Annotated in this window: 62 protein-coding genes and 1 tRNA gene (1 of these 63 cut by a window edge); 31 read left to right on the top strand and 32 right to left on the bottom strand. The window is 31.4% G+C overall.

Annotated features, from left to right (window positions below):
• Positions 1-190: 190 nt before the first annotated feature.
• Complete coding sequence (locus tag ACQYZ7_RS04815; RefSeq protein ID WP_430728635.1) at positions 191-1222, bottom strand: asparaginase; 1032 nt, start codon at positions 1220-1222, stop codon at positions 191-193.
• A gap of 94 nt (positions 1223-1316) precedes the next feature.
• On the opposite strand from ACQYZ7_RS04815, the gene ACQYZ7_RS04810 reads away from it, so the two are divergent.
• Entirely contained in the window at positions 1317-2015 is a 699-nt protein-coding gene (locus ACQYZ7_RS04810; protein ID WP_430728634.1) for a zinc metallopeptidase, read from the top strand.
• 77 nt (positions 2016-2092) lie between these two features.
• Here the strand turns inward: ACQYZ7_RS04810 and lepA are convergent, their stop codons facing one another.
• The 4 genes from lepA to ACQYZ7_RS04790 form a co-directional block, all read right to left on the bottom strand.
• Positions 2093-3889, bottom strand: coding sequence for a translation elongation factor 4 (gene lepA / locus ACQYZ7_RS04805; RefSeq protein WP_430728633.1), 1797 nt, complete (start codon positions 3887-3889; stop codon positions 2093-2095).
• A gap of 189 nt (positions 3890-4078) precedes the next feature.
• A complete protein-coding gene (locus tag ACQYZ7_RS04800) occupies positions 4079-4279 on the bottom strand; it encodes a hypothetical protein (protein WP_430728632.1) in 201 nt (66 codons plus the stop codon).
• A gap of 6 nt (positions 4280-4285) precedes the next feature.
• Positions 4286-5680, bottom strand: coding sequence for a radical SAM protein (locus ACQYZ7_RS04795; RefSeq protein WP_430728631.1), 1395 nt, complete (start codon positions 5678-5680; stop codon positions 4286-4288).
• Complete coding sequence (locus ACQYZ7_RS04790; RefSeq protein ID WP_430728630.1) at positions 5661-6413, bottom strand: prolipoprotein diacylglyceryl transferase; 753 nt, start codon at positions 6411-6413, stop codon at positions 5661-5663. The genes ACQYZ7_RS04795 and ACQYZ7_RS04790 overlap by 20 nt, the downstream gene beginning before the upstream one ends.
• A gap of 191 nt (positions 6414-6604) precedes the next feature.
• Here ACQYZ7_RS04790 and ACQYZ7_RS04785 point away from each other — a divergent pair, with 191 nt between their 5' ends.
• Genes ACQYZ7_RS04785 through dusB form a run of 4 tightly spaced genes read left to right on the top strand, consistent with a single transcriptional unit; the run spans position 6605 to position 9433 of the window.
• On the top strand, positions 6605-7144 hold the full coding sequence (locus ACQYZ7_RS04785; RefSeq protein ID WP_430728629.1) for a YceI family protein: 540 nt from the start codon (positions 6605-6607) through the stop codon (positions 7142-7144).
• Positions 7122-7526 (top strand): hypothetical protein, encoded by a 405-nt coding sequence (locus ACQYZ7_RS04780; protein WP_430728628.1) that lies wholly within the window; start codon positions 7122-7124, stop codon positions 7524-7526. Before ACQYZ7_RS04785 ends, ACQYZ7_RS04780 begins: the two co-directional genes overlap by 23 nt.
• Complete coding sequence (locus tag ACQYZ7_RS04775; RefSeq protein WP_430728627.1) at positions 7519-8388, top strand: DUF5777 family beta-barrel protein; 870 nt, start codon at positions 7519-7521, stop codon at positions 8386-8388. The genes ACQYZ7_RS04780 and ACQYZ7_RS04775 overlap by 8 nt, the downstream gene beginning before the upstream one ends.
• 43 nt (positions 8389-8431) lie before the next feature.
• Positions 8432-9433, top strand: coding sequence for a tRNA dihydrouridine synthase DusB (dusB, locus tag ACQYZ7_RS04770; protein WP_430728626.1), 1002 nt, complete (start codon positions 8432-8434; stop codon positions 9431-9433).
• Positions 9434-9438: 5 nt separating this feature from the next.
• On the opposite strand, the gene ACQYZ7_RS04765 is transcribed toward dusB, so the two are convergent.
• From ACQYZ7_RS04765 to ACQYZ7_RS04745, 5 genes are all read right to left on the bottom strand, one after another.
• A complete protein-coding gene (locus ACQYZ7_RS04765) occupies positions 9439-10641 on the bottom strand; it encodes an ABC transporter permease (RefSeq protein WP_430728625.1) in 1203 nt (400 codons plus the stop codon).
• A 38-nt stretch (positions 10642-10679) separates the two neighbouring features.
• Positions 10680-11075 carry a 30S ribosome-binding factor RbfA gene (gene rbfA / locus ACQYZ7_RS04760; protein WP_115899957.1) on the bottom strand — a complete coding sequence of 132 codons (396 nt, stop codon included), beginning with the start codon at positions 11073-11075 and terminating at the stop codon, positions 10680-10682.
• A gap of 21 nt (positions 11076-11096) precedes the next feature.
• Positions 11097-11741 carry a response regulator transcription factor gene (locus tag ACQYZ7_RS04755; protein WP_317124704.1) on the bottom strand — a complete coding sequence of 215 codons (645 nt, stop codon included), beginning with the start codon at positions 11739-11741 and terminating at the stop codon, positions 11097-11099.
• Positions 11742-11794: 53 nt separating this feature from the next.
• Positions 11795-12544, bottom strand: a complete 750-nt coding sequence (locus tag ACQYZ7_RS04750; RefSeq protein ID WP_430728624.1) for a sensor histidine kinase — start codon at positions 12542-12544, stop codon at positions 11795-11797.
• A 594-nt stretch (positions 12545-13138) separates the two neighbouring features.
• Complete coding sequence (locus tag ACQYZ7_RS04745) at positions 13139-13831, bottom strand: hypothetical protein (RefSeq protein WP_430728623.1); 693 nt, start codon at positions 13829-13831, stop codon at positions 13139-13141.
• Between the two features lie 233 nt (positions 13832-14064).
• Between ACQYZ7_RS04745 and mce the strand changes: the two genes are divergently transcribed.
• From mce to truB, 5 genes are read left to right on the top strand one after another with little or no spacing between them, the layout of a single operon-like run.
• Positions 14065-14469 carry a methylmalonyl-CoA epimerase gene (gene mce, locus ACQYZ7_RS04740; RefSeq protein WP_430728622.1) on the top strand — a complete coding sequence of 135 codons (405 nt, stop codon included), beginning with the start codon at positions 14065-14067 and terminating at the stop codon, positions 14467-14469.
• Positions 14470-14528: 59 nt separating this feature from the next.
• Complete coding sequence (locus tag ACQYZ7_RS04735; protein ID WP_430728621.1) at positions 14529-15407, top strand: cell division protein FtsX; 879 nt, start codon at positions 14529-14531, stop codon at positions 15405-15407.
• A 7-nt stretch (positions 15408-15414) separates the two neighbouring features.
• The gene (locus ACQYZ7_RS04730; RefSeq protein WP_430728620.1) at positions 15415-15657 is read left to right on the top strand and encodes a DUF3098 domain-containing protein; all 243 of its coding nucleotides are present in this window, start codon (positions 15415-15417) and stop codon (positions 15655-15657) included.
• Between the two features lie 2 nt (positions 15658-15659).
• Complete coding sequence (locus ACQYZ7_RS04725) at positions 15660-16454, top strand: undecaprenyl-diphosphate phosphatase (protein ID WP_430728619.1); 795 nt, start codon at positions 15660-15662, stop codon at positions 16452-16454.
• On the top strand, positions 16455-17138 hold the full coding sequence (gene truB, locus ACQYZ7_RS04720) for a tRNA pseudouridine(55) synthase TruB (protein WP_430728618.1): 684 nt from the start codon (positions 16455-16457) through the stop codon (positions 17136-17138).
• Here the strand turns inward: truB and ACQYZ7_RS04715 are convergent.
• The 3 genes from ACQYZ7_RS04715 to ACQYZ7_RS04705 form a co-directional block, all read right to left on the bottom strand.
• Positions 17133-17612 (bottom strand): ABC transporter ATPase, encoded by a 480-nt coding sequence (locus ACQYZ7_RS04715; protein ID WP_430728617.1) that lies wholly within the window; start codon positions 17610-17612, stop codon positions 17133-17135. The two genes, truB and ACQYZ7_RS04715, sit on opposite strands and share 6 nt — an antisense overlap.
• Positions 17613-17706: 94 nt before the next feature.
• Positions 17707-18294 carry a thioredoxin family protein gene (locus ACQYZ7_RS04710; protein WP_430728616.1) on the bottom strand — a complete coding sequence of 196 codons (588 nt, stop codon included), beginning with the start codon at positions 18292-18294 and terminating at the stop codon, positions 17707-17709.
• Positions 18295-18405: 111 nt separating this feature from the next.
• Positions 18406-19371, bottom strand: coding sequence for an NAD-dependent epimerase/dehydratase family protein (locus ACQYZ7_RS04705; protein WP_430728615.1), 966 nt, complete (start codon positions 19369-19371; stop codon positions 18406-18408).
• A 183-nt stretch (positions 19372-19554) separates the two neighbouring features.
• Between ACQYZ7_RS04705 and ACQYZ7_RS04700 the strand changes: the two genes are divergently transcribed.
• Positions 19555-20079 carry a hypothetical protein gene (locus tag ACQYZ7_RS04700; protein WP_430728614.1) on the top strand — a complete coding sequence of 175 codons (525 nt, stop codon included), beginning with the start codon at positions 19555-19557 and terminating at the stop codon, positions 20077-20079.
• Here ACQYZ7_RS04700 and ACQYZ7_RS04695 read toward each other — a convergent pair.
• The 3 genes from ACQYZ7_RS04695 to ACQYZ7_RS04685 are packed head-to-tail and all read right to left on the bottom strand — an operon-like array spanning position 20066 to position 22334.
• The gene (locus tag ACQYZ7_RS04695; RefSeq protein WP_430728613.1) at positions 20066-20536 is read right to left on the bottom strand and encodes a regulatory protein RecX; all 471 of its coding nucleotides are present in this window, start codon (positions 20534-20536) and stop codon (positions 20066-20068) included. The two genes, ACQYZ7_RS04700 and ACQYZ7_RS04695, sit on opposite strands and share 14 nt — an antisense overlap.
• A gap of 18 nt (positions 20537-20554) precedes the next feature.
• Positions 20555-21262: a LytR/AlgR family response regulator transcription factor gene (locus tag ACQYZ7_RS04690; RefSeq protein WP_430728612.1), complete on the bottom strand. Its 708-nt coding sequence runs from the start codon at positions 21260-21262 to the stop codon at positions 20555-20557.
• 7 nt (positions 21263-21269) lie between these two features.
• A complete protein-coding gene (locus ACQYZ7_RS04685) occupies positions 21270-22334 on the bottom strand; it encodes a sensor histidine kinase (RefSeq protein ID WP_430728611.1) in 1065 nt (354 codons plus the stop codon).
• Between the two features lie 211 nt (positions 22335-22545).
• Here ACQYZ7_RS04685 and ACQYZ7_RS04680 point away from each other — a divergent pair, with 211 nt between their 5' ends.
• Positions 22546-24873, top strand: a complete 2328-nt coding sequence (locus tag ACQYZ7_RS04680) for a TonB-dependent receptor domain-containing protein (RefSeq protein ID WP_430728610.1) — start codon at positions 22546-22548, stop codon at positions 24871-24873.
• Positions 24874-24951: 78 nt separating this feature from the next.
• On the opposite strand, the gene ACQYZ7_RS04675 is transcribed toward ACQYZ7_RS04680, so the two are convergent.
• From ACQYZ7_RS04675 to ACQYZ7_RS04655, 5 genes are read right to left on the bottom strand one after another with little or no spacing between them, the layout of a single operon-like run.
• Positions 24952-28419 carry an efflux RND transporter permease subunit gene (locus ACQYZ7_RS04675; RefSeq protein ID WP_430728609.1) on the bottom strand — a complete coding sequence of 1156 codons (3468 nt, stop codon included), beginning with the start codon at positions 28417-28419 and terminating at the stop codon, positions 24952-24954.
• Between the two features lie 13 nt (positions 28420-28432).
• Positions 28433-28804 (bottom strand): four helix bundle protein, encoded by a 372-nt coding sequence (locus tag ACQYZ7_RS04670; protein WP_430728608.1) that lies wholly within the window; start codon positions 28802-28804, stop codon positions 28433-28435.
• Between the two features lie 16 nt (positions 28805-28820).
• Positions 28821-29996: an efflux RND transporter periplasmic adaptor subunit gene (locus ACQYZ7_RS04665; protein WP_430728607.1), complete on the bottom strand. Its 1176-nt coding sequence runs from the start codon at positions 29994-29996 to the stop codon at positions 28821-28823.
• An 11-nt stretch (positions 29997-30007) separates the two neighbouring features.
• Positions 30008-31339, bottom strand: a complete 1332-nt coding sequence (locus ACQYZ7_RS04660; protein ID WP_430728606.1) for a TolC family protein — start codon at positions 31337-31339, stop codon at positions 30008-30010.
• Positions 31340-31344: 5 nt separating this feature from the next.
• The gene (locus tag ACQYZ7_RS04655; RefSeq protein ID WP_430728605.1) at positions 31345-31953 is read right to left on the bottom strand and encodes a TetR/AcrR family transcriptional regulator; all 609 of its coding nucleotides are present in this window, start codon (positions 31951-31953) and stop codon (positions 31345-31347) included.
• Between the two features lie 126 nt (positions 31954-32079).
• On the opposite strand from ACQYZ7_RS04655, the gene ACQYZ7_RS04650 reads away from it, so the two are divergent.
• From ACQYZ7_RS04650 to ACQYZ7_RS04625, 6 genes are all read left to right on the top strand, one after another.
• On the top strand, positions 32080-33051 hold the full coding sequence (locus ACQYZ7_RS04650) for a polyprenyl synthetase family protein (RefSeq protein ID WP_430728604.1): 972 nt from the start codon (positions 32080-32082) through the stop codon (positions 33049-33051).
• Between the two features lie 53 nt (positions 33052-33104).
• A tRNA-Ile gene (locus ACQYZ7_RS04645) sits at positions 33105-33178 on the top strand.
• Between the two features lie 350 nt (positions 33179-33528).
• Entirely contained in the window at positions 33529-34116 is a 588-nt protein-coding gene (locus ACQYZ7_RS04640) for a hypothetical protein (protein ID WP_430728603.1), read from the top strand.
• Between the two features lie 240 nt (positions 34117-34356).
• The gene (locus ACQYZ7_RS04635) at positions 34357-35139 is read left to right on the top strand and encodes an MlaE family ABC transporter permease (RefSeq protein WP_430728602.1); all 783 of its coding nucleotides are present in this window, start codon (positions 34357-34359) and stop codon (positions 35137-35139) included.
• Positions 35136-35885, top strand: coding sequence for an ABC transporter ATP-binding protein (locus ACQYZ7_RS04630; protein ID WP_430728601.1), 750 nt, complete (start codon positions 35136-35138; stop codon positions 35883-35885). The genes ACQYZ7_RS04635 and ACQYZ7_RS04630 overlap by 4 nt, the downstream gene beginning before the upstream one ends.
• 5 nt (positions 35886-35890) lie before the next feature.
• Positions 35891-36877, top strand: a complete 987-nt coding sequence (locus ACQYZ7_RS04625) for an MlaD family protein (RefSeq protein WP_430728600.1) — start codon at positions 35891-35893, stop codon at positions 36875-36877.
• Positions 36878-36902: 25 nt separating this feature from the next.
• On the opposite strand, the gene ACQYZ7_RS04620 is transcribed toward ACQYZ7_RS04625, so the two are convergent.
• On the bottom strand, positions 36903-38330 hold the full coding sequence (locus ACQYZ7_RS04620) for a PAS domain-containing protein (RefSeq protein WP_430728599.1): 1428 nt from the start codon (positions 38328-38330) through the stop codon (positions 36903-36905).
• Between the two features lie 522 nt (positions 38331-38852).
• Between ACQYZ7_RS04620 and ACQYZ7_RS04615 the strand changes: the two genes are divergently transcribed.
• From ACQYZ7_RS04615 to ACQYZ7_RS04605, 3 genes are read left to right on the top strand one after another with little or no spacing between them, the layout of a single operon-like run.
• Complete coding sequence (locus ACQYZ7_RS04615) at positions 38853-40010, top strand: hypothetical protein (RefSeq protein WP_430728598.1); 1158 nt, start codon at positions 38853-38855, stop codon at positions 40008-40010.
• Between the two features lie 19 nt (positions 40011-40029).
• Positions 40030-41646: a BCCT family transporter gene (locus tag ACQYZ7_RS04610; protein ID WP_430728597.1), complete on the top strand. Its 1617-nt coding sequence runs from the start codon at positions 40030-40032 to the stop codon at positions 41644-41646.
• A 3-nt stretch (positions 41647-41649) separates the two neighbouring features.
• Complete coding sequence (locus ACQYZ7_RS04605) at positions 41650-42516, top strand: universal stress protein (RefSeq protein ID WP_430728596.1); 867 nt, start codon at positions 41650-41652, stop codon at positions 42514-42516.
• A 47-nt stretch (positions 42517-42563) separates the two neighbouring features.
• On the opposite strand, the gene ACQYZ7_RS04600 is transcribed toward ACQYZ7_RS04605, so the two are convergent.
• The 5 genes from ACQYZ7_RS04600 to ACQYZ7_RS04580 all read right to left on the bottom strand — a co-directional run bounded on the left by ACQYZ7_RS04600 (position 42564) and on the right by ACQYZ7_RS04580 (position 46173).
• Positions 42564-43004, bottom strand: coding sequence for a hypothetical protein (locus ACQYZ7_RS04600; RefSeq protein ID WP_430728595.1), 441 nt, complete (start codon positions 43002-43004; stop codon positions 42564-42566).
• Between the two features lie 24 nt (positions 43005-43028).
• A complete protein-coding gene (locus ACQYZ7_RS04595) occupies positions 43029-44402 on the bottom strand; it encodes an MBL fold metallo-hydrolase RNA specificity domain-containing protein (protein WP_430728594.1) in 1374 nt (457 codons plus the stop codon).
• Between the two features lie 12 nt (positions 44403-44414).
• Positions 44415-45263: a restriction endonuclease gene (locus tag ACQYZ7_RS04590; protein ID WP_430728593.1), complete on the bottom strand. Its 849-nt coding sequence runs from the start codon at positions 45261-45263 to the stop codon at positions 44415-44417.
• On the bottom strand, positions 45253-45663 hold the full coding sequence (locus ACQYZ7_RS04585) for a hypothetical protein (protein ID WP_430728592.1): 411 nt from the start codon (positions 45661-45663) through the stop codon (positions 45253-45255). The genes ACQYZ7_RS04590 and ACQYZ7_RS04585 overlap by 11 nt, the downstream gene beginning before the upstream one ends.
• A 123-nt stretch (positions 45664-45786) precedes the next feature.
• Entirely contained in the window at positions 45787-46173 is a 387-nt protein-coding gene (locus tag ACQYZ7_RS04580) for a hypothetical protein (protein ID WP_430728591.1), read from the bottom strand.
• Positions 46174-46373: 200 nt separating this feature from the next.
• Between ACQYZ7_RS04580 and ACQYZ7_RS04575 the strand changes: the two genes are divergently transcribed.
• Entirely contained in the window at positions 46374-46835 is a 462-nt protein-coding gene (locus ACQYZ7_RS04575; RefSeq protein ID WP_430728590.1) for a hypothetical protein, read from the top strand.
• 6 nt (positions 46836-46841) lie between these two features.
• A complete protein-coding gene (locus ACQYZ7_RS04570; RefSeq protein WP_430728589.1) occupies positions 46842-47165 on the top strand; it encodes a hypothetical protein in 324 nt (107 codons plus the stop codon).
• A gap of 28 nt (positions 47166-47193) precedes the next feature.
• On the opposite strand, the gene ACQYZ7_RS04565 is transcribed toward ACQYZ7_RS04570, so the two are convergent.
• Positions 47194-48729, bottom strand: coding sequence for a patatin-like phospholipase family protein (locus ACQYZ7_RS04565; RefSeq protein WP_430728588.1), 1536 nt, complete (start codon positions 48727-48729; stop codon positions 47194-47196).
• A gap of 33 nt (positions 48730-48762) precedes the next feature.
• Positions 48763-49353, bottom strand: coding sequence for a riboflavin synthase (locus tag ACQYZ7_RS04560; protein ID WP_430728587.1), 591 nt, complete (start codon positions 49351-49353; stop codon positions 48763-48765).
• A 63-nt stretch (positions 49354-49416) separates the two neighbouring features.
• Between ACQYZ7_RS04560 and pdxA the strand changes: the two genes are divergently transcribed.
• From pdxA to accC, 6 genes are all read left to right on the top strand, one after another.
• Complete coding sequence (pdxA, locus tag ACQYZ7_RS04555; protein ID WP_430728586.1) at positions 49417-50451, top strand: 4-hydroxythreonine-4-phosphate dehydrogenase PdxA; 1035 nt, start codon at positions 49417-49419, stop codon at positions 50449-50451.
• 74 nt (positions 50452-50525) lie between these two features.
• Complete coding sequence (locus ACQYZ7_RS04550; protein WP_430728585.1) at positions 50526-51062, top strand: YceD family protein; 537 nt, start codon at positions 50526-50528, stop codon at positions 51060-51062.
• An 8-nt stretch (positions 51063-51070) separates the two neighbouring features.
• On the top strand, positions 51071-51265 hold the full coding sequence (rpmF, locus tag ACQYZ7_RS04545; protein ID WP_047789948.1) for a 50S ribosomal protein L32: 195 nt from the start codon (positions 51071-51073) through the stop codon (positions 51263-51265).
• A 150-nt stretch (positions 51266-51415) separates the two neighbouring features.
• Positions 51416-52411, top strand: a complete 996-nt coding sequence (locus tag ACQYZ7_RS04540) for a beta-ketoacyl-ACP synthase III (protein ID WP_430728584.1) — start codon at positions 51416-51418, stop codon at positions 52409-52411.
• A 23-nt stretch (positions 52412-52434) separates the two neighbouring features.
• Positions 52435-52917, top strand: coding sequence for an acetyl-CoA carboxylase biotin carboxyl carrier protein (gene accB, locus ACQYZ7_RS04535; RefSeq protein WP_430728583.1), 483 nt, complete (start codon positions 52435-52437; stop codon positions 52915-52917).
• 89 nt (positions 52918-53006) lie between these two features.
• On the top strand, positions 53007-54344 hold the full coding sequence (accC, locus tag ACQYZ7_RS04530; protein WP_430728582.1) for an acetyl-CoA carboxylase biotin carboxylase subunit: 1338 nt from the start codon (positions 53007-53009) through the stop codon (positions 54342-54344).
• Positions 54345-54419: 75 nt separating this feature from the next.
• Here accC and ACQYZ7_RS04525 read toward each other — a convergent pair whose 3' ends face one another.
• Positions 54420-55412 carry a Stealth CR1 domain-containing protein gene (locus ACQYZ7_RS04525; protein ID WP_430728581.1) on the bottom strand — a complete coding sequence of 331 codons (993 nt, stop codon included), beginning with the start codon at positions 55410-55412 and terminating at the stop codon, positions 54420-54422.
• A gap of 212 nt (positions 55413-55624) precedes the next feature.
• On the opposite strand from ACQYZ7_RS04525, the gene ACQYZ7_RS04520 reads away from it, so the two are divergent.
• Together ACQYZ7_RS04520 and ACQYZ7_RS04515 are read left to right on the top strand one after the other, a co-directional pair.
• On the top strand, positions 55625-56185 hold the full coding sequence (locus ACQYZ7_RS04520; protein WP_430728580.1) for a YeeE/YedE family protein: 561 nt from the start codon (positions 55625-55627) through the stop codon (positions 56183-56185).
• Position 56186: 1 nt separating this feature from the next.
• Complete coding sequence (locus ACQYZ7_RS04515; RefSeq protein WP_430728579.1) at positions 56187-56600, top strand: DUF6691 family protein; 414 nt, start codon at positions 56187-56189, stop codon at positions 56598-56600.
• Here the strand turns inward: ACQYZ7_RS04515 and ACQYZ7_RS04510 are convergent.
• Together ACQYZ7_RS04510 and ACQYZ7_RS04505 are read right to left on the bottom strand one after the other, a co-directional pair.
• Positions 56597-57199: a DUF4230 domain-containing protein gene (locus ACQYZ7_RS04510; RefSeq protein ID WP_430728578.1), complete on the bottom strand. Its 603-nt coding sequence runs from the start codon at positions 57197-57199 to the stop codon at positions 56597-56599. The two genes, ACQYZ7_RS04515 and ACQYZ7_RS04510, sit on opposite strands and share 4 nt — an antisense overlap.
• A gap of 43 nt (positions 57200-57242) precedes the next feature.
• Positions 57243-57671, bottom strand: the 3' portion of a protein-coding gene (locus ACQYZ7_RS04505; protein ID WP_430728577.1) for a lipoprotein signal peptidase. Its footprint extends 165 nt past the window's final position; only the last 429 of its 594 coding nucleotides appear in the window; its start codon lies beyond the right edge, outside the window — the gene reads right to left on this strand; the stop codon is at positions 57243-57245.

Genomic DNA, 57671 nt, shown 5'->3' with positions numbered 1-57671 from the left:
AATTTTTTACAAAATAAGTAATTCTTTACTTGTACTTATTACGCTTTTAATTTTACAGAGTGGCAAGTAACAAAAAAATGTTGGTACATTAAAAAAAATCTATATGATTTCTATTAAACATCCCTTTTTTAACTCTTTTCTATACTATTTCAAGCAGTTACAAGCACAAAATTAACGATTTATTTACAAACTAAACCATTTCTCCTCTAAGTGGTGTTTGAAAATAATGTGTAAATTCTTCTTTTGAAAGCTTTTCTCCCAATAAATACATCATTTTTGCAATGGCTGTTTCTGTTGTAATATCCTTACCATCAACAATACCAATGCGTTTTAATTCTGAACTTGTTTCGTAATGCCCTAAGATTACGCTTCCTCCTTTACATTGAGTTACATTAACAATATAAATTCCTTTATTTACTGATTCTTCTAACAAATCAACAAACCATTTTTCGGTTGGCGCATTACCTGATCCGTAAGTTTCTAAAATAATTCCTTTTAAATTTGGAATATTCATAAAACTTCTAACTACTAATTCTGTAATACCTGGAAATAACTTTAAAATAGCTACATGATTATCTAAATTCTTCCTTACTACCAAATTCTTTTTACCTTCTTTAGGTTTTAGTAATAGTGGGTAATTAAAATTTAAATGCACTCCACTTTCTGCCAATGGAGGATAATTCATAGAAGCAAACGCTTCAAATTGTTCTGCATTTATCTTTGTAGTTCTATTGGCTCTGTATAACTTATATTCAAAATACAAACCAACTTCTTGAATTATTGGTTTTCCATTTTCATAAGCTGATGCAACTTGTATCGATGTAATTAAGTTTTCTTTGGCATCTGTACGCAAATCTCCAATAGGTAATTGTGAACCTGTGAAAATTACAGGTTTTTGCAAGTTTTCAAACATAAAACTAATTGCTGATGATGTATACGACATCGTATCTGACCCTGTTAACACAACAAACCCATCAAACTTGTCATAATTTTTTGCGATTATTTCAGCAATTTGAATATAGTAAGCTACACTCATGTTTGATGAATCAATTGGTTCAGCAAACGAAATAGTTTCTATTTCGCAATTAAGCTGCTGTAATTCTGGTATTTTACTTGATATTTGGCTAAAATCAAATGCTTTTAATGCACCAGTATTATAGTCTTTAACCATACCAATAGTTCCTCCAGTGTAGACTATTAAAATTTTAGGTTGATTTGTCATTTTGACATTTTTTTATACCGTTATTAATTTGGAATAATTTATGTTGTAAATTTATCCAGCAAAAATGATACAAAAATTTAAAACTATATAGATTATGATAGGATTTTATATTCTAATTGGTATTATATCGCTATTCAGTTGGTTAGTGAGCAATACGTTAAAACGTAAGTTTAAAAAATACTCTCAGGTTCACTTACGTAATGGGATGAGTGGTTCTGAAATTGCTCAAAAAATGCTAGCTGATCACGGCATTTCCGATGTTCAGGTAATTTCTACTCCAGGTATGTTAACCGACCACTACAATCCGCAAAACAAAACTGTAAACCTAAGTGAAGCTGTATATAACCAACGAAATGCTGCTGCTGCTGCGGTCGCTGCTCACGAGGTTGGACACGCTGTACAACACGCTAGAGCTTACCAATACTTACAAATGCGATCTAAATTGGTACCCATGGTAAGCATTACCTCACGTTTTTCTCAATGGATGGTAATTGGTGGTATTGCTTTTGGTGCTGCTTCTGGTAGTACGGGTATTGGTTTTTATATAGCAATAGCTGGTTTAGCTTTTATGGCTTTAGGTACTATTTTCAGCTTTATAACCTTACCTGTTGAATATGATGCTAGCAACAGAGCATTAGCTTGGTTAGAAAACAAAAATATCGTAACTCGTGAAGAACTAGCAGGCTCTAAAGATGCTTTAAAATGGGCTGCAAGAACCTATTTAGTTGCTGCTCTTGGTTCTTTAGCAATGTTATTATATTGGGCTTTACAAATTTTAGGAAATAGAGATTAAGTGTTTAAGTCTAACAATTAAAAAAGCCGTTTTGATTAATCAAAACGGCTTTTTTAATATTTTTTTTCTATAAAAAACTAGTCATTCAGTTTTAACACTGCCATAAACGCCTGCTGTGGAATTTCTACATTCCCAACCTGACGCATACGTTTTTTACCTTTCTTTTGTTTTTCTAATAATTTACGCTTACGAGAAATATCTCCTCCATAACATTTTGCAGTTACATCTTTACGTAAAGCTTTAACCGTTTCACGAGCGATGATTTTTGCTCCAATCGCTGCTTGAATAGGAATATCGAACTGTTGACGCGGAATTAACTCTTTTAACTTCTCACAAATACGTTTTCCTATCGAATAAGCATTATCAGCATGTAATAACGCAGAAAGCGCATCAACAGGTTGCCCATTTAATAACATATCTACACGAACTAACTTCGATTTTTGCATACCTATTGGGTGATAATCAAACGACGCATACCCTTTTGAAACTGTTTTTAATCGATCGTAAAAATCGAAAACAATCTCTGCTAATGGCATATCAAAAATCAACTCAACTCGTTCTGGAGTTAAATAGGTTTGATTTACAATTTGTCCACGTTTTTCAATACAAAGACTCATTACCTGTCCTACAAAATCAGCTTTTGTAATAATTGAAGCCTTAATAAATGGCTCTTCTACTCTATCTAATTTAGATGGATCTGGTAAATCTGTTGGGTTATTAACGATGATAATCTCATCTCGGTTTTTATGCGTAAATGCGTGGTAACTTACGTTAGGAACGGTAGTAATTACCGTCATATTAAACTCGCGTTCTAAACGTTCTTGAATAATCTCCATGTGTAGCATTCCTAAGAATCCACATCGGAAACCAAAACCAAGTGCTGCTGAACTTTCTGGTTGAAAAACTAACGAAGCATCATTTAACTGAAGCTTCTCCATAGAGGCTCGTAATTCTTCATAATCTTCTGTATCTACAGGATAAATCCCAGCAAACACCATTGGTTTAACATCTTCAAACCCTTCTATTCTTTCAGCTGTTGGGTTTGCAAAATCGGTAATAGTATCTCCTACTTTTACTTCTTTTGCTGCTTTTATCCCTGTGATTAAATAACCAACATCTCCTGTTTTTATTTCTTGCTTTACAACCTGACTTAACTTTAGCGTTCCTACTTCATCGGCACCATATTGCTTTCCTGTTGCCATGAATTTTATCTGCTGGTTCTTTTTAATAGATCCATCAATCACTCTAAAATAGGTTTCAATCCCTCGATACGAATTATACACCGAGTCAAAAATTAAAGCCTTCAATGGAGCATCAGGGTTACCTTTAGGAGCAGATATTTTTTTAATAATAGCTTCTAAAATATTACCAACACCAAAACCTGTTTTTCCACTTGCATGAATTACATCTTCTGGTTCACATCCTAATAAATCAACAATATCATCGGTTACTTCTTCTGGGTTTGCTGAAGGTAAATCTACTTTATTTAATACTGGAATAATTTCCAAGTCATTTTCTAAGGCTAAATAGAGATTCGAAATTGTTTGTGCTTGAATACTTTGTGCTGCATCAACAATTAATAAAGCTCCTTCACAAGCTGCGATTGAACGAGAAACTTCGTATGAAAAATCTACGTGACCTGGAGTGTCAATCAAGTTTAAAATATAATCCTCTCCTTCATAAACATAATCCATTTGGATTGCATGCGATTTAATGGTAATTCCACGTTCTCGCTCTAAATCCATGCTATCTAACAGTTGGTTTTGCTTTTCACGTTCTGTAACCGAACCTGTATAATCCAACAATCTATCGGCAAGGGTACTTTTACCGTGGTCAATATGTGCAATAATGCAAAAGTTTCTGATATTTTTCATTAATCTAAAGTTTCTCAAGCCATTTCTAGATATCTTCTCTTTACTTTCGTAAACTTTTTCGTTTACTTAAATACCTAGCATGGATTCATTCGTCGTAATTCTAACTACTTCTAATCTGCAAAGATACTTTATTTGCAGGCTACTGCAAACAAAATAGATAGCGAAAATTAAACATCTCTACTAACTTATTTAACTAAGAGCACCTCCACATATTCCTAGCCCAATTATTAAATATAAAACAGCTAGTATATAAAATATTTTTGAGGCTGTTTTGCTTTTTTTCCTAACTGCTGTTCCTATGATAGCAAATAGTATTGGAGGCCCAAACATAATTAAACCAATAATTATGAATAAACCTGACAGATCCATATTTCCTTCTAAAAAATTCATATCAATTTATTTTATCTCTTGTCTTAACTCTTCTAAATACTCTTTTTTGTCATCCCTATAAAACAGGTTCATTGTTTCAAAAGGAATAATTTTATTGTCTTTGTCAACAATATGTACACATGATTTTTTCACAGCCCTAACATCAAAGTTGTAAGCATCAATAAACTGCATAATAATAACTCTAAATAAATTATCGTAGCCTAACTCTGGTGCATTAATATTAGGTAAACAACACATAATTGATTTTAAATTTTCTTCTGCAACTTCTACAGAATTCCCTGTGCTAAATAACTCTACCATTTTTCCATGTAACGCTTCATCTTGCTCATAAATAATGGTGTTTTTACTATTATCTAATAAATCATTTGGATTAATATAACGTGTTAGCGGAAATACTTCTCCCCCTAATTTAAGCGCATATCCCATTACCAAAGCATCTGGATTACAAGGTACTGGAATTAAATCATCAGAATTAAAAACATCGGTTTGTTCCATGATTTTTCTTCTGACTTCTGTAAGCGTCATTCTATCAGTTTCAGGATTAAAACTTTCTAACCTTCCTGCTATTTGTGTTGGTTGAAAGGTAACTCCTCTAACACATTTTTGTTGTAAAGCATAATCAATTACTTTACCTATTTCATGGTCATTTAGTCCTTTTTGAAGCGTAACCACCAAGGTTGTTGATAGATTTAACTTATTCAAGTTTTCGAGGGCTTGCCTTCGAACACTATTCAAATCTGCTCCTCTCAACTCTCTTAATACACTATCTTCAAAAGAATCGAATTGTAAATAAACCTCAAAATCTGGTGTGTATGTTTTTAATCGTTCAGCAAAAGCAATATCTTTTGCTATTTTTATTCCATTAGTATTTAACATTAAGTGTCTAATGGGTAACGATTTTGCATAATCTAAGATTTTCCAAAATTGAGGATGTATTGTTGGTTCCCCTCCACTTATTTGTACTACATCTGGTTCTTTTTCATTTTTTACAACAGCATCTAACATTGCTTTCACCTCTTCTAATGTTCGATGACGACCATAAGTAGGTGATGATCCTGCATAACAAGTAGGACAAGTTAAATTACATCTATCAGTAACCTCTACAACTGTTAAACAAGAATGCTGTTCATGATCTGGACACAAACCGCAATCATAAGGGCATCCATAATCTGTTTTTGTGTTAAACGTGTAAGGCATTTCACTAGGCTTGTTGTAGTTTCTGATGTTTTTATAATATTCAATATCATCAGCAATTAACACTTTAGAATTACCATGTTCTCTACAACGTTTAAGCATGTAAACATTATCATTCTCAAAAACAATTTTAGCATCTACTCTTTTTAAACATTCAGGACACAAGCTCAATGTAAAATCATAGTAGTTATATTTTCTTTCTGGCATTTTTTATTTTTTGAATTATAAATTTCGTGTAATATACGTAACAAACTATACATAGTATTTGAATAGTACTTAACCCTAATACAAAAAAGGTATTAGGTTTTAAAAACTCTATAAAAAAGCGAAATCCAAAATATATCAACATAAAAAGTTTAAAAAGCTCTCCCGATTGTAAAGTATAGTGTTTTTGTAAATATTTTAACCCTACAAACAATACAATTAAAAACACGAGTTCATATAAAGCAACTGGATGTCTTAAAATACCATCACCTAAATCCATTCCCAAAAAGAGTTCAGTTTCTCTTCCATAAGTAAACTCATTAATTCCTGAAAGAAAACAGCCTATTCTTCCTATAAAAACCCCTACAATTATTGGAAGTGCAAACAAATCTCCAGAAGATTTTGTTTCTCCTATTATTTTTTTTACGATTTCTACACCTAATAAACCTCCAAACAAACCTCCCATAATGGTCTTTACATTCAATAATTGAATACTGTTTTCTATTGAGAAATTTATCGATGGGGCTTCTAACACTCCCACTAAACGAGAACCTATTAAAGCTCCTGCTGCAGCTCCTAAAATAATTGATAATCTATTGTTAGAGGAAATGTAATCTTTCTTTTTCTTACGTAAGAAAACATAATAACGAAAGGCTAAAAAGAATGCTAAGTACTCTAAAACAAGATGAATATTAAGTGTATAACCAAATAAAATGGGTTCAAAAGGTAGTTCCAATAAAAAAGTTTATGAGTTAAAAGACGAAATATACGTAATTACTAAAAAAGAGCAGCCTTACAACAGCTTAATTCAACTAGCAACGACACATCAAAATACAACTTAACCAACTACAATACAGTACTTAAGGAAAAATTACTTATATTTATCTTAAAGGAAACAAAATTGAAGTCTCAATAAAAAGTACAATTATGAAAAGTCTATTTATAATTTTGTTATTTCTTTCTCAAAGTATTTTTTGTCAAAAATACTTTACTCGTACTGGTAGCACTGAATTTAAAGCTTCTGTTGATACTTTTGAACCTGTTGAAGCTAAAAACAACAGTACCACAGTAATTCTAAACACTCAAAATGGTGAAATTGCTTCTCTTTTATTAATTAACGCTTTTAGGTTTAGACTAGCTTTAATGCAAGAGCATTTTAATGAAAATTACATGGATTCGGACGAATTTCCAAAGGCTACTTTTACTGGAAAGATTCATAATTTTAACATTAACGAAATAGTTTCTGAAAAGGATTATAAAATTACAGGAATTCTCAACGTTAGAGGAATTAACAAAGAAATTGTAACTTTAAGTAAAGTTATAAAAACTGGAAATAATATATTTTTAAAGTCTACTTTTTCAGTGAAACCACAAGATTTCAACATCAAAATACCTAGCATTGTTAGGAATAAAATTGCCGAATCAGTTATTATAACTATAAACTATGAGCTTTCTGAAAAAAAATAAAAAATGGATCATTCCTAGTATTATTTTTCTACTACTCGGAACTACTATTTTTTTTAATTACATCTATAAGCCCCATAAAACTACAGAAGAATTAAAAGCTGAATTTAGCGGCACAGCTTCAACTTTTTTATCTTCTTTAAAAAACGACATAGCACCTTGGCTTAACAAAACAGTAATTTTAACTGGAACCGTTTCTTCTTTAGATGCAGAAGGTATTACCATGAACAACTCCATCTATTGTCAATTTAGAAAAGATGTCAAGTTTAAATCATTGACTATTAACCAACCTGTTACTATTAAAGGGATAATTATAGGTTATGATGATTTATTAGAAGAATTAAAAATAAACCAATGTATCATTAAAAAAATCACAAATGACTAAGCAAAAACTACTCACCTTCCTATTATTTCTTTTATCAATAGGTTATTCGTTTTCACAAGATGATTTACTAAACGAATTAAAAAACGAAGCAAATACAGACTCTAATTATGAGTTACCTGCATTTAAAGCAGTACAAATAGGTAATCTACAATCCACTAAAATAGTTGGCAAAGGAGACTTTTATTTCATTGTGGCACATCGATTCTCGCCTTTCTCTAGTGGTATCGATGAATTTTTTGGCTTAGACGATGCTAATACCAAAATTCAATTTGTTTATAGTTTTTGGGATGGAATTCAATTAAGCTTAAGCAGAGACTCTTATGAAAAAACCTATTCTGGTGCTGCAAAATTTAGTGTAAAAAAACAAAGTGATTCATTCCCTTTAAATATAGTTGCTTACGCTTCTACCGATATTGAAACTCAATCTAAAACTTCTGATTTCCCTACATTAGAATTTAAAGATAGAGTAAGCATAACCGCGCAAATTTTGGCTTCAAGAAGAATAAGTAAAAACTTATCTTTGTTAATAGCTCCAACTTTTGTTCGTCAAAACAATCTTCAAAAATTTCTACTAACTGGAGACACTAATCTCAACCAGTTTATTATTGGCTTGGGAGGAAGATTAAAAATTAGCAAGAGAATGAGTATAAATGCTGATTATGCGCTAAATCTTAATCGTCATGAAAATTCAACATATAAAAACCCATTAACACTTGGTTTTGATATAGAAACAGGTGGTCATGTATTTCAGTTAATTTTCACAAATTCAAGAGCAAGTAACGACTCTGGTTTTTTAACAAGAACTAGAGGAGAATGGTTTGACGACGTAGCTTTTGGATTTAATATTGTTAGAGTTTTTTAATCTCACAAAAAATAAACCTAACTTTGCACCGACAATTTAAGGTATGGTAAAAATAGGTAATATAGAACTTCCTGATTTTCCGCTATTATTAGCGCCGATGGAAGATGTAAGTGATCCACCATTTAGAGCTTTGTGTAAAGAAAATGGTGCAGATGTAGTATATACCGAATTTATTTCTTCGGAAGGATTGATTCGTGACGCTGCAAAAAGTGTGATGAAGCTTGATATTTACGAAAAAGAGCGTCCAGTAGGTATACAAATATTTGGTGCGAATTTAGAGTCGATGTTACGATCTGTTGAGATTGTTGAAAAAACCAATCCAGATATTATTGACATCAACTTTGGATGTCCTGTAAAAAAAGTGGTTTCAAAAGGTGCTGGTGCAGGAATTTTAAAAGATATCGACTTAATGGTTTCTCTTACTGAAGCTATGGTAAAACACACCAACTTACCTATTACTGTAAAAACTCGTTTAGGCTGGGATCACGATTCTATTCGTATTGTTGAAGTTGCCGAACGTTTACAAGATGTTGGATGTAAAGCTATTTCAATTCATGGACGTACACGTGCTCAAATGTACAAAGGTAGTGCTGATTGGGCTCCGATTGCTGAAGTAAAAAACAATCCAAGAATGCATATTCCTGTGTTTGGAAATGGTGATGTTGATTCTCCTGAAAAAGCCGTGGAAATGCGTGACACATATGGGTTAGATGGTTGTATGATTGGACGTGCATCTATTGGGTATCCTTGGTTTTTTAACGAAGTAAAACATTATTTTAAAACAGGGGAATACTTACCTGGACCGACAATTTCTGAACGAGTTGATATGGCGCGTCGTCATTTAGAAATGGCCATTGATTGGAAAGGTGAACATTTAGGTGTTGTAGAAACCAGAAGACATTACACTAATTATTTCAAAGGAATTCCACATTTTAAAGAGCACCGAATGAAAATGGTTACTTCCGATGATCCAAACGATGTGTTTGCCGCTTTTGATGAAGTTCAAACTAAGTTTGGAAATGCAACTATTCCTGAAATAGGATAAGTATTCTATCGCTCAATAAAGTTTTTTGAAATTCTAGAGCTTGCAATTTTTGCTGCTAAATATCCTAGAACTGAAATTGTAATAACCACTACCAGTAAGTTTAACCATTTAAACTCTACTGGATATGCTAAATTTTGTGTAATCATTAATAATTCAAATCGTTGTTGAATTAGCACAAGGATTACTCCTAAAACAACTCCGATACTCATTCCTACCAACGTTAATAAAAAACCTTGCAATACGAATATCTTTTTTATATCGTCAATGCTACTTCCTAAATTAAAAAGTGTTTTTAGGTTCTGGCGTTTATCAATAATCATCATTATGATTGATCCGATGACATTAAATAAAGCAATAGCAACAATTAAAGTAAAAATTAAATATGAAATAAAGTTTTCGGTATTTATGACTTTATAATACAACGTATTTAACTGTGCACGGGTTTGTACTTTTAATTCATCTCCCAAAACATTTTGCAAATTCTTTTGGAATGTATCAAGGTTTACACCTTCTTTTAAACGAAGTTCAACACCTGTAATTTGATTATCACCATACCCTAGCAATTCTTGAGCGAGTGAAGCTTCTGTAAAAACATATTTATTCTGAAATTCTTCTGAACCCGTATATACACCTACTATTTGTGTTGAAACAGACCGGAAAGCATTGTTTGCATTAATAAACCCTTTTCCTGGCTTCGGAACTAATATTTGAAGTGCTTCACCAAAATTAAAAATCCCTAACGATAGTTTATACGATATTCCATACCCAACTACAGCTGTATTTTTATATTTTTCATCAATCCAACTACCCACAGTTAATAAAGAATCCGTTGGAATAATTTTTGAATAATTTGAATCTACACCTTTTATTTGGGCAATATGCTCCTTGTCTTTATACTTTAAGAAAACACGTTCTTCAACAACTTTAGAAGCTACTTCTAGTTCTTCATTTTGTTGCAAAACACTGTCTAATTTTTGTGAAAATTGAAAAGTTTTCCCTTTAGATGCTGTAATTTTTATATCTGGATCAGATGCATTTAGTAGCGAATCACTAAAAGTTTTCAACCCTGAAAAACCCGATAAAACAACAAACAAGGCCAAGGTACCAACTACAACACCAAAAACAGCTATTGCTGTAATAATATTAATTGCATTGGTACTTGTTTTTGAAAACAGGTATCGTTTAGCTATGTATAAAGAGAAGTTCAAGCGTTAATAAGTTTAGCTAGCCAATGTAACAAAAATTATTAACGTTTTTGACGACGAGGTAAAACATCTGGATTTTTTATCGGATCTACGTCTTTTCCTTTTAAAGACTTATCAATATCTTCAATATAATCCAAACTATCATCACCAAAGAACAACAATTCTGGCATTCTTCGTAATTGATTTTTTGTACGTTGTGCTAATTCATGACGAATTAAAGGTGTATTTGATACTACTCCTTTAATAATCTCATCTCTTTTATCAGAAGGAAATACGCTTAAGTATACTTTTGCTACCCCTAAATCTGCAGTAACAGAAACCTTAGAAACCGATATAATTACCCCCTTCATTCCATCTTGAGCAGCACGTTGTAAAACGTCTACCAAATCCTGTTGCAACACTCCTGCTATTTTTCGTTGTCTATTTGTTTCTTCCATGCTGCAAATTTAAGCATAAAATTACGGAGTGTAAATTTTATTTTTTATGGCGTACATAACTAAGCCTACTCTGTTTCTTACATTTAGTTTCGTAAACAAACTATCTCGATAGCCATCGATAGTTTTTGGACTTAAAAACATTTTTTCGGCGATTTCTTTATACGTCAATTCAGAACACGCTAACTTCATAAAAGTTACTTCATTATCCTTAAATGCGAAGTTATTTCTTGAGTTTTTTCCTGAAACAGAGTCTAATAACAACGTGGTAACATTCCTAGTATGGTAGAATCCGTTGTCCATCATCTCTAACAATGCTTTTTCTAAAATTTCTTTTTTGGTGTCTTTTAACAAATAGCCTACAGCCCCTGCTTTTAACATTTTTAAAATAGTTCCATCAGCATCCTCTACAGATAATGCCATAACATGTACTTGTGGATAGTTATTCACTATCCATTCTGTAGTTTCAATACCATTCATCACTGGCATGTTTACATCTACTAAAACTAAATCTGGTATGTTTTTAGGCGACGCTAAAAATTTTTCTTCTACTTCTTTACCATTTTTGCATGTGTAAAGTACCTTAAATTTATCAAAAGTGTTTACCATACCTTCGATAGCTTGTGACAATAACGTATGATCATCTACAACAACAACTGAGTATTTCATAATTTCTTGGGTTATATTGGTTATTAGTTGTTGGGGAAATACACTAAGGTTCTTTAAATATAGTAATTTATTATTAAACTTGTACCTTTTTGAGGCTCTGACATAAACTTTGCCTCTGCATTAATTAATTTAGCTCTTGCTTTTATATTTTGCAAACCAAGCCCTTTAAACCTTACACCAGCCATTTCAAATCCTACTCCATTATCTTTTGCCACAATTTGAATTGAATCATCTTTATAATGCAAAAAAACCTCCAATTTGGATCCCTTAGAGTGCTTTATTGTGTTTGAAAAAAACTCTTGAAGAATTCTAAAAATAATAATTCCGTGTTTTTGATTAACTTCCTGTTCTTCTCCTGTAACTGTTAACTTCGCATCAATATAATTTAATCTATTAAACCGCTCAATTTCTAAACTTATAGCTTCTTTTAATTTTATATTATTAATAAAATCAGGATTAATTATTTTTGACAAGGCTCTTACCTCCGTTAAACTTTTTGCTATAATTTCAGAGATTTCTCCCATATTTTCTGGAGAGGCATGTTGTAATTGTATCTTTGCTAATGTTAGGAGTTGCCCTATATTATCGTGCAACTCCCAACTAATATTCCTTAAAGTTTCTTCCCTGATTTCTATTTGAGTCTCAGCAATTTCACGTTCGTAACGTTTTTTACTCTCTGTTCTCTCTAACAATAATTTGTTTTTTCGTTGTTGAAAAACAGTAAATAAAATTACTAGAAAAACAACCACTATTAATAATAATAATGTTGACACTATTAATACAAGCTCTCCTCTTTGCTCCATAAGAAACTAAAAATAAATACTGAATTCATAACTATACCTAAGAGGAATAATATGTAGTTTAAAGATCTATCTTCTAAATACCTTAATATAAAGAAAAAAGGAATAGATGGTAAATAAAAAATAAAAAATGCTATTGTTATCCAAAAAGGTAAAATTGTTTTGTAATTAATAATATAATCAGACATTAGTAACTGTCTTAAATATAGAAAAGAATAAATTATGGTGTTTACCGAGCCTAAAATCAATATATAATGAAATAGTTCCCGTTTAAACAAAGCTATCATCCAAAAAATAGAAAATATAAGCGTTAATGTTAAAATTATTTTTTTTAGATTTTTACTCCTTATTAATTTACTATAAAAAAGATATATCAGGTTAAAAAGAAAAAAAGTATAATAAAAATGCACATTAAACCCTCTAACATCCATGTGAATAAATAACAACCCTATTCCTTCACTTAATACAGTTAAAAATAAAATTAACACTAAAAATATTGTATAACTATAATTAAACATCTTAAATCTATATATAGATGTCACAAAGGATAGAACCTGAAAAAAGAATAAAACATGCACTAATATTTCCATCCTCTAATTAATATGGTGGTCTAAGCGTTCCATAATTACCTGCTCCACTTAATAATTCTTCATCTAAAGGTGAAGCAAACATAAACCCAGCTTTATTTTCTCTTACTGTTTTTATTCTATAGTTATAATCATCTCTCTTCCCTTTTTCAAACTCTTCTCTTGTATTATATATCCATTTATATCCATGCTTTTCTAGCATTTCTTTAAACGTTACTAATTTTCCTTGTTTTGCAGATTGCACAGGATCAAAAGCTATTTGTTCACCGTTAATTGTAGTGGTAGGAATGTAAATTAAACTACTATAATTTTTCCCTGTATCTTTGTGATTTTCTTTAGCTGTAGAAATAAAGCTGATTCCTGTTATTTTAATTTTTGCTTTTTTACTTAGGTTTTCTACGTGTCCCAAATACTTTTTAAATTGCACAAAGTCAAATGTGTTAGCACGTGTATCTTCATACCCTAAAGCTTCTTCTAGTGGTGCAATTCTTGTTCTATCATAACTTGATAGCATTTGAATAACTTCCTTATAGTTTAGCATTTCTTTTGTTCTTCCTTCATCAGAGTAACAAAAAGTACCTTCTGGCACTTGAGACTGCCAATCGTCACAGTCGCATTTATTGCCATTTATCTTATCACATGAAATAGCAAAACTCATTACAAGAGTTAACAATAATAATTTAAGTTGGTTAGTTTTTTTCATAATAAAGTTGATTTTTTGATTTTCTAAATATAACGGCTTATTTCTTAATAAAAAAAACGGAATAGCACGGAAAGCCCTTAAAACCTAAGTTACCAACTAGTTATTAAACACCTCATAACTCACAAACAGGAAAAACCCCTTGTCTCTACAAATGTTTTAACTATTGCTTTTTCATGACATATACTCTTGTTTTTTATGAAGTTTTTAAGAAGACTTTTTCTTACTTTTACGCTATGAACAAAATTGAACACATTGGTATAGCCGTTAAAGATTTAGAAAAATCTAACTCGTTATTTGCTTCTCTTTTTGGAGAATCACATTATAAAACTGAAGAAGTTACTAACGAGGGTGTAAAAACTTCTTTCTTTAAATCAGGACCTAATAAAATTGAATTATTAGAAGCTACAAAGCCTGATAGCCCTATAGCTAAGTTTATAGAAAAAAAAGGAGAAGGAATTCATCATATTGCTTTTGCTGTAGATAACATAAAAGAAGAAATCAAACGTTTACAAAATGAAGGGTTCTTTGTTTTAAACGAAACTCCCAAAAAAGGAGCTGATAATAAACTAGTAGCTTTTTTACATCCTAAAACGACCAATGGTGTACTCATAGAGTTATGCCAAGAGATAGAAGAATAGGGTCATTTTTAAAAATTAAATATTTGTATCTTGCAACGCCTTAAAATCAGTATTAACTAATGACAACCTCTTTTGATTCTTTTCAAAAACGCCGATTACAATCTTCATACATATCAGTAGTAGTAAGTATTGCATTAGTACTTTTTATGATTGGTGTTTTGGGATTAGTACTTTTAAAATCAACAAAAGTTGCAAATCATTTTAAAGAAAAAGTAGTGATGACGCTTTTCTTAAAAGATGAAGTAGCTGATAAAAACATTAAAAGTCTTAAAGAATCAATTAAAAAAGAGACGTTTGTTAATAAAGTAGTTTACATCTCTAAAGAAGACGCAGCTAAAGAATATAAAAAAGATTTAGGCGAAGACTTTTTACAGTTTCTGGGAGACAATCCTTTAAAGAACGGAATTGACATTTATCTAAAGGCAGATTTTGTGACTCCTGAAAAAATGAATGAGCTTGAAAAATCTTTTGATAAAAATAAGTTTATTGCAGAAGTAAGTTACGACAAACCATTAGTACAACTACTTACCAAAAATATTCAACGTATTAGTTTTTGGTTATTAGTATTAAGTGGTTTTTTCGGGTTGGTTGCTATTATTTTAATTAATAGTTCAATTCGATTATCAATTTACTCAAAACGATTCAACATAAAAACCATGCAAATGGTTGGTGCCACTAAAAGTTTTATTCGTAGACCTTTTATTTGGCAAAGTATCAAACTAGGGTTACTAGGAGCTTTTATATCCATAAGTGGACTAGGGGTTTTAATTTATTATGTAGACAAATATATCCCTACATTAGAGTTACTTACAGATTATGCTTCTTTAGGGTATGTAGCTGGAGGAGTTATACTTGTTGCGTTTTTTATTACATGGATTAGCACCTTCTTTGCTACACAACGATTCTTAAACTTACAAACCAACGATTTGTATTACTAAATTATTTATGAAAAAAGATAATTCATCAAAACAAGAATTTCTATTCGGTAAGCGAAACTATATCATTATGCTTATTGGTATCGCTGTAATTGCCTTAGGATTTATTTTAATGGCAGGTGGTGGTAGCGACGATCCTAACGTATTCAACCCTGAAATATATGGTTGGCGTAGAATTCGTTTAGCTCCTACCTTAGTAATTATCGGGTTGGGTATTGAAATTTATGCTATTTTTGCCAACCCTAAAAAATAAGCATGGATTTATTAGAAGCAATTATCCTTGGAATCATCCAGGGACTTACTGAATTTTTACCAGTTTCATCTAGTGGTCATTTAGAGTTAGCAAAAGCTTTATTTGGAGACACTTCTGTACCTCAAGAAAGCCTAACATTTACTGTTGTTCTACACGCTGCTACAGCACTCAGTACTATTGTTGTATTTAGAAAAGAAATAGCTGAAATTTTTAGAGGGCTTTTTCAGTTTAAATGGAATGAGGAAATGCAGTTTTCTGTGAAAATTATTCTTTCTATGATTCCTGCTGTAATTATAGGTCTAGCTTTTGAAAAAGAATTAGAAAGCTTTTTTGGGGGAAAAATTTTATTAGTAGGATTAATGTTGCTAGTTACTGCTGTGTTACTTTTATTGGCTGACAAGGCTAAAAACACAAACAAAAGTGTTTCTTTTAAGAACTCTGTAATTATAGGAATCTCTCAAGCAATTGCCATGTTACCTGGGATTTCACGTTCAGGAGCTACTATTTCAACATCAGTTTTATTAGGTGTAGACAGAACCAAAGCTGCTCGTTTTTCTTTTTTAATGGTTGTACCGTTAATTTTAGGAAAAGTAGCTAAAGATATTTTAAGTGGAGACATTAATTTTCAGAGTTCAGAAATTATTCCATTATCAGCTGGTTTTATCGCTGCTTTCATCTCTGGATTGTTAGCATGTACTTGGATGATAGCCTTAGTTAAAAAGAGTAAGTTATCTTATTTCTCTTTATACTGTGCTATTGTAGGTTTAATTGCCATTGGCTATTCTTTATTTTTTTAGATGACTGCAGAAGATTACAAAAACGGACAAGTTTTATTAATTGATAAACCTTTAGAATGGACTTCTTTTCAAGTCGTAAACAAACTACGTTGGCATATTCGTAAACGTTTTGATATCAAAAAAATTAAAGTTGGGCATGCTGGAACTCTAGATCCTCTAGCTACTGGTTTGCTAATTATTTGCACTGGTAAACAGACCAAAAACATTAACGAATATCAAGGACAGGTAAAAGAATATACGGGTACATTTGTTATTGGTGCTACCACACCTAGTTACGATTTAGAAACAGAAATTAACGAAACGCTTCCTACGGAACATCTTACGGAAGAATTACTACACAAAACTACTGAGCAGTTTACAGGAAAAATTCAACAAAAGCCACCTATTTTTTCAGCGATTAAAAAAGACGGAAAACGTTTATACGAACTTGCTCGTAAAGGTGAAACTACCGAAATTAAAGCTCGTGAAGTAGAAATTAATGTCTTTGAAATCACCAATATTGATTTACCTAACGTAGAGTTTCGAATTGTATGTAGTAAAGGAACTTATATTCGCTCTATTGCCAACGATTACGGAGAAGCGTTAAATTCTGGAGCGCACTTATCGGTTCTAAGAAGAACTAAAATTGGAGATTTTTCAGTTGATAATGCTCAAAGTGTTGATGAGTTTATAGAAAGTTTATAAAAATCGACTATACCAACTTTCTGTAATTGGCACTTCCCAGTAATTTTCTAATTCTACTTTGCTTTGTACTAGATTATCAAAAACTATTGTTTTAACTGATACAGACTTCTTTTTAAGCAACTTTTTAAATTCTTTGACATCTTTGTACTGAATAAATTTTCCTTGCTTAAAACACACGTTCATCTTATCTAACAACTCTACTTCATATTCTTGTTGTAGTTGTAAAATAAATGCTACTTGTTTATCAATATCTGCATTCGTTAATGTTGAATCTTCTTCCACAGAAAAAATAATAAAACGATTATATTTCAGCTCAAAAGAAGCTTTGAAGTCACTATCTTCAGACTTCCACCCGTCTACAAAACCTTGTAATTTTTCTTTTAAACCATCAATTTCTTGCGGATAAAACTTTCGACTTGATGGATATACCCAAACTTTCGCCTCTTCTGATAAACTACTGAATTCTACAAACATATTTATTCCTTATGAGCGCAAAGATACAGAAAACAATTCCCCTTTTTGATAAAAACAAAAAGAGGAACTTTAGCTATTTTTATATACTTTACTACTAAAGTATTGATACAATATCTTCTTGTGTATTTTCTCCTTTGTTTTTGTTGTACCAAACTTGCAAGTCTGTTTTAAAATCAGCATCTAAGCTTCCATACTTATCTTTGTAATCAATCACCATTTTTGTAGCTATAGTAGGTCTTGGCCCCCAAGTATTGATTACTTCGTTCTCATCATTTAAAGCAATCAGTTTAGGGATTGATCTTCCCCCATTCGTCAAGAACTCATCCATCAACTCTAAGTTTTCATCTCGTAAAACTAGTTTTAAATTGATATTAGGATTTTCTTCTGCTATTTTATTAATTACTGGTAAGTTTTGTGCTGCGTCACCACACCATCCTTCAGTTAATACTAACCAAGTTTGTGGCTCTTTTATATCTTTAATTTTAGCAAGCGTTTCTTCAGTTAATTTTACCGTTTTATCTAAACGCTTCATCCGTTTATCATTTAACTTACTATAGTTTAATAAATCATCTGATTGATTAGGACCTGTAGATTTTCCTTGTGACAATAAATCACTTACTAAACCTCTATATTCGTTGTAAGACAGTGCTTTTTGTAAGCTATTTTGAATAATTTTTTTCATCGTTAACATGTTGTTATTACAAAGGTATTTTATCTATAATAAATGTTACGTAACCAAAGTTACAATTCATTATAAAACTTGAATAACGTAGACGAAAACATACATGTAACCTTACACTTCTGCTGACTCTTGGGTTTTAGCTTGTAAATTGGTAATAATATCTTTAGTCATAGAAGCTAAATCAAACTGATGTCTCCAGCCCCAATCTTTTCTTGCTGTAGAATCATCAATTACTTGAGGCCAACTATCAGCAATCGCTTGTCTAAAGTCTGGATTATATGTAATGGTAAACTCTGGAATGTATTTTTTAATTTCTGTAGCTATTTCAGCTGGTGTAAAACTAATTGCCGCTAAGTTGTATGAAGTTCTTGTTTTAATATTCTCTTCATCTGCTTGCATTAATTGAATAGTCGCATTGATAGCATCGTCCATATACATCATTGGTAAACGAGTATTTTCTGATAAAAAGCACTCAAATGTTCCTTTTTTCAATGCATCAAAGTAAATATCAACAGCATAATCGGTAGTTCCACCTCCTGGTAACGTTTTCCAGCTTATAATTCCTGGATAACGGATGCTTCGTACATCTACCCCATATTTATCATGGTAATAATTACACCAATGCTCTCCTGCTACTTTACTTATTCCGTAAACCGTAGAAGGTTCCATAATAGTTTGTTGTGGCGTATTCATTTTTGGTGATGTTGGGCCAAAAGCTGCCATTGAACTTGGCCAATACACTTTTTGAATATGCTTTTCTTTAGCCAACTCTAATACAGCTAATAACGAAGTCATGTTTAAATCCCAGCCTTTTAACGGATATTTTTCAGCGGTTGCTGATAACATAGCTGCCATTAAATACACTTGGGTTACTTTATATTTTTGAACAACACTTAAAATTTGTTCTTGGTTGGTAGCATCGATAATTTCAAAAGGTCCGGAACTCATCATTTCTGCATTTCCTTCTCTAATATCGGAAGCTATTACATTTTCTATTCCATAAATAGAACGTAATTTTTGGGTTAATTCTGTTCCTATTTGCCCGCAAGCTCCTAAAATTAATATCGTATCGCTCATTTTTAATTATTCAAAAATACATGTTTGCAAAGTTATTAAATTTAAGATTTCGCAAAAAGTATTTGTTCTTTTTTAACTATCTACAAAAGAGGCTGCTAATCTACTGATTTCAAACTTCTAATTCAATTCTACAAAGAATACCAAGTAAAATATGTACTTTTATCCCTTAATTATTTTATTGAAATGAGTCGTTTTTTATTTGTTATTGCTTCATTATTTTTTTTAGCTACTTCTTGTAAAAAAAAAGAAGAACAAAAGGAAGAGTTACCTACTAAAACTGAAATGAATATTTCGGTTAAGCATACTGATTATTCTGAAGTAAATAAAAATTACATTGACGAAATTAAACCTTGGAAAGAATATTTTACTGTTGAAGATTTTTTACAAGAATTAAAAAACACTACTCCTATTGAGGCTTTAAATAATGCATTAGAGCTAAAAACACTTACTAAACAACTTAAAGATAGTTTAAATATTGAGACGCTTAAAACACCTGCTTTTAAGGCTCGTATTAATGTTTTTGAAAATGAAACTTTACGTTTAGCAGATATGACCTTTATTCCATCTATTTCTGCTAATCAAGTTAATAGTCAGGTTGAAAAAATAATGATGCTTTTTAGTAGTGTTAACGATAAGATTAATACAGTTTACACAAAGAAAAAGTTTGATAGCGAAATAAACTTAGATAGTTTATTTAAGAATCAATAGTTTTTAAGGCTTCATATATTAAACTACTTTCAAACCCTCTGTATAAAAGATAATCAGCAATTTTCTTTTTTCGTTTAAAGTGATTGGTTTCTGAGACTGATGCATTCTTTTTCTCTATCAAGTTGTATAAGGTTTTGATGTATTCTTCTTCTTCAATCTCTTTTAATGCAGATTTTATGTTATAAGCTGTAATATCTCGAAACTTCAACTCTCTAACGATTCGTTCTTTTCCCCATTTTTTTATTCTGAATTTCCCTCTAGCAAAACTTTTTGCAAAACGTTCTTCGTTTAGGAAATTGTGTTCTAATAAGTGTAGTAAAATGTATTCTCTAGCTTCAGGAATTAACTTGTACTCTTTTAATTTCTGTTCTACTTCTTTATGACATCGGTCTTGATACACACAATACTGTTCAATCTTCCTTTTTATTTCTTCAACTGTAAAAACCGGTTTGTTCATAGCACGAAAATATGAATTCTATTTCCATTGATTCAAAAAAGAAATTACCTTTTCTTTATAACTAGCACCTATAGGAATTTCTATTGAGTTTATTTCGATATCGTTAATTGTAAAGGCTGATATTTTATTTGTATTAATAATATATGATCGGTGAACTCTTAGAAAATCTCTATTCAACTTCTCTTCAATATCACTTATTTTGTATTTAGTAACAATACGTTTATCATTAATAACATGAACTTTTATATAGTCTTTTAAGCTTTCTATAAATAATATTTCTTCTATAAAAACTTTATGGTATTTGCTTCCAGATTTCAATAACAAAAACTCTTCTGTGCTTTCATTTTCTTTTATTGAATTATCATTCTTCTTTTTTAACCTCAAAAAACGGTCTATTGCCTTAAAAAAGCGTTCAAAAGTTATCGGTTTTAATAAGTAATCTAACACCTCTAAATCATAACTTTCAAGAGCGTAATCTCTATAAGCTGTAGTAAAAATTGTTTTTGGCGGGTTTTTAATTGTTCTTAAAAAGTCTATCCCTGTAATATTTGGCATTTTTATATCTAAAAATAGCAAGTCTACCTCTTGAGAGCTAATAATTTCAAATGCTTTAAGCGCATTATCACAACTTCCTACTACTTCTAAAGCGGGTATTTTTGAAATATGATTTTCTATTAACTCCCTGGCCAAAGGTTCGTCATCAACCACTAAACATTTTACTTTCATTAGCTTTTTAATTTGAATTAATTTTTAAAATTACCATAAACTTATTCCCCTTATTTTCTATAGTCAAGCTATATTGATTTTGATAAATTAAATCTAATTGCTTTCTAACATTTGACAAACCTATACTCTCCTTTTTTAGAACATAATTTTTTGGAGTTGTATTTGATATTTTAAACATAAAACTATTATCCAAACTCAAAAACTCCATTTTAATTTCAGGCGAACCACTGTCTTCTCCTGCACCATGTTTAAATGCGTTTTCAACTAATGAAAGTAATATCAATGGAGGAATATTGATATCCTTTTTTACGTTATTTATCAAAGTAACTTTTAAACGTGAATCGTACCGTAGCTTTTCTAATTCTATATAATTTTCTATCAACTTAATTTCATTAGAAAGCAAAACAAACTTAGTATTACATCTATACAATACATAATCTAACATTTCTGATAATTTACCTATTGATGTTGGTGTTTTAGGTGAGTTACTCAAAGATAAACTATAAATATTATTCAGAGTATTAAATAAAAAGTGTGGATTTAGTTGTGCCTTAAGTACTTTTAATTCACTCTCAGACTTTTCTTTACTCAATAACAAATCTCTTTCTTTTATTTTTCGGTAATCAATAAAATATTTCACAAAAAGAAAAATTAACACTACCAAAAGTAGACTTGGAGCATAATGGGCCAATAATTTTTTCCAATCTGTTAAAATTTCTAGAATAGGTTCTTGTCTAAAAGGAGGTTTTCTCACCAAAGTTTCTCCCACATGAACAACCATTATTCTATCTAAAACACTAAAAACATAGACTCCTATTACAAACAATAAGACTGATAACACATATTTCCTTTTTAGCAAGAAATTGGGTATAACATAATAAGCAAAAAAGTATGATGCTAATATTTGGCTTGTTAAAATACACATATCCATTACCAAAATAGCATATATTGGATCCTCCCCTAAGATAAATTCTCTAGGTATGTTCAACAATAAAATAGTAATCCAAAAAATCACGTGATTTAATGCTCTTTTAGACTGCGTATACTTAATTACTTTATTAATAGTTTTCATAAGCGTAAATATATTCATTACTTATTCTTTATTGATTACTATCGACAAACTCAGCTTTTTTTCCCCTCAATAAACTCTTTTTTAGCTTTAAATTGTTCGTCTATTAAATAATCCTTTATACGTCGATTATTTGTAGCACTTCATCTATAACAGCAAACCTGCGTGTTTTTTAGATTCATCTTTGCTTTATAATTTATAATATTAAGTAATAATGAAAAAGTTTTTATGTATCCTACTACTATTCATCTCTATTCAGTTATCTGCTCAAATAACGCTTACTGGTAAGGTTGTAGAAAAAAACACCAAACAACCTTTAGAGTTTGCCACTATAATTTTAACCAACCCAACCACAAATGAAATTGTTGCTGGAGAATCCACTAATAGTGACGGAGAGTTTTTAATGAACATCAAAAAAGGTGATTATAATATTAAAGTGGAGTTTATCGGTTTCAAAAACTATTCAATGAATAATGTTTCACTAACCAAAAACCAATCACTTCAAACTATTCTTCTTCAAGAAGACGCTCAAGCTTTGGACGAAGTTGAAATTACCGCTGAAAAATCTACCACAGAGTACAAACTAGATAAACGCGTTTTTAATGTTGGAAAAGATTTAGTTTCTAAAGGTGGTTCTGTTAATGATGTTTTAAATAACGTTCCGTCAGTGAGTGTAGATATTGAAGGAGGTATAAGCTTACGAGGCAATCCGAATGTTTGTATTTTAATTAATGGAAAACCTTCTGTTTTAACAGCAAACAATGGCTTAGAATCAATTCCTTCCGAAAACATAGAAAAGGTTGAAGTAGTAACAAACCCTTCTGCTAAATACGATGCTAGTGGAACTGCTGGAATCATCAATATTATCTTAAAGAAAAATAAAAGTGGTGGTTTTGGTAGCTCTTTACAGCTAACTACTGGAATCCCTGACAATCATAGTATCAACTACAATATGAACTACAAAAAAGAGAAATTCAATTTATTTTCTAATATTGGATATCGTTATATGTCTTTCGATGGAAATGGTTATTTGAACAGAACTAATCTCGATAATGGGGTAATAACCTCTTATTCTAACAGAATAACTAACACCAACAGAAATCGCAAAACTTTTAACCTGTACTTTGGAAGTGATTATTACATTAATGATAAAAACACCCTTACCTTAAGTTACTATCATCGAAATAATACTAGCAAAAACAATGTTGATTATACCTTTAATTTTTTAGACAACGCACAACAAACAGATAGTATTCTTACTACACAAGAATCATATAGAGAACCTCAAAAAGCCAATCAAATTGAATTAAACTATGTAAAAACATTCGCTAAAGAAGGGCAAAAATTCACTGCTAATTTTCAATACGATTTTTGGAATGATGACGAAAATGAATTAGTCAAAGAGCAACAGCAGTTTCCTACAACCTCAGCTATAAACACCTTACAAAGTAGAGACATCGAAAGCAGTAAAGATTTTTTATTCCAATCTGACTTTAAACTACCTATTTCTGAAAAATCACATTTGGAGATGGGAATAAAAGGAGAAATCAGGAATATTGACAGTGATTATAAGGTTTGGGATAATACTGTTTTAATTGATAGCTTAAACAACTTATTAAAGTACAACGAACGTATTTATGGAGTTTATATTCAATATGCAAACAAAAAAGATAAACTTCAATATTTATTAGGCTTACGTGCTGAACATGCAAATACTGGAAGTACGGATAGAAATAATCAATTCAAAACCGATAAAAAGTATACTGATTTATTTCCTACTGCCCATTTCACATATAGTTTTAATCAAGCTACTAACTTACAATTAAGTTACAGTAGAAGAATTAGACGTCCTAGCTTTTGGCATCTAAACCCTTTTGGAGGAATCTCTGACCGTAGAAATATACGTGTAGGTAATCCTGATTTAAACCCGATGTATACAAATTCTTTCGAACTAGGATTATTAAAAAGATGGAGTAAGTTTACCTTTAACCCGTCGATATACTACCAACATACTACAAATATTTTTGAAACTTTAGTTACAACAAATTCATTTGGTGCCTTGGTATCTAAACCTATTAACTCAGGAACTGAAAAAAGATTTGGCGCTGAGTTAGCCATTCGATATTCTCCTTATAAATGGTGGAGACTATCTAGTGAATTCAACTATTATTCTTTCAACCAAAGTGGAATATATACTGTTGACGACGACGCATGGTCTACTCGTTTAAATTCTAGAATGAAGTTTTCAAGATTAACTATTCAATCTAGTTTTAATTATCAAGGAGAAAGACAAAGCGGACAAATAGCTACTGAAGCTCAGTACAGAGCTAACTTAGGAATAAGTAAAGATCTTTGGAACGACAAAGCCACACTTACTTTAAACATGAACAACATTTTCGATTCTAGAGTAAGTAAACAGTTAATTACTGGCGAAAATTACACAGCAACTAGATATAACAAGCCTATTGGCAGATATACTTCTTTAACTTTTACTTACCGATTTAACAGAACTAAAAAAGATAGAGATCGTTTACCTGATTAATTTCTTTGTTTTACAAAAAGAAAAAAAGGGTTAAAAGCAAATTGCTTTTAACCCTTTTTACAGTTAACAAAAAATCAATTATAAAACGCTACGTAACCACATTTTAAACTTAGTGATTAAGTAGAATAATATCGGTACTACAATTAATGTTAAGAAGGTTGCTATAAATAATCCGTAAATAACAGTCCATGCTAATGGGCCCCAGAAAATTACATTATCTCCTCCAACATATATGTGTGGATTTAACTCACTAGCTAAGGTAAAAAAATTAATATTTAACCCTGTTGCTAATGGAATTAACCCTAAAATGGTTGTAATTGCTGTTAAAAGTACTGGACGTAAACGTGCCTTACCTCCTCTAATAATTGCTTCGCCTAGTGTGTTTACATCAACATAATCTTCTTCTTTTAATCCTTGCTCTACTTTTTTACGGTCTATTAATAACTGAGTATAATCCAAGAGTACTACTCCGTTATTTACCACAATACCCGCAAGTGAAATAATCCCCATCATAGTCATCATAATTACGAATGGTTTTGCAGTAATAATCAACCCTCCAAATACACCTATTAAACTTAAGAAGATTGCTAGCATAATGATTGCTGGCTTAGAAACAGAATTAAACTGGAAAATTAATATTAAAAAAATTAATCCTAAACCTCCAAAAAATGCTTTCATCAAGAATGCCATTTGTTTATTTTGCTCTTCAATTTGCCCTGTATAGTCAACTCTTACTGTCACTGGTTTTTCAGTAAATGTTTTCATTTCATTTTGAATTGTAGAAACAATTGCTGCTGCATCTGTATAACCTGGTGCTAAAGCAGAGTATACTGTTACTACTCGCTTAACGTCTTTGTGCTTAATTGCACTAAACCCAGAAGTATTTGTTTGTTCTGCCACTGCAGAGACAGGAATTTCTTTAATTGTTCCTGTAGCCATGTCTCTAAAAGTAATTTTCTGATTGAAAATCGCGCTTTTATTATATCTGTTTTCTTTATTAAAACGAACATAGATATCGTAATCATCACCATCTTCTTTGTAAACTCCCGCTTTTGATCCAAAAATAGCATTACGCAACTGGTTTCCTACTTGCGATGAGCTTACTCCTAATTCTCCAGCCTTCTTACGATCAACATTTACCAACATTGATGGTTTAGATTTATTTACATCAATCTTTAACTCATCAATACCTGCAATACTTTTTGAGTTAATAAAGTCACGCATTTTTTCAGCGGTATTGATTAATTCTGCATAATCATTTCCTTCTAACTCAATGTTAATAGGATATCCTGCTGGTGGCCCTACCGCTTCTTTTTCTACTGAAATTTCTAATCCTGGGTAAATTCCTCGTAAAGCTTCTGTTACTTTCTTTTGTAACTCTTTACTATCTGCTCCTCTACGGTACTTATACTCCCGCATCGAGGCAGTAATTTTTCCTCGGTGTGGCATTTCTGCTGTTGAACCTCCATCTGTTTGTGGATTTCCTGATCCAGCTCCTACCTGAGATACGACACTCTCTACTAAGAAATTGTATCCATTATCAACATACTCAGGAGCATTTAACACTTTATAAACTCGTTCTTCCAAATCTTTCATAATCAGATTTGTTTTTTCTATATCTGTTCCTTGCGGATACTCGATATACACAATAATCTGATTCGGGGTATTATCTGGGAAAAACTCAACTTTTGTACGTTGACTTCCGATTGAAGCTCCAAATCCACCAAATGCTATAAATAGAAATACAAAAGTTGCAATTGAAATTACATAAGGTCTCCACCCTCTTAGTGCTCCTCGTAACATTTTCTCATAAAAACGTTCCCAACGCGGTAATACTGTATTTTGAAAACGATTTGCCCATGGCCTTAACGCTAATCGATACACCCATAACATGATGGAAGTAAAAATCATAATTGTTCCTATAGCTCTATATGTTCCTCCTAAAAATGCGATTAACAAACCTAATATTGCCATAGTAATTGACAAAATTATGATACGTCTCAGTGGCATATTTTTATCTTCTACACTCATAAGCTGTGATACCATTACCGAGTTGAAGAAAATTGCTACAAATAATGAAGAACCTAATACAACTGACAGTGTTACTGGAAAATAAATCATAAACTGCCCCATAGTTCCAGGCCACATTCCTAAAGGAATAAATGCCGCTACTGTTGTTGCTGTTGAGATAATAATTGGAAATGCAATTTCACCGATCCCTTTTTTAGCCGCTTCAATTCTTGGCATACCCTCATCCATCAAACGGTATACGTTTTCAACAACTACAATACCATTATCTACTAACATTCCCAACCCCATAATTAATCCGAAGAGAATCATGGTGTTCATCGTATACCCTAGCCAACTTAATATCATTAATGACATGAACATTGACATTGGAATGGCAAATCCTACGAATAAGGCATTTTTAAACCCTAAAAAGAACATTAGTACTAAAACTACTAAGATTACCCCAAAAATGATATTATTAACTAAATCATCTACCTGACCAATGGTTTTTGAAGATTGATCATTAGCAATAGTTACTTTTAAATTACTTGGGAATATATTGGCTTTGGTGTCTTCTACAATTTTCTGAATTTTTTCAGCAGCTTCTACCATGTTTTTTCCTGAACGTTTTTTTACATCCAGCATTACTACTGCCTCTCCAAACTCACGAGCATACGTAGTTTTATCTTTATCTTTAAAAGAAACTTTTGCAATATCTTGTAGATAAATTGAGTTTCCTTTTTCCGATTTTACTACAAAATCTTGTAACTCTTGTGGATCTTCAATTTCTCCTAAAATTCTAACAGTACGTCGCTGTCCACTAGCAATTAAATTACCTGCCGACATTGTTAAGTTACCTCCATTAATTGCGTTAATTACATCTTGGAAACTTACTTGTGCTGCCATCATTTTGTAAATATCTACTGCTACCTCGACTTCTTTTTCTTCAGCACCACGGATATCTACTTTTTTTATTTCTTGTAAATCTTCAATTTCATCTTCTAAATACTCACCAAATTCTTTTAATTTATCAACTGGGTAATCTCCAGAGATATTAATATTTAAAATTGGCATTTCTTCAGAAATACTTAGCTCAAAAACATTTGGTTCTACTTTCGCTCCGTTAAATGTAGGCCAATCTTCACCTGAAGTTTCTTGGTCAATTTCATCTTTTACTTTTTGTTTTGCTTGATCTACACTAATGTTTTCGTCAAACTCAACCACCACCATCGAATAATCTTCTTGTGATGTTGAAGTTATTTCAACTACATTACTTACCGTTTTTAGTTTATCTTCTAACGGATCGGTAATTAGTTTTTCAATATCTTCAGCAGTATTCCCTGGATATACAGAGCTTATATAAATTTTGGTTTCTCTAATCTCTGGAAAGTTTTCTCTTGGCATACTTAAAAAGGCAGAAATCCCCATAATAAGTATCATAACCATCATTACATAAATGGTTGTTTTGTTGTTAATTGCCCAAGAGGATAAGCCAAATTCTTTATCTACTTGTTTTTTTTGTTTTTTATCAGCCATTAGACTTTAGTTTTTAGTCATTAGTGTTTTTAAGATACTTTTGAAGACTGCTTATCATCTTTGATAGTTCTTCTAATTTTTCTCTTAAATTATTTTCTTCTTCTATTGAAATATACTTTTGATTTTTAGCGATTGCTACACAAACCACACATTCTTTAACAGAACCTAATGCTATTTGCAAAAATCTAGAAAATTGTGGGTTTGTATCTCCTGAGCCTTCTGCAATATTTAATGCTACAGAAGTGGCTACTCTTATGAATTGTGACGTTAATCGATAGTTTTCTTCTTTTGGAAACGTATTGCTAACTTTATAAACGACATCTACAAAATCAAGTGATTTTTGATACACTTTTAAATCTTCGAACTTGAATTTAATTTCTTTCATTCTACCGACTAAAAAACTATTGACTAACAGCTAACACCTTAACCTCTTGTCCGTTTTTTACACTACGAGCTCCTTCTTCAATAATTTTTGTTCCGCTTTCAATTCCACTTAAAACTTCAATAATATCTCCTTGAGTTTTTCCTGTAGTTATAATTATTTGCTTAGCAGTTCCAACCTGATCTTTGATGTTTTCTACTATATATACATATTGTTCTCCTTTAGCATTTTCTGAAATAATACTTTGAGGAATTAAAATTGCATTTTCATTAGAGTAATCATTGATTTTTAACTTCGCTGTTAAATTCGGTTTTATGCTTCCATCTTTATTTGGAACTTCAACTTCAACCTTGAATGTTCTATTAGCTGGATTGATAAAATTACCTGCTTGACGAATTTTAGACGTTAATTTTTCTCCTAAAACTGGAAACTCAACTTCAACATTTTTTCCTTTTTTTATAGAACTAATATAACTTTCAGGCACATCTGTTTCGATATACATGTTTTTTAAGTTTACTATTCTAAAAATCTCAGACCCCATTCCTGGCGCCACTACAGTTCCTTGCTCTTTTATTACATCGTCAATTACTCCTGAAAAAGGTGCAGTGATTACAGACTTTGCTAATTGTCTTCTTAACTGACTAACAGCACTGGTTTGCGCTTCATAATTAGTTTTTGCTTGTAAAAACTGAATTTCTGATCCTATTTTCTGATCCCATAAACGCTTTTGACGCTTATACGTTGTTTCTGCTAATGCTGCTTGAGCTTCAATTTGTGCTAATTGATTCGCTAAACCTCCATCATCAATTTTTGCTAAGGTTTGTCCTTTTTTAACATACTGTCCTTCTTTTACGTAAATACGTGTTAAGAGTCCTGGCATTTCAGGGTAGATTAGTACATTCTGCTTTGTTTGTACTGCCCCTTGTAGCTCTAAATAATGATTAAAAACTTCTTTCTTTGCCGAAAGAACTGTAATTAAAGGAACTTTTTTATTGGTATCTAATTCAGAAATTTTGTTATTTAAAACCTTTATTTCTTCTGATAATGTTTGCATTTGTGTATCTAACGATGCTTTTTTCTCTCGAATTTTAGCTAAATCGTTAGATGCTATTACGTCTTGCACAGACTGCTCTTTTTTACCTCCACATGAAGCTAAAAGCAATGTAATTGCGAATAGTGAATATATTTTTCTCATTATAGTTGATTTTATTTTAGTGGTATGTTTAATGCGTTTTCTAATTGTGCTTTTTTAGCAATTACATTCAACATTGATTGTACGTAATTGTTTTGTTGTGTGTATAACTGATTTTGTGCTTGTAGTAAATCGAAGCTTGAAGAAATTCCTTCAAAAAACTTTACTTGTTGCTTTTTTTCTATTCGTTCAGCTAATGCTAAATTTTTCTTAGCTGTTTCGTAATTTTCAATCCCTAATTGATACTCACTCTTAGCTCTCTCTACCTGTAAGTTTAGCTTTTGTTTTGCTTCTTCTAATCGAATGTCTGCATTTTCTAATGCTATTTTTGCTTGTTTCACTTTTGAGTTTCTTCCAAAAGAACTAAAAATTGGTACATTTAAACTAACTCCTAACAAAGAAGACCCCAACCAACGTTGATTACTATCTAAAAAAGTAAATGAATCAGAAAAAGCTGTCACACCATAATTCACAAAAGCTGATAATGTTGGTAAATATTTACTTTGTTCTAACTTCATCAATAAACGTTTACTTTCCCTGTCATTCTGAGCAATTTTAAAATCGATATGATTATCAATATTAAATTGAGTAGCTAATAAGCTCAAATCGGTATTATCAATAACTAAATTATCTAGAGTAGAGGTTAATGTTAATTTAGTTTCAATTGAATTCCCTAAAGAAACATTTAACATTTGATATGCTATTTCTTTTAATCGTTCAGCATTTCTTAAGTTACTTTCAACGTTTCCTAAAGTGATTTGTAATTGCTCTACGTTTTCTAACTCTGTTAACCCATTATCATAGGTTTTTTGAGTTTCATTTAAGTTTTTCTCAAGTATTTTCTTATTATTCTCTAAAATATCAATTGATTTTTCAGTAACTAACACATTACCATAAGCATTAATAATAGCTTCTCGTGTTGCTAGTTCTGTTTTTTCTTTTGCTTGTTCAGAGATTTTTAAATATGTTTTTGCTGATTGTAAGCCTACCAAATACGAACCATCAAATAATAATTGACTTAAAGTAACAGATGCTTTAGTTGTTTGTTTTTTCGTGAAAATAAGTTCTTCATCCACCCCATCACTGTTAAAATCAACCAATTGCACTTGTTGCTTTAACCAGTTTTGATAATCTACAACTCCATTAATTTGCGGTAAACCTATAGTAGTAGTTTCCCACTTTTTCTTTTTTGCTGCTTCTATATCGTTTAAGGACACTTTATTGTCGTAACTGTTTTTTATAGCATAATCAATTGCTTCTTGCATTGATAAACTCATTTCCTTTTCTTGAGCAATTATATACCCTGTAAAAAAGAACACAAATACACCATATATGTATTTCCTCATTGTTTTTAGTTTTGATTTATTTTTCTTAATTGTTTTTCTAATTCTTTTACTCCCTTAGCCGTTGCAATTGCTCTAATATGGTATTCTAAAATTTCATATTCAATTTCCATAACCTCTTGCATATCGTTACTATACAACTCGCTTTCAAACACCCCAAAAACTAGTGTAAAATAGAAGTTTACTAAAAGGTCTCCATTAGTGTTTGCTCTATACAAACCTTGCTCAACACCTTTTTTCAAGTTATCTACATTACAATCTCTAAACATACACACCTCACGTTCTATCAACTTTGTATATGTTTCTGGGTAATATTTTTTTAACTGATACATTGGTGAAGTTTTTGCATTTTTAAACATTTCTTTAAAAATTGCTTTCACTGCAAATTCTTCTTCTACAGCATTGTAATTTTGACTTTTTACTGTATCAATCGTTTCGCTAATTGTATTATGAACCGATTCTGTACTAGCATCTACCAAAGCTGTTTTATTTGAAAAGTACTTGTACAATGTTTTTTTAGACATCCCAAGTTCTTTCGCAATATCATCCATCGTTGTGCTTTTAAACCCAAGGGTTAAAAACATTTCTCCTGCTTTATTTATTATTTTATCTCTCATAATTGATTGCAAATGTACAACAGGAAACTCTAGAAACAAAAAAAGTTTCCAGAGTTTTAATCTTTTTTTAACATTACGTTATAGTTAAAATTTATCTTTACCTTATTTTTACAAAAAATTTCAAATTTGGACATATTATCATATCAATCAGACTTTATAACTTTTTTAGAATCTCAAAAGTTCTCAAGAGAGCCTAAAAACCTTTACGAACCAGTAGATTATATATTAAGATTAGGGGGTAAGAGAATTCGCCCAATGTTAACCTTAATCGCTGCTGATGTTTTTTCAAACGATTATCAGAAGGCATTACCTGCTGCATTCGCTGTTGAAGTTTTTCATAACTTTACTTTAGTGCATGATGATATAATGGATGATGCTCCTTTAAGGAGAGGAAAGGAAACTGTGCATGAAAAATGGAATATAAATACAGGTATTTTATCTGGTGACGCTATGCTTATTTTAGCATATCAATATTTTGAAAATTACGAACCTGAAATTTTTCAAAAACTAGCACAATTATTTAGCAAGACTGCTTTAGAGGTTTGTGATGGCCAACAGTTAGATGTTGACTTTGAAACTAGAAATGATGTAACCATTGATGAATATATTAAAATGATTACGTTAAAAACATCTGTTTTAGTTGCTGCTGCTTTAAAAATGGGTGCTATTGTTGCTAACGCTAATGAAGAACAAGCCCAACATTTATATAATTACGGTTTAAACTTAGGAATTGCTTTTCAGTTACAAGATGATTATCTAGATACCTTTGGCGACCCAGAATCTTTTGGAAAGCAAGTTGGTGGAGATATTATTGAAAACAAAAAAACATTTCTTTATTTAAAGGCTTTAGAAGTAGCAAATGGTACTGACAAAGAAGATTTATTAAATCTTTACAACGAAAAACAAAAAAATAATACTGAAAAAGTGGCTACTGTTTCGGCTATTTTTAAGGTAAACAACATCCCTCAAGAAACACACAAACTCATTGAGTACTACACAAATAAGTCTTTTGAAAGCCTCGCCCATTTAAACATTCGCGATAAGCACAAAAAGGGCTTACGTCTGTTTGGTGAAAATTTAATGAGCAGAAAAGTGTAAAAAAATAGCTTTTTATTTAAAAAAGTTTTTATTTTTGCAATCCAAATTTAACTGGTCCTATAGCTCAGTTGGTTAGAGCACCTGACTCATAATCAGGTGGTCCATGGTTCGAGTCCATGTGGGACCACCTTTAAAGCTTCACTTTTTGTGAAGCTTTTTTGTTTTCTACTAATTCCCTGTATCAAACTTCAAAACTATCAATTCTTTAATAGCTTCTCAAAGCCAAACTCTTAGTCAACTCACTTACAACACCTAACAACCAAAAGACATATTTTTTTCGTATCTTTAAGACACTCCTCAGAAAAATTTTTCCCAAGAAAAATAAATTATCAATTCACTAGCGATTTAATTTTACAGTACAACCAATGTGTTGAATTAATCAACAATAAACAAATAGAATGAAACAAAACTAAAACTAAAAACTCTTCATTAGTTACAGCACTCTCAGTAAACCTTTATCGCGCAAACTTTATAGAGATGACTACTAAAGAAACTGAACTTAAAGAAAGTATGGGCTTGTTTACCACAAAAAAAGAACCTAGAAAATCTTTTGCCACTTATCAAAGAAATCAAAATAAATTCTACCTCAGCACTTTAAACTTAATTGACAGAAAAGCAGCTATTATGTTAAAAGTAAACGCTACAATACTTTCAGCATCTGTTATTTTCTTTAACTACATTACTGAAATTAACTTCGGTATTAAAATTGCCATTATTTTAATTATAACATCTTTTACTTCTTTAATCTTTTCCATATTAGCTTCTAAACCCAATAGCTTAGCCTTTTACAAACGATTTAAAAGAGATGTTGTTTCTAAATACGAAAAAAGAGAGGAAAACCTTTTTATGATTGGTATGTCTAGCGGCAAGACTTTAGAAGAATACGAAGAAGCTTACAACAAAGTTTTAAATAGTCAAGAATTACAAATAGGGAATCAGGTTCGAACTATGTTTTTATTAGAAAAAGAAATGAAACGCGGTTATTTTCATTTAGAACTAGCTTATAGTAGTTTTTTAGTAGGTTTACTCATCTTAATTTTAGTCCTCTTTTTTGCTAACCTTTAAACTTACTCAATAAAAACCTCGCTTTTTTAGAACGAAGCAAACAAAAACTCAACTCAATCAATAACTAACATTGCTAACACAACTATTTACAATCTAAATTGCTAGAACAATAAAAAACTTTAACCTAAAAGCTCTCTATTAAGATATTTAAATGATATCCATCAGTTTTATAGTATGATTTTCATTATTTTTAATAACAATTAACTGACACACATTTAATTACAATATTAAAATCAACTTATGCTACGTTTTAATTTAATGATTAAACAGTTGAAATCTTTTTTTATAGAAATTGGTGAGTTAGCTTTTTTTACCGCTCGTTTCTTTAAAGAGACATTTAAACGACCTTTTGAGTTTAAGGAGTTAATGCTACAATGTTATCAAATAGGTTATCGTTCGTTACTGCTAGTTAGTATTACTGGTTTTATAATAGGTTTGGTTCTTACTTTGCAAACTCGCCCAACTTTAATGGAGTTTGGTGCTGTATCTTGGATGCCTTCTATGGTTGGTATTTCAATTATAAGAGAAATAGGCCCTATCATCACTGCTTTAGTATGTGCAGGAAAAATAGGTTCTGGTATTAGCGCAGAATTAGGTTCTATGCGTGTTACCGAACAAATAGATGCTATGGAGGTTTCTGGCATAAATCCTTTTAAATACTTAGTAGTTACTCGAGTTTTAGCCGTTACCCTCATGCTCCCTTTACTAGTGATTATAGCAGATACTGTTGCTTTGTTTGGATCTTTTTTAGTTGAAAGCACAAAAGGAGATGTCTCTTTTATTTTGTATTTTAATCAAGTATTTGATGCTATAAAGTTTGGAGACGTAGTTCCAGCTACAATAAAGTCGTTTTTCTTTGGAGCAGCAATAGGAATTATTGGTTGCTTTAAGGGGTATAACTGTAAAAAAGGAACCGCTGGTGTTGGTAAAGCTACAAACACAGCTGTAGTAACTGCTTCTTTATTACTTTTTATTATTGATTTTATAGCTGTTTTTGTAACTGATATCTTTTTTGAATTATGACAAATACCCTTAACAAAAAAGTAGTTCTAGAAATTAAAGACTTATACAAAGCCTTTGGAGGTAACCATGTGCTTAATGGATTTAATATGCAGCTTTATAAAGGTGAAAATTTAGTAGTCATGGGAAAATCAGGGTCTGGAAAATCGGTTATGATTAAATGTTTAGTAGGTTTAATGGAAGCTGATAAAGGAATTATTTCAGTGATGCATCACGATATAACTAAACTAGACCAAGAAGCCTTAGATATTTTACGTACCGACATAGGTTTTCTATTTCAAGGTAGTGCGCTATATGACTCTATGACTGTCCGTGAAAATTTAGAGTTTCCATTGCGAGGCCGCACAAAAAAGAATAAAAAGTTAATTAACACAGAAAAACTGGTTATTGAAGCTTTAGACAATGTTGGATTGACACATACAGTAGACATGATGCCTTCAGAATTGTCTGGAGGCATGAAACGACGAATTGCTTTAGCCCGAACACTTATTTTACAACCAAAAATTATTTTATACGACGAACCTACAAGTGGATTAGACCCTATTACTGCAAAAGAAATTATTATCTTAATGCAAGATATTCAAAAAAAACACAATACATCGTCACTTATTATTACCCACGATGTTGATTGTGCTCGAGTTATTTCAGATAGAATGATATTACTTATTGATGGTATTGACTATGCTACAGGAACATTTAAAGAACTATCTAACTCTGAAGATTCTAAGGTTAAAGCTTTTTTTAAATAAGTATTATGAAAACAACAAACTCACAAAAATTTAGGTTAGGATTATTTGTATCTATAGGTACAATTATTTTTGTTTTTGCTATTTACCTTATTGGGCAACGCCAAAGCATGTTTCAAAAAAACTTCACTATCAGTGCTTATTTTCAAAATGTTAACGGGCTACAAAACGGTAATAATGTTCGCTATTCAGGAATAAACATTGGTACAGTAAAAGATATAATCATGATTAATGACTCTACAATAAAAGTAAACATGGTTATTGACAAAAAAATAGCCATTCATATAAAGAAGAATGCTGTTGCAACCATAGGTTCTGACGGACTGGTAGGAAATATGATTATAAATATAGTTCCAGGAAAGAAAACAGAAGCATTAATTAAAAATGGAGATGTTATTAGCTCTTATAATAAAATTGGAACAGATGATATCTTAAACACATTAAGCGTTACCAATGAAAACGCAGCAATACTTACAGCTGATCTTTTAAAAATAACCGACAAACTATTAGAAGGTAAAGGAACTTTAGGAATTTTGCTTAACGATACTATTATGGCAAAAGACATGAAACAGTCTGTTAGAAACCTAAAAAAAATAAGTTACCAAGCATCAAACACTATTAATGAATTAAATCACATGATAACTTCTTTAAAAACAAACGACAACACCGTTTTAGGCATGTTAATTAATGATTCTATTTCAGGTAAAAAATTAAAATCTTTTGTAAATAACATTGATGCATCAAGTGTAAAAATTGATAGCCTTTTAGGAAACATTAATGTTTTAGTTGATGATTTTAACTCTAGTGAAGGAGTTCTTAACTATATTACAAAGGACACCTCTTTGGTTAATAGTCTAAAATCTACACTTCAAAATATAAACGAAGGAACAGAAAAGTTTAATGAAAACATGGAAGCTTTTAAACACAATTTTTTAACTCGAGGCTATTTTAGAAAATTAGAAAAACAAAAGAAAAAAGCTGAAAAAAATAAATAACTTCCTCTTAACTCTTCTAACAATTTTATTCTTTCTTTTTTGAATCATTTTTTTTGAAACCAATTCTTCTTCTCGACTCTTGGTCTTTTCTTTTTAATTCCGCTTCTAACCTTTTATACCTACTTATATCTTTAATAGTTACAACCACAGCAGCGATATAATTTTCATTATCAATTATAGGTCTTCCACTCAACAATACTCTCCTTACTTCATTCGTCTCTTTATTCATCAATAATACATCAATATCATTGGTGATTTTACCTTCTAAGGCTAGTTCAGCCGGTAGGCTTTGAATAGGAAAAACTTTTCCATCATATGAGTTTAGCACTTTAAAATGGCCTGAAAAATCAATAGATATTTTTGAATCATCTTCTATACCAAAAAGCTCATTAGCAACCTCGTTAGCCAATATAACCTGTTTATCAGTATTTGCAACTAACACACCATCACTAATGTTTTCTATAATCATATTCAATTTTTGCTGGTTCTCATACAGCTCTTTCATTCTTTTTTCATTCTCTTCCTTAAGTAACAAATCTTTAGTAATATCTCTAGCCACAGCATACAGTGTTCCTGTATTTATATCTGAAGTAGCATTCCAAGACAACCATTTAATACTTTTATCCTTACAAATCCATCTATTATTAAAACTCACTAAGTTCGCTCCCATTTCTAGCTTTTTAATTGCTTCTTTTGTCTTTTCAAGATCTTCAGGAAAAACATAAGCGGCAAACGACTTGCTTAAAAGTTCCTCTTTTGTATATCCTAAAAGATTACTTAACGAAGTATTAACTTTTAAAAACTTCTCATTAGATGCAATAACCAAACTATCTGTAGAAATATTAAAAAAGGTATCAGCCGCCTTTTGCGACTCCATAACCGCCTTTCTTTCTGTAATATCTGTAGATATACTTCCAATAGCATATACTCTATTAGAAACATCAAATAAAGGAAACTTTACAGACAAATATATATGTGGTCCGTCAGGTTGTTCTACTACTTCTTCTATTTGAATTTCTTTTCCAGCTTTTATCGCCTCTAAATCGGCTTCAAGATATCTATCTGCAATTTCTTTTGGTAAAATATCATGGTTCGTTTTTCCTATTAAACTTTCCTCTGATGTACCAAAAATTAATTGATACTTCTCATTTACTAGTATATACTCTCCATTTATTTTTTTTACAGAAATAACATTGGTTGTGTTGTTTATTATCGATTGTAATAATCTTTGATTCCTTAAAAGCTGATCTTGCGATTTCTCTTTTGCTTTAATTTGTGTTTTTAAAACAAAAAAAACAATTGTTAACATTCCTAAAATGAGAACTATTAGAACCAATGAAATCCAATTCCAGAATTTATTGGTAGTATAATCCATTTGTTTCCAATAAATAACACCAAGTACTATAACCATAATACTATTTATGATATAGCCATACAAATTTTTTCTTCCCATTGAGACTCTCATTTATACATGACACTTAATATACTGAAATTTAACAACATAAAAAACGATAATCATCACTTAAAACACAACAGACCATTGTTTCTAGTCAACTTAATTTCTTTATTCTAAATTTCTTAGTTTGTCCTTCCTTTTTAGCACCCTTTTAGAAAACTAACATAAAGGAGTATCATGAAAAAGTATTAAATACTACATGTTTTTCAAATAATTCATAAAATATTAAGGGTACTTTATATTCTTTTTAGTTAAAAATTTTAACACTCAAAGGCTCTCTTTTTTGAAAACCCCTTTTTAATCAGTACCTTTGCAGCCTTATGATAAAAAAGCTCAAAGACAAAAAGAATAAACGAATATTCAGTTTTAACTTTTTAGTTTTTAGGAATCAATCAGATAAATTCATTCCTCCTTCAAAATAATCATCTTTTTTTTAAGCTAAAAAGAGGTTTTTATTATCCTTTCACTTGAAAATGTGCTTTTACGAGTACGCTTTCTTCACATTTATTAAAATTAACAATGAATTTCACAAAAAAAAGCCTAGTCTTAGTTGCTTTTTCTTTTGTTACAGTTATGTTTTCACAAGAAAAGCCTGAGGTTAAAATTGGCGGAGCACTACGATTTAACTATAACCTATCTTCTTGGAAAGACGGTCAAAAAAAGCGTGGAGGCGATTTCGGCTTCGACGTCTTCAGAATTAATGCTAAAGCAAAATATAAAGGAATAAAGCTAAATGCTGAATACCGCTTTTATTCACAAAGTTTTGGTGGCGGCATGCTTAAACAAGGTTGGTTAGGGTATGACTTTAACGAAAAAGACAATATCCAATTAGGGTTAACGCAAGTGCCTTTTGGTATTACTCAATACAATTCTCATAGTTGGTTTTTTGGTATTAACTACTACTTAGGACTAGAAGACGATCATGATATGGGGGTAAAATTTACACATAAAGGAGAAAAATGGGAATATGCCTTGGCTTTTTTTAAAAATGCTGAAGAACTAAATTTTGGAAGCAACTCTGATGTCTCTGATAGCCGATACTCTTACGATGTTGCCTCTATAGACATTGATGGAGATGGAGACCTTGATTTAAGATATAAGGAAACAAACCAATTAAATGGTAAAGTAAATTATCATTTCGGAAGTGAAAACACACAGCACCAAATAGGGTTTTCTGCTCAATATGGAGGGCTTTATAATTTAGATACTGAAGATACTTCAAGTCACCATGCTTTTGCCCTACATTACCAATTAAACGTAAAAAACTTTGATGCTAAAGCACAAGTATCTACTTACAAATACAACACTAAAAACACTACCTACAGCAACCTTATTGCCTTAACTGCTTATGGAGCTCCTTACCTTACTGCTACAGAAGCAACAACATATACTTTAGGTGCTGCTTACACTTTTCCTGTTAAATGGAAACCTATTTCTAGCATACAAGTATATAATGATTTTGGTTACATGGATAAAACAGCTGAGAATTTTGAAGACAGTTTAATGAATGTATTTGGCTTCTTAGTAACTGCAGGAAATGTTTATACTTATATAGATTTTGCCGCTGGAAAAGACCATCCCTGGTTAGGCCCAGTATGGACAAACGCTCTAGCAAACGGTACACCGAATGCTGATTGGAACATGAGATTTAACATAAATATCGGATACTATTTTTAATAGAACAAAACATTAACACATGAAGAAAGCAAAAAAAATAATTAGAAGTGACGAGCGGAAATCAATCTTCGGGCTTGAAGTTAACGGACCAGTATTCTTCACTTCTTCAATAGTAATTATACTAAGTGTAGCTTTAACCTTACTTTTTAAAGAAAGAGCACAAACATATTTTGATACAGCACAAAATTTCATAGCAAACAAAACTGGTTGGTTATTTATTTTAGCCGTAAATATTTTTGTTGCGTTTATGCTTTACTTAGCTTTCAGTAAATATGGAACTTTACGTATTGGAGGCGCAAAAGCGAAACCAGAATTCTCAACCACTTCATGGTTTTCAATGCTTTTTAGTGCCGGTATGGGTATTGGTTTACTCTTTTGGAGTATTGCAGAACCTGTTTACCACTTATCATCACCTCCTTTAGCTGACCCAAACACTGCTGCTGCTGCTAAAGAAGCCATGAACGTTACTTTTTTACACTGGGGTTTACATGCTTGGGGAATTTATGCTTTGGTTGGTTTATCATTAGCGTATTTTACTTACTCTAGAGGACTTCCTTTAACAATTCGTTCTGTTTTTTATCCTTTTTTAGGAGATAGAATTTACGGTAGAATTGGTGATATTATAGACATTTTTGCTGTTTTGGCTACTGTTTTTGGATTAGCAACTTCTCTCGGACTAGGTGTTAAGCAAGTTGCTGCTGGTTTAGAACATGTTTTTGGTTTAGATTCAGGTATTTCATTACAAATATGGTTAATTGTCGGGATTACCTTAATTGCCACGATTTCTGTAGTGTCAGGAGTTGATAAAGGGGTAAAGTTTTTAAGTGAAATGAATATGCGTATTGCTGTACTTCTATTACTCGCTGTGGTAATTTTAGGACCGACCATTTTCATCTTAAAATCATTTGTACAAAATACAGGTAGTTATGTTAATAATTTAGTAAGCCTTTCTACTTGGGCAGAAGCCTACTCTGGAACAGAATGGCAAAACTCATGGACTATTTTTTATTGGGGATGGTGGATTGCTTGGTCTCCTTTTGTAGGTATGTTTATCGCACGTGTTTCTAAAGGAAGAACTATTAGAGAATTTATTCTTGGAGTATTAATTGTTCCTACATTAATCACCTTATTCTGGATTACTGCTTTTGGAGCAACTTCTTTACACGAAATTTTAGGAGGAGACCCTACTATTGCAGATGGTGTGAACGATAATGTTGCTACTGCCCTTTTTGTATTTTTAGAAGATTTTCCATTTTCAATGGCTTTAAATATTATTGCAATTATACTTATTGCTAGTTTCTTTGTTACTTCTTCAGATTCTGGTTCTTTGGTAGTTGATAGCTTAACTTCTGGTGGAAAAATTGACGCTCCTGTTGGACAAAGAATATTTTGGGCTCTTGCTGAAGGTGCTGTAGCTGCTGTATTACTATTAGGAGGTGGTTTAAAGGCACTTCAAACTGCTTCTATTGCCACAGGTCTTCCTTTTACCTTACTTTTGTTATTAATGTGTTATTCTCTTTTTAAAGGCTTAAGGGAAGATTACAAAGAGCATCTTAAACGCTTAAATCAAAAAGAGAAGGAAGAATACCAAGAAACTGTAAAAAGATTAATAGATTCGAAAAAACAAAAACCTTAAATTATGAAAATTAAAAATATACTAGTAGCCTTAGACCTTTCTGAACTAGATGTTACACTTATTAAATACTGTAGCATGCTTGCAAAAAATCATGAAACAGAAAATGTATATTTTATTCATAATGTAAAAAAGTATGAAATAAGTAATTTATTTTCTGAACAGTTAGAAAATATAAGCATTGAAGATATTATTGAAGAAGAGTTAGACAACAGCATTAGTAAACATTTTGACGCTGATTGTAATTATGAGTTGTTAGTTTCTGATGATGCCTATACTGAAAGTTTAATTAGCTATGTTGCTAATAAATACCACGCTGATTTAATCATTTTAGGCAATAAAAACACCTATAAAGGATCTGGATCAGTTTCAGGAAAGCTATTACGAATGGCAAAATGTAATATTCTTTCCATTCCAAAGGAAGCAAACTTAAACCCAGAAAACTTTATGGTTGCTACTGATTTTTCTTCAGCTTCTCTTAAAGCTTTTAATACAGCTTCATCTATTAACAACAAGAAAAAATCTATTTTAAAAGCATTAAATGTTTTTAAAATACCTCAACTTTTTTTTCCTTATATCAAAGTAGATAAAGCTCGTGAAAAAGTAGAGAGACATGTTGGATTACAGTTTGAAAAGTTACTTAATAAAGTAAAAGCTTCAAATGTAGAAACTTTAAAAGCTTCAGCTGGTGATGACAGTATTCCTGAAAAAATAAGGGCCGTTGCAGAGAAAGAAAAAACTGATATTTTGTTTGTTGCTGACAAAGGTCACAATAACTTTACTTCTCTTTTAGTAGGAAGTGTTACTGAAGAATTATTCACTCATGATTTACATGTTCCTTTATGGGTAGTAAAGCGTTATATCGCTTCATAAATAATTTAAAAAAACGGAGTTGAATATCAGCTCCGTTTTTTTATTACCTATTGGTTTAATCCTTTTTTTTCTGATTTGGAAATCTTTTTTACTGTAGTAAAAAGTGTTTGTTTTAAGTCTTGGTATCCCTTTAGAAACTCACTAACCTCAACAATCATCCTTTTGTGCTCATTTTTATACACCTCTTCTTCTATTACTTGCTCTACTCCATCCACCATTACTTTCAAACCTCTTTCATGAGTCTCAATAAGCTTAATTAATTTTTCAGTTCTTTTTCTTGAGCTACTCAACGATTCAACTATTTTAGTTGTTTTTTTAAATTGATCTGGAGCAATAAGCTCAAAAATATATTTCCGTATTAAGTCTTCAAAAAAAAGTTGTTCATCTTTTAAAAACGAAAGTTCAGATAACCATTGTTTTGATGCTAAATGCATGTCTTCTGCACTTAACCACTCAAGATATTTTAAATGTGTTTTTGTTGTTTTCATTGAGTTAGTTTTTAGATTAAACTTCTATATCATTAACTCTTTTATAGCATATAGTTTTGGAATACAAACATTCCAGTTCTTTTCTTTTTGTATTTTCAATCTAAAAGCATCTAAAGCTATTTGCTCTCCATGAATAAGAAACACCTCTTCAGGTATGTTTTTAATATCACTTAACCAACTTAATAAATCTTCTTGATCTGCATGTGCCGATAAACTTTCTATACTTTCAATCCTTGCTTTCACTGGAAAATATCTTCCATAAAATTTTATTTCATGACACCCTTCTTGTAACTGTCTTCCTCTTGTTCCCTCTGCTTGGTACCCTACTAACAAAACTGTTGTCGTAGGTTCATCTATCATTTGCTTCAAATATGTTAAAACCCTACCTCCTGTTACCATTCCACTTCCTGCTATTATTATTTTTGATCTCGGATCATCTATGGTTTCCCATGTTTCTCTATATGATTCAATAATATTTATATGATTACACATTGCTTCATATTCATCCATAGGTAACTTATGCCATTGAGGATATCTTTTAAAAACCTCTAAAACATTATTTCCCATCGGGCTATCGACAAAAATTGGAATATTTGGTATTTTATTTTTCTTATATAACTTCCATAGAACATACATTAACATTTGTAGTCTCTCAACAGCAAAACTAGGAATGATAATATTTCCTTTATTTACAATTGTTTCTTTTATAAGTTCTGATAGAATTTCTTCTAAATTTTCTTTTGGATGCAATTTATGACCGTAAGTACTTTCTAAAAAAAGATAATCTGCCCATACTGGTTTTTTAGGTTTTTCTAATAGATAATCATTCTCTCTTCCAATATCTCCTGAAAACACAAATCTTTTTTCGTTAATATTCAGCTCTATAAAAGTAGCTCCTATAATATGCCCGTTATATTGAAACCTATAAGAAATCTCTTCTGAAAAAGAAACCCATTTATCTTCTTCTTCAACTTGAAACAAACTTATGGTACTTTCTGCTTCAGCAATGGTATAAAAAGGAAGCACCGGGTTATGTTTGCTATAATTTTCCTCAGCTGCTTTTTGCGCATCTTCTTCATGAATTTTGGCACTATCTTTTAAAATAATTCTTGCGATAGCTAACGTTGGAGTTGTTCCTATAATTCTACCTCTAAACCCTTGCTTATATAACCGTGGTAAAAAGCCTACATGATCTAAGTGTCCATGAGTTAATAATACAATATCTATTTTTTCTACATCTGCAGGAAGCTCTGCCCAATTTAACTCTCTAAGTTCTTTTACCCCTTGGAACATACCACAATCAATCAAGATTTGCTTTCCGAAAGCTTCAATCAAGAACTTTGACCCCGTAACTGTACCAGCTGCTCCTAAAAAATGAACTTTTGCAAAATTTAGCATATTCCTTCCTTTTTAAACACTACATAATTGTTGTATCTCTGATAAAACTCTACTTTTCCTCGTATCTGAAACCCCTAAATGATCTAGGTAAAAGCTATCTTTTATTAATTCTCTACATAAAACCACATCCCTATTTAATAAGAACTGTTTTTCTCTTTTAGTTAATAATGTAGAAACTGTAACTGGGTACAACCCCAACCTATCAATAATATCTTTTAAGCTATTTTCTTCAGGATAATCCCAACTTAGTAAATACAACCCCACACAATTACCATATTGTGTAGCATCTTTTGTAAATCGAGTATTTGTTACTACCCAACCTTGGGTTAAGATTGTTTCGTGTTTATTAAAAGTATTCCAATGGTTTCTTACATCTTGATAACGAGAATGGATATATAACGGAACCTTAATATTACATACAAGCCCTTCTTCACTATGAAATTTACATTCCACAACAGTAGTTTCATTATTCTTATGCGCTAACACATCAACCTCATGTTTTACACATTCCCCTTGCAAAATTTCTCCTATTTTAACCTTATATCCTGAATATTTTAAAACTGCTGCTATAAAATGTTCAAAAGGAAAACCAGTAGGCCCTAACTCATATATTGCCTTTTTTAATTTGTATTTTGAGGCAAACACATCCTTTTTTTTCTTTAGTAATGCAAAAGCTCTATTATAAATTTCTTTAGTTGTTATTCCTTCATATAGTTCATCTTGAACTATTTTTAAAATCTCTGATACTAAAGCGTCATCTGCCCCAGTTCTTTTAAGTGACTTTTTTAATTTAGTTAACGAGAACAGTACAACTTCTCCAGATGCTTTTACTATTGTTATTTTATTTGGACTATTTTCCATTTTCAAAGAAATCTCTAACCAAAGCCTTTGCTTGATTATCTGTCATACTATCTACTCTTTGAACTGTTTTAACCTTTGCATCTAATTTTTTATATGAGTCTTCTAACTCTTTTTTGAATTTTTCAAAAGTTTCAGCTGGCCCAAAAATAGCTAGTGAGTCAGCGTTATTAACTTCATCAGCAAGTTCACTAAAGTACCTTTTGGTTTGATGCTTCTCTCTTTCTAAATACTTACTATCTTGAACTACATCTTGCGGACCTCCTTTAAATCGAGTTCCAGAACCTCCATGAATACGAAATGTTTCTATATTAGAAGGTATTGTTTTCATATTCTCTGTTCCATTTTCAATGGTTATAACAAGAGCTTTCTCTTTGTCTAACCAAACACCTATATTTTTCATTGTTTTCTATTTTGGTTTTCATGTATATTAGTCATTAGTAATATGTAACACCATTAAAGAGGCATTACAGGCTCTAACTATATCAATCAAATAATCTAATTTTCATTTTTATCTCAGTTTAAATTAAAAAGGAACAATTCCGTAAGCTTCATTCAATAAAAACATACCTAAAAAGAATAACAGTAAGTATATTGCCTGTATAAATTTTATGTTGCTTTGTTTTAGTAGCTTAATTGTTTGTTTAGGAAAAGTAAATAAAATAATTCCCTTGATTAAAGCTAACCAACCAAACAGAGTTACCAACAGTTTACTATTTGCTTCCCATATATTATGAGCCAATACATTAAGCAACCCTATTATAACTGCAAAGAGCGAGATAATAATTAAAAACCGTGCATCTTTTAAATTATCTACTATTTGTTTTACTCTTTTAGGATTAAAACTTAATACAAAGAAGAAAATAATGCAGTACCATCCCCAAAACTTTAGTAAAAAGACTGATATATCCATAACTTATTAATTTACATCCTACTCAAAGATACGAATATAACACATTGATTATCATACCTTTTATCATAAAAATAAAACAAACAACAACATTTTATGGTAGTTACTCCTGAAAAACACTACTTTTTTCTGGGTGTTTTTTCTCTTTACTTTTATTCATAAAGTATTAAATTTACTTACTTAAAAATTAACCTAACTATCTAATGAAAAACAACAAACCCTTCTTTATTTTAGTGTTTATTACTGCTTTTCTTTCTTCTTGCAGTATTCTTAAAACAGCTCCTTACGATCAATACTCTTTTCAAAAAACTATTGAAATAAAAATAGATGCTAACCAGCTTATAGGAAAAGCTGAAAGCTCTTACCAAGAAAATATTACCGAGATTGAAAAATTACATAATGAAATTGCTAAAATTGTTGAATACGAAAAATACAAACCCAACAATGAGATAACCTATAAAATGTGGTTATTATTAGCTGACCAAGACAAAAACTTACTTGCTGGTTTTTTAAAACGATGGAAAGAAAAAGGTAAGCTTTCCCCTTTTTTTATTACGGAAGCTAAAGGACAAATAACTGAAGCTCTTAACCTATTGCTTGAGTATGAAAGCAAAAAAGAACCTGCTACAAAAAACAAATTACTAGAACTTATTTTTAAAAATTAATACGCTATGGATTTCGAAAAAATACTACAAGAATTAAAAAAATCATTAGTCTCGTTATTTAGTGATAAGTTTAGTGAGTTTACACAAGAATCCAAAAAAGACATTGAACTGTTCTTAAATGAATCAAAAGACAAACTAGAAAGATGGACGTCTTTATTAGCACAAGGCAAGCTTACCATAGAAGATTTTGAATGGTTAGTAAAAAGCCAGAAAGATTTATTTCAAATGAAGGCTTTACAAGCTGCTGGTATTTCAAAAATAAGCTTAGGGCATTTTAAAAATAAAATTGTTAAAACTATTGTAGATACAATAAAAATCATAGTTTTTTAAAACTAAAAGACCATGAATATTTATCTATTCATGGTCTTAATTTTTCTTGACGTTCTTCTATCAAAAACTTAGGATTTTTTTGAAATTTTTCCCACAGTAATAACAACTCTTTAAAAATGGGAATCTCAGTAGCTTCTTCTCCGTATTGAATAATCAAATGTGACAACAAATTATAACAAGCAGTATATTCTCCACACGCAATAACACTGTTTAACATACCGTTTGCCTTATCTTTTTTCGTGAACCATAAAGTGGTACCAAACGATGCACTTTTATTTGAATTTTCAATAATTGTTTCACTAATCTCTCCTGTATGTTTTATAATTCCCTCCCATCCTCTCTCATTTTCTGGTCGAGTTGTTTGATTTCCTAAAGTATCTTTACATCGTAACTCATACACTGTAGAAGTAATTATTTTATTAGGGAAAGTACTGTAAATTGCATTTGCATGTTGCCTCCTATCATTTTTAAGAAAAACTACACTTGTCATACGCACCAAAGATTTTGCTCTATTAAGTATATAAAAACCTACTCTTCTCGGTGGCAAATACAGTCTTTGATCTACACCTGTTTCGTTTTGCATTAATTTAGATAATGAGAAAAATAAAAAATGAATAAACACCAAAAAAGCTAATATTACAACACTTATTGTGTACCAAACCATCATTTTTTGAACTCCAAAAAATACCGTAACCATCAACATAAACAATAAGGTAAAAGCACTTGACACATAGGATACATATTTGCTAAACCAAGAATCAGAAGCAAACTTAAAACCCTCTCCTGGATATGGCGAAGAAACATCACACAAAAAATATAAATTATGAAGCTCAATTTTTCCTTCACATTGATTTTGTGCTTCGGACACAAAAACAGAAGCCCCTTGATTGTCTACAATACCACCATCCATCAATCCTATCTCTTCTAAATTGTTATGTTTCGGACTAAAATCATACGGAAAACCCATGGGTTCAAATCCACCTGGAAAAGCTGTAGAAGCAGCAATTACATCTCCTAACTTTATATCATCTATAACTCCTTTATATTTGCTATGTACCTTTCCGTTTCCAAATCTTTTTTGATTTCCTTTTATATTTTGGAACCTAAACTGATGTGTACTATCAAAATCCGTTGCATTAAAAACTACTCTTTCTAAATGCGTTTTACCTTGACTAATCACATCTTGAACTTGCCCCAAAGTTGCATGGTTTGTTAATTTATTATATTCTATAGCAAACGCATTAATTGGATTTTTTCGCTTATGTTTATTTTCTGGTTGATTCCAAATTAACTGCCATCTTAAATGACTTAATGCATTATTTGTTAACTCATCTTTAGCCAGCCATTCATAATATTCATTAAAAAACGTTTGAAAATCATTTCCTTCAATTTGCGATTGTGCATATTTAACCCCAGTAATTGTTCCTCCTGAAACTGTAGAAATAGCTTTTACATTTTCTAACAATCCTACTTTTTCTAACAGTGATAATGTTCCTAAAGAAAAGCAGGCTGCTCTATAACCACCTCCTGAAAAACATAAGGCTATAGATTTAAATACTTCCATAGTTTTCGTGCAATTTTTCTTATTAATTTTACTCTACCCTCTTAAACCATGAAGTCTTGCCACATATTTCCCAATTACATCAAACTCTAAATTCACTTTAGTACCTTTTTTGAAGTTTTTAAAGGTTGTATGCTCGTATGTGTACGGGATAATTGCCACACTAAATTCATCTTTTTTAGAGTTTATTACCGTTAGACTTACACCGTTTATAGTGATTGAACCTTTTTCAATAGTGACATTTGTTCCGTCAAAATCATACGAAAAAGTAAAAACTGTGCTCCCATCAGCATCTACTATACTTTTGCAAACACCTGTTCTATCTACATGTCCTTGTACAATATGTCCATCTAATCGAGCTCCTAACTTCATTGCCCTCTCTAGATTTATCTCATCCCTTATCTGTAAATCACCTATATTTGTTTTATCTAACGTTTCTTTAATCGCCGTAACAGTATATTCGTCTTTATCAATCGCTACAACAGTTAAACAAACACCATTGTGTGCTACACTCTGATCTATTTTTAACTCATTAGTAATTGTACTTTTAACTGTAAGGTGTAAATTCTCTTTTTCACGCTCAATACCTTTAACAATTCCAAGAGTTTCTATTATTCCGGTAAACATTCTATAAAAATTTAGTTACTTTTGTTAGCATCAAAAATACAACTTTACCTACGAAAGTAAACTATGGATAAAGCAAACAAAATTATTGTTGGAATTTCGGTTGGAGACATCAATGGAATTGGTATCGAAATTATTTTAAAAACATTTGAAGACAAACGAATGCTTGATTTTTGCACTCCTGTTATATTCGCTTCAAACAAATTAATTTCATACCATAAAAAAGCTTTAAGACTTAATACAAGCATCCATGGTATTACTTCTTTAGATAAACTTGTCCATGGAAAAGTTAACTTATTAAACAATTGGAAAGAAGAAGTTAAAATAGACCTAGGTAAAACCACTGAAGACGGAGGTAAATTTGCCTTAAAGTCACTACAAGCGGCAGTTGAAGCTTTAAAAAAGAATCAAATAGATCTTATTGTTACTGCTCCTATTAACAAGGAGAACATTCAATCAGAAGAGTTTAAGTTCCCCGGCCACACAGAATACTTAGAAGAAAATTTTGACGGTAAAAGTTTAATGATTTTAATGACAGATGAATTACGTATCGGTTTAATAACCGGTCATATTCCTGTGTCTCAAGTTGCAGAAACGATTACTCCAGAGCTTATTAAGGCTAAAGTTGAAACGTTGTATACTTCGTTACAACAAGATTTTAACATTAGTAAACCTAAAATTGCTGTTTTAGGTTTAAATCCACACTGTGGTGACAAAGGAATTATTGGTACTGAAGATGACGAAATTATACGTCCAACTATTTCAGAAATTAAAGAATCAGGTAAATTAGTTTTTGGTCCATATGCCGCTGATGGTTTTTTTGGTTCAAAAACCTACGAGCAATTTGACGGAGTTTTGGCGATGTATCATGACCAAGGACTAGCTCCATTTAAAGCTTTATCGTTTGGAAATGGTGTAAACTTCACTGCTGGATTAAGTAAAATAAGAACCTCTCCAGACCATGGAACTGGATTTGATATTGCAGGTAAAAACAAAGCTAACCCTACATCTTTTAAAGAAGCCTTATTTACCTCATTACAAATATTTAAGAACCGAAAAGAGTATCAAGAACTTACAAAAAACGCATTAAAAGCAAAATAGTTCATTTTTTTTACTCAAAATATAAAAGTAAAAACATTTTTTATATCTTTGCACGCTCAAATTGATAGTTGTAGATGAAAGACTTAAAAGAATTCAACATACCTTTTGTAGGTTTAAAAGAAGGAAGTCATTTGTTTGAATATCAAATTGACAAAACGTTCTTTGAAGCATTTCAGTTTGACGAGTTTAACAACGCCAACATAAAAGCTGATATTACATTTACTAAAAAAAGCACTTTAATAGAGCTTACTTTTAATATAAGCGGAACGGTTAACGTTCCTTGTGATATCACTAATGAGTTATTTGACTTGCCTATTAATGGTAATTTAGATTTGGTTGTTAAGTTTGGACATGAGTTTAATGATGAACACGATGAAATTTTGATACTTCCACAAGAAGCTTATCAAGTAAGTGTGGCTCAATACATTTATGAATTAATCGTATTATCAACACCGAGTAAAAGAGTACATCCAAATGTTGCTGATGGTACTATGCAATCGGATGCTTTAAGAAAATTAGAAGAATTAAGAATTAACGAAGAAAAAACTGTTGAGGAAGAATCAACAGATCCTAGATGGGATAAATTAAAGGATTTACTAACAGATAAATAAGACATAAAATGGCACATCCAAAGAGAAAAATATCTAAAACTAGAAGAGATAAAAGAAGAACTCATTATAAAGCTTCTGTACCTCAAATAGCTGTTGATCCTACAACTGGAGAAGCTCATTTATACCACAGAGCTCACTGGCATGAAGGAAAACTTTATTACAGAGGTCAAGTAGTATTAGAAAGTGCTGCAGCTGAGGCTTAAAAACTAGTTTAAAAAATTAAAAAACCCTCTACTTTGAGGGTTTTTTTATGTTTTTACATCAAAAAATACTCTTTTTGATGTTTTTTTCTATAAAAAAGTGAAATAATTTTCATTACTTTGAAAACTCGTTTTACTACAAAACAAACAACTATGACTAAAATAACTGCAGCTATAACAGCGGTAGGAAAATATATTCCAGAACATACTCTAACTAATAAAGAGCTAGAGACCATGGTAGACACAAACGATGAGTGGATTACTAGCAGAACAGGGATCAAAGAAAGAAGGATTTTAAAAGGTGAAGGCCTTGGAACTTCTTTTATGGCTATAAAAGCAGCAGAAGATTTACTTCAAAAATCAAACACAAACCCAGAAGACATAGATATGGTTATTGTAGCAACAGCTACTCCAGACATGCCTGTAGCTTCTACAGCAGCTTACACAGCTTCTAAAATAGGAGCCGTAAATGCTTTTTCTTATGACTTACAAGCTGCTTGCTCTAGTTTTTTATATGGTATGTCAACTGCGTCAAGTTATATTGAAAGTGGACGATATAAAAAGGTATTGCTAATTGGTGCTGATAAAATGTCATCAATTATTGATTATAGCGACAGAGCTACTTGTATCATCTTTGGAGATGGAGCAGGTGCTGTTTTATTTGAACCTAACAACGACGGTTTAGGGTTACAAGATGAATATTTAAGAAGTGACGGAATTGGTCGTGATTTCTTAAAAATTGATGCAGGTGGGTCAATCTTACCAGCATCAGAAGAAACTGTTAAAAACAAGCAACACTTTGTTCATCAAGAAGGAAAAACAGTATTTAAATTTGCTGTTTCTAACATGGCAGATGTTTCTGAAAAAATGTTAACCAGAAACAATTTAACAAAAGATGACATTCAGTGGTTAGTTCCACACCAAGCTAATAAAAGAATCATTGAAGCCACAGCAAATAGAGTTGGCTTAGAAGATGATAAAGTAATGATGAATATTCATAAGTACGGAAATACTACTTCTGCTACTTTACCGTTGTTACTTGCTGATTATGAAAAAGAGTTGAAAAAAGGAGATAATTTAATTTTTGCTGCATTTGGTGGTGGTTTCACATGGGGAGCTATCTACTTAAAATGGGCATATAACTCATAACTAAACAACTAAAATTTAGGAAAATGGACATTAAAGAAATTCAAAGTCTTATAAAGTTTGTAGCTAAGTCAGGTGCAAGTGAAGTAAAGCTAGAAATGGAAGATATTAAGATCACCATTAAAACTGGAAGCGAAACTCCTGAAACTACTATTATACAAGCTCCTGCTCCTGTAGCGGCAGCTCCACAAATGGTAGCCGCAGCCCCTGCACAACCAGCTACTCCTGCTGCAACCCCAGTAGCAGCTGAAACTACAGATGATTCAAAATATTTAACTATAAAATCGCCTATCATTGGTACTTTCTACAGAAAGCCTTCTCCAGACAAACCTAATTTTGCTGAAGTAGGTACAGAGGTTAAAGTTGGTGATACTGTTTGTATTATTGAAGCAATGAAATTATTTAACGAAATTGAATCAGAAGTATCTGGTAAAGTCGTTAAAGTATTAGTGGACGATTCTTCTCCTGTAGAGTTTGATCAACCATTATTTTTAGTAGACCCATCATAATTTTTGGTTTAGAAGTTTTAAGTTTAGAAGTTTAGTACATAACTAAACTCTTAAACAACTAAACCCAATAAACTCATAAACTAAAAGACATGTTTAAAAAGATATTAATTGCCAATAGAGGCGAAATCGCGCTACGTGTAATTAGAACCTGTAAAGAGATGGGTATTAAAACAGTAGCTGTTTACTCTAAAGCAGATGCTGAAAGTTTACACGTAAGATTTGCTGATGAAGCTGTTTGTATTGGACCTGCACCAAGTAGCGAGTCTTATTTAAAAATGGATCGCATCATTGCTGCAGCGGAGATTACAAACGCTGATGGAATTCACCCAGGATATGGTTTCTTAGCTGAAAATGCTAAATTCTCAAGATTATGTGAAGAGCACGAAATTAAGTTTATCGGAGCCTCACCTGAGATGATTGACCGTATGGGAGACAAAGCAAACGCTAAAGCTACCATGAAAGCTGCTGGAGTACCTTGTGTACCAGGTAGCGACGGGGTAATCTCTACTTTTGAAGAATGTGAAAAAGTCGCTGTAGAAACAGGATACCCTGTGATGCTAAAAGCCTCTGCCGGTGGTGGTGGTAAAGGTATGCGTGCTGTTTGGAAAGCTGAAGACTTAAAAGATGCTTGGGATTCTGCAAGACAAGAATCAAAAGCTGCTTTTGGAAATGACGATATGTATATGGAGAAGTTAATTGAAGAGCCTCGACATATAGAAATTCAAGTAGTAGGTGATGCTTATGGTAAAGCTTGTCACTTATCTGAAAGAGATTGTTCAGTACAACGTCGTCACCAAAAATTAACAGAAGAAACTCCTTCTCCTTTCATGACGGAAGAATTACGTGATGCTATGGGAGCTGCTGCTGTAAAAGCTGCTGAATTCATTAAGTATGAAGGTGCTGGAACGGTTGAATTCTTAGTAGATAAACATCGTAACTTCTACTTCATGGAAATGAATACACGTATTCAAGTAGAGCACCCAATTACTGAAGAAGTTGTAGACTACGATTTAATTAGAGAACAAATTTTAGTTGCGGCTGGTGTGCCTATTTCTGGCAAAAACTATAAGCCACAATTACACTCTATTGAATGTAGAATTAATGCAGAAGACCCATATAACGGATTTAGACCTGCGCCAGGTAAAATCACTTCATATCATGCTCCAGGTGGCCATGGTGTTCGTATCGATACTCACGTATATGCAGGGTATATGATTCCACCAAACTATGATTCAATGATTTCTAAGTTAATTGTTACTGCACAAACTCGTGAAGAAGCAATCAACAAAATGAAACGTGCATTGGATGAGTATGTTATTGAAGGTGTGAAAACAACTATTCCTTTCCACAGACAACTAATGGATCATCCAGATTATGTAGCGGGTAATTATACCACTAAATTTATGGAAGATTTTGAAATGGAATAATTATTATAAAAAAAAGCCTAATATTTTAAAATATTAGGCTTTTTTTTTAGTTTTTAAAAAGTAAAATTACACCCTTTACTTTTCAAAACTTGATTTTTCTGGTAATATACTCTCAAAGGCATCGTTAATTTCACTCATTACTTTATCGTAATTTCTTATATGTATATTATCGTTTAAACAAACCAGTTTATATGATTGTTCTCTAACAGCTTTAATTGCTTTTTTTGCCTTAATAACCAAAGAAAACATCTTAGTATCTCGATACGTGTTATACGGTATAAAATTAGACTTACATATTTGCCAAGTTTTAAATAACTCTGGCGTATAATCATTGTCACTACGAAACCTATGTTTAGACATTTCTGTAAGCTCCTTTCCGCAATGCTCCCAAACGTCTTCAAAAGTAGACTTTAAGAATGGTTGTGCATTATGAGGTGTGCGAAGTGTAACAAACTTATTGTAATACTTTAATAGTTTTGTAATTCTTGCTCTGCTACCATATGACGGGTGAAACCATTTATCATGATCTCTTTTAAAAACTTCCTTTTTATCAAAATGTTTATTAATAAGGCGAATGTTATTTTTTAACATTTTCTCAAACTGAGAAATACCTGTATTGGTTCTAAAAGTGGCAATATCTTTTGGTAGTCCATTTTCAAAAAAACGAGCTTCAGAAACATTGTTAATGATAAAAAAGTCGTCATTGAAATACACAAATTGCTCTGACAAATCAGGAATTTTATGCATATATACTTCTATTAAATTTGAATTGAACACAGGTAAATATTCTTTTGGAATATAATCTAAATGACTAACCAAATTAATTTTAGGATGATTTTCATCTAACCATTCTGGTTTTTGTCCAGAGGTTACAAAATGAATTTTTCGAACCCAAGGAGCAAATTGTTCAACACCTCTGAACCAATACTTCAAAAATCCATGATCTCTAAAACGTGCTTCTGATTTCTCGTTAACAGAATTATCAATTTTATCAGAGTATTTTGAAAACTCCTTAATCCATTTAGGATCGTCCATATCGACCCAAGTAATCACAAAATCTATTTCCATTATTTTATATAAAAAATTAACGAATCAAAATAAAGTTCAAAAATAACTCTTTTTTCTAGTATAAATACTGCTTTTACTTCATATTACATCTTATAGACTAGAGTTAAAAACCACGCAATTAAAATTTCCCTTATATTTGTTCACTATAAATATTCTAAACACAATAGCTGGTATTTTTAAAAACCTTCTATTTTTATATAAATTAAATCACCATGGATTTTTTATTACAACCTTGGCCTTGGTATGTGTCTGGACCACTTATTTCTATGGTACTTTTCTTGTTTTTTTATTTTGGAAAAAGTTTTGGTGTATCAACCAATCTAGAAACCATATGTACCATGGCTGGTGCTGGTAAAATATCTGATTACTTTAAGAAAGACTGGAAAGAACGTGACTGGGCGATTATCTTTTTAGTTGGTTTAATAATTGGAGGATATATAGCTATTAATTATTTATCTGCTACATCTGGAATTGACTTAAACCCAACAACTGTAAGTGATTTAGCTGATTTAGGCTTTTCGGATGCAGGAAAAAGATACGTTCCTAATGAACTTTTTAGTCTTGAAAACATGCTAAGTCTTAAAGGTTTTAGCATTTTATTAATTGCAGGGATTTTAATTGGATTTGGAACTCGTTATGCTGGAGGCTGTACTTCGGGACATGCAATTACTGGATTGAGTAGCTTTCAGTTACCTTCTTTAATTGCAGTAATTGGATTTTTTATTGGTGGTTTACTTATGATTTGGGTTTTATTCCCTTTAATTTTTGGTTAATATGAAAAATGTAAAATTTTTATTTATCGGAATTGTTTTCGGAATTATTTTATCGAAGTCAGAAGCTGTTTCTTGGTATCGTATCTATGAAATGTTTAAGTTTCAATCGTTCCATATGTACGGAATAATTGGTTCTGCCGTAGCTCTTTCTATCGTTTTTATGTATTTCTTTAAAAAAGGTAAGATCAAAGACTACTTGGGTAATCAAATCAATATTAAAGAAAAGAAAAAAGGTTTTATCAGAACTTTGGTTGGTGGTACTATCTTCGGATTGGGCTGGGCGTTAGCTGGCGCTTGTCCTGCGCCTATTTTTGCTTTAATAGGTCAAGGAGTGCTCCCAATGATCATTGTGCTTTTAGGAGCGCTCCTAGGCGCTTTCATTTATGGCTTGTTGAGTAAAAAGTTACCGAGTTAATCTTTTAACCGCAACGGTTCAAAAACACCAGAATTAGTATTGTCTACTACTTGCCATTTGTAAATTTTAGAAAGCTGATAAATCTTCGATAACTCTTCAAATAAACGTGTTTTAGCATCTTTTTGTAGTCGAGACATTGTTATTGTCGATTTAATCTTTTCAATAACTTTAGCATTCAGCTTATTTAGCTCTTGTTTAGAGAAGGTATTGAACTGACTCTGCTGTAAATCGAAATATTTAATATCGGGAGAAATTAGAATTTCTTCTTTAGGAATTTTATTGATGATGATTTGTTTACCAACACTATCTATTTGAATTTCTAGTTCCGATAAATCATACCCCACCTCAACCTTAGCATTTAAAGAGAGCATTGCTTTCTTTTCAAAGGTAACGTATCCATAGAAATACTTTTTTGCATCGGTAAAGCTATACATTTCAGAAAAATTCCCTTCTGAAACCACTAACTTACTTAAGTTTTGGATTCCATTTAAAACCACCTGAATTTCTTCTTGCTCATATTTTTTTTCCTTTTTTTCGTACCAGAATTTAGCAATTAAAAACCCTAGTGCAAAAACAGCAAGATATTTTAGTAAGCGCATCGTTTTCTTTTTCTATAAATATAGGAAAAGTATCTAAAGTGATTTACGAAACTTGTTTTGTTTCTTTTTCTTCTTTCGGAAAGGCTTGTTTATTGAAGATAAACAACAAGGCTACCCCTATAGTAATCCAAGAATCTGCTCCATTAAAAATCGCGTTGAAAAAAGTAAAACTTTCTCCTTCGTATATCGGAAAGTACAACATATCTACTACTTTTCCGTGAAATAACTCTCCATAAGGATTATCAGAAAATAATGTAGCTATATTGTGGTATGAAGAATCAAATATAATTCCATAAAAAACAGAATCGATAATATTACCTACTGCTCCTGCTAAAATTAGTGCTATGGCAATAATAACAGCAGTATGTGCTTTTCGCTTAATAGATTGCCATAACCAGTACACAATACCTGTAACCGCAACAACTCTAAATAAAGTTAAAAACAGTTTTCCTGATTTACCTCCAAATTCAAA

Source organism: Tenacibaculum sp. SDUM215027, assembly GCF_050566205.1.
Lineage (GTDB): Bacteria > Bacteroidota > Bacteroidia > Flavobacteriales > Flavobacteriaceae > Polaribacter.
This window is presented reverse-complemented; position numbering and strand designations above follow the sequence as displayed.

Excerpts from the sequence above, each read along its gene's own strand:
- ACQYZ7_RS04815 (WP_430728635.1), bottom strand. The coding sequence starts at position 1,222 with ATGACAAATCAACCTAAAATTTTAATAGTCTACACTGGAGGAACTATT.
- ACQYZ7_RS04810 (WP_430728634.1), top strand. The coding sequence starts at position 1,317 with ATGATAGGATTTTATATTCTAATTGGTATTATATCGCTATTCAGTTGG.
- lepA (WP_430728633.1), bottom strand. The coding sequence starts at position 3,889 with ATGAAAAATATCAGAAACTTTTGCATTATTGCACATATTGACCACGGT.
- ACQYZ7_RS04800 (WP_430728632.1), bottom strand. The coding sequence starts at position 4,279 with ATGAATTTTTTAGAAGGAAATATGGATCTGTCAGGTTTATTCATAATT.
- ACQYZ7_RS04795 (WP_430728631.1), bottom strand. The coding sequence starts at position 5,680 with ATGCCAGAAAGAAAATATAACTACTATGATTTTACATTGAGCTTGTGT.
- ACQYZ7_RS04785 (WP_430728629.1), top strand. The coding sequence starts at position 6,605 with ATGAAAAGTCTATTTATAATTTTGTTATTTCTTTCTCAAAGTATTTTT.
- ACQYZ7_RS04780 (WP_430728628.1), top strand. The coding sequence starts at position 7,122 with ATGAGCTTTCTGAAAAAAAATAAAAAATGGATCATTCCTAGTATTATT.
- ACQYZ7_RS04775 (WP_430728627.1), top strand. The coding sequence starts at position 7,519 with ATGACTAAGCAAAAACTACTCACCTTCCTATTATTTCTTTTATCAATA.
- dusB (WP_430728626.1), top strand. The coding sequence starts at position 8,432 with ATGGTAAAAATAGGTAATATAGAACTTCCTGATTTTCCGCTATTATTA.
- rbfA (WP_115899957.1), bottom strand. The coding sequence starts at position 11,075 with ATGGAAGAAACAAATAGACAACGAAAAATAGCAGGAGTGTTGCAACAG.
- ACQYZ7_RS04755 (WP_317124704.1), bottom strand. The coding sequence starts at position 11,741 with ATGAAATACTCAGTTGTTGTTGTAGATGATCATACGTTATTGTCACAA.
- ACQYZ7_RS04750 (WP_430728624.1), bottom strand. The coding sequence starts at position 12,544 with ATGGAGCAAAGAGGAGAGCTTGTATTAATAGTGTCAACATTATTATTA.
- ACQYZ7_RS04745 (WP_430728623.1), bottom strand. The coding sequence starts at position 13,831 with ATGAAAAAAACTAACCAACTTAAATTATTATTGTTAACTCTTGTAATG.
- mce (WP_430728622.1), top strand. The coding sequence starts at position 14,065 with ATGAACAAAATTGAACACATTGGTATAGCCGTTAAAGATTTAGAAAAA.
- ACQYZ7_RS04735 (WP_430728621.1), top strand. The coding sequence starts at position 14,529 with ATGACAACCTCTTTTGATTCTTTTCAAAAACGCCGATTACAATCTTCA.
- ACQYZ7_RS04730 (WP_430728620.1), top strand. The coding sequence starts at position 15,415 with ATGAAAAAAGATAATTCATCAAAACAAGAATTTCTATTCGGTAAGCGA.
- ACQYZ7_RS04725 (WP_430728619.1), top strand. The coding sequence starts at position 15,660 with ATGGATTTATTAGAAGCAATTATCCTTGGAATCATCCAGGGACTTACT.
- truB (WP_430728618.1), top strand. The coding sequence starts at position 16,455 with ATGACTGCAGAAGATTACAAAAACGGACAAGTTTTATTAATTGATAAA.
- ACQYZ7_RS04715 (WP_430728617.1), bottom strand. The coding sequence starts at position 17,612 with ATGTTTGTAGAATTCAGTAGTTTATCAGAAGAGGCGAAAGTTTGGGTA.
- ACQYZ7_RS04710 (WP_430728616.1), bottom strand. The coding sequence starts at position 18,294 with ATGAAAAAAATTATTCAAAATAGCTTACAAAAAGCACTGTCTTACAAC.
- ACQYZ7_RS04705 (WP_430728615.1), bottom strand. The coding sequence starts at position 19,371 with ATGAGCGATACGATATTAATTTTAGGAGCTTGCGGGCAAATAGGAACA.
- ACQYZ7_RS04700 (WP_430728614.1), top strand. The coding sequence starts at position 19,555 with ATGAGTCGTTTTTTATTTGTTATTGCTTCATTATTTTTTTTAGCTACT.
- ACQYZ7_RS04695 (WP_430728613.1), bottom strand. The coding sequence starts at position 20,536 with ATGAACAAACCGGTTTTTACAGTTGAAGAAATAAAAAGGAAGATTGAA.
- ACQYZ7_RS04690 (WP_430728612.1), bottom strand. The coding sequence starts at position 21,262 with ATGAAAGTAAAATGTTTAGTGGTTGATGACGAACCTTTGGCCAGGGAG.
- ACQYZ7_RS04685 (WP_430728611.1), bottom strand. The coding sequence starts at position 22,334 with ATGAAAACTATTAATAAAGTAATTAAGTATACGCAGTCTAAAAGAGCA.
- ACQYZ7_RS04680 (WP_430728610.1), top strand. The coding sequence starts at position 22,546 with ATGAAAAAGTTTTTATGTATCCTACTACTATTCATCTCTATTCAGTTA.
- ACQYZ7_RS04675 (WP_430728609.1), bottom strand. The coding sequence starts at position 28,419 with ATGGCTGATAAAAAACAAAAAAAACAAGTAGATAAAGAATTTGGCTTA.
- ACQYZ7_RS04670 (WP_430728608.1), bottom strand. The coding sequence starts at position 28,804 with ATGAAAGAAATTAAATTCAAGTTCGAAGATTTAAAAGTGTATCAAAAA.
- ACQYZ7_RS04665 (WP_430728607.1), bottom strand. The coding sequence starts at position 29,996 with ATGAGAAAAATATATTCACTATTCGCAATTACATTGCTTTTAGCTTCA.
- ACQYZ7_RS04660 (WP_430728606.1), bottom strand. The coding sequence starts at position 31,339 with ATGAGGAAATACATATATGGTGTATTTGTGTTCTTTTTTACAGGGTAT.
- ACQYZ7_RS04655 (WP_430728605.1), bottom strand. The coding sequence starts at position 31,953 with ATGAGAGATAAAATAATAAATAAAGCAGGAGAAATGTTTTTAACCCTT.
- ACQYZ7_RS04640 (WP_430728603.1), top strand. The coding sequence starts at position 33,529 with ATGACTACTAAAGAAACTGAACTTAAAGAAAGTATGGGCTTGTTTACC.
- ACQYZ7_RS04635 (WP_430728602.1), top strand. The coding sequence starts at position 34,357 with ATGCTACGTTTTAATTTAATGATTAAACAGTTGAAATCTTTTTTTATA.
- ACQYZ7_RS04630 (WP_430728601.1), top strand. The coding sequence starts at position 35,136 with ATGACAAATACCCTTAACAAAAAAGTAGTTCTAGAAATTAAAGACTTA.
- ACQYZ7_RS04625 (WP_430728600.1), top strand. The coding sequence starts at position 35,891 with ATGAAAACAACAAACTCACAAAAATTTAGGTTAGGATTATTTGTATCT.
- ACQYZ7_RS04620 (WP_430728599.1), bottom strand. The coding sequence starts at position 38,330 with ATGGGAAGAAAAAATTTGTATGGCTATATCATAAATAGTATTATGGTT.
- ACQYZ7_RS04615 (WP_430728598.1), top strand. The coding sequence starts at position 38,853 with ATGAATTTCACAAAAAAAAGCCTAGTCTTAGTTGCTTTTTCTTTTGTT.
- ACQYZ7_RS04610 (WP_430728597.1), top strand. The coding sequence starts at position 40,030 with ATGAAGAAAGCAAAAAAAATAATTAGAAGTGACGAGCGGAAATCAATC.
- ACQYZ7_RS04605 (WP_430728596.1), top strand. The coding sequence starts at position 41,650 with ATGAAAATTAAAAATATACTAGTAGCCTTAGACCTTTCTGAACTAGAT.
- ACQYZ7_RS04600 (WP_430728595.1), bottom strand. The coding sequence starts at position 43,004 with ATGAAAACAACAAAAACACATTTAAAATATCTTGAGTGGTTAAGTGCA.
- ACQYZ7_RS04595 (WP_430728594.1), bottom strand. The coding sequence starts at position 44,402 with ATGCTAAATTTTGCAAAAGTTCATTTTTTAGGAGCAGCTGGTACAGTT.
- ACQYZ7_RS04590 (WP_430728593.1), bottom strand. The coding sequence starts at position 45,263 with ATGGAAAATAGTCCAAATAAAATAACAATAGTAAAAGCATCTGGAGAA.
- ACQYZ7_RS04585 (WP_430728592.1), bottom strand. The coding sequence starts at position 45,663 with ATGAAAAATATAGGTGTTTGGTTAGACAAAGAGAAAGCTCTTGTTATA.
- ACQYZ7_RS04580 (WP_430728591.1), bottom strand. The coding sequence starts at position 46,173 with ATGGATATATCAGTCTTTTTACTAAAGTTTTGGGGATGGTACTGCATT.
- ACQYZ7_RS04575 (WP_430728590.1), top strand. The coding sequence starts at position 46,374 with ATGAAAAACAACAAACCCTTCTTTATTTTAGTGTTTATTACTGCTTTT.
- ACQYZ7_RS04570 (WP_430728589.1), top strand. The coding sequence starts at position 46,842 with ATGGATTTCGAAAAAATACTACAAGAATTAAAAAAATCATTAGTCTCG.
- ACQYZ7_RS04565 (WP_430728588.1), bottom strand. The coding sequence starts at position 48,729 with ATGGAAGTATTTAAATCTATAGCCTTATGTTTTTCAGGAGGTGGTTAT.
- ACQYZ7_RS04560 (WP_430728587.1), bottom strand. The coding sequence starts at position 49,353 with ATGTTTACCGGAATAATAGAAACTCTTGGAATTGTTAAAGGTATTGAG.
- pdxA (WP_430728586.1), top strand. The coding sequence starts at position 49,417 with ATGGATAAAGCAAACAAAATTATTGTTGGAATTTCGGTTGGAGACATC.
- ACQYZ7_RS04550 (WP_430728585.1), top strand. The coding sequence starts at position 50,526 with ATGAAAGACTTAAAAGAATTCAACATACCTTTTGTAGGTTTAAAAGAA.
- rpmF (WP_047789948.1), top strand. The coding sequence starts at position 51,071 with ATGGCACATCCAAAGAGAAAAATATCTAAAACTAGAAGAGATAAAAGA.
- ACQYZ7_RS04540 (WP_430728584.1), top strand. The coding sequence starts at position 51,416 with ATGACTAAAATAACTGCAGCTATAACAGCGGTAGGAAAATATATTCCA.
- accB (WP_430728583.1), top strand. The coding sequence starts at position 52,435 with ATGGACATTAAAGAAATTCAAAGTCTTATAAAGTTTGTAGCTAAGTCA.
- accC (WP_430728582.1), top strand. The coding sequence starts at position 53,007 with ATGTTTAAAAAGATATTAATTGCCAATAGAGGCGAAATCGCGCTACGT.
- ACQYZ7_RS04525 (WP_430728581.1), bottom strand. The coding sequence starts at position 55,412 with ATGGAAATAGATTTTGTGATTACTTGGGTCGATATGGACGATCCTAAA.
- ACQYZ7_RS04520 (WP_430728580.1), top strand. The coding sequence starts at position 55,625 with ATGGATTTTTTATTACAACCTTGGCCTTGGTATGTGTCTGGACCACTT.
- ACQYZ7_RS04515 (WP_430728579.1), top strand. The coding sequence starts at position 56,187 with ATGAAAAATGTAAAATTTTTATTTATCGGAATTGTTTTCGGAATTATT.
- ACQYZ7_RS04510 (WP_430728578.1), bottom strand. The coding sequence starts at position 57,199 with ATGCGCTTACTAAAATATCTTGCTGTTTTTGCACTAGGGTTTTTAATT.